We start from the raw sequence: 53372 nt of genomic DNA on the forward strand, positions 1-53372 counted from the left end.
TGTCTTCCATAATGGAGTATTGGGCTTGGTGCACCAATATCAGCACAAAACCTATCATGACCGTTTCACCATGGTGGATCTTACAGGAAATCCCGACCTTTCCATTTTGGCTAAGGCCTACGGACTTTCCTATGATGCCATTTCAAAAAATGAGGAAGTTTCTTCTAAAATCACTGCGTTCCTTAGCAAGAAGGAAGGCGGAATTTTAGAAGTGTATATTGACAGTCATGAGGTAGTGTGATGAAAAAAATATATTCTATTTTAGTGGAAAACCAGTCCGGTGTTTTGGCAAAGGTTGCAGGATTGTTCTGGAGAAGATGCTTTAATATCGATTCCTTGACGGTAGGAGAAACTGAGGATCATTCCGTTTCCAACATGGTGATTGTCTCCAGCGGCGAGAAAAAGACACTGGAACAGGTGGAAAAGCAGCTGAATAAAAAGCTGGATATTATTAAGGTTCGTACCTTTACGGAAACACAGGGCATTACCAGAGAATTACTTTTGGTAAAGCTTCGTTATAATCGGGAAAACCGAAAAGACATTATGGAAAACTGTCAGATTCTGGGGGCTAAGATTCTGGAGCTTAGTAAGAACCAGATGGTGATTGAAATGTGTGATACTCCGGAAAGAATCCAGATGTTTCTCGACACTTTAAAGACGGTGAGTATTTTGGAATGTGCCAGAACCGGAACCTTAGCCATGTTAAAGCTGTCGGAAGGAAATGCCTAAGAGGAGAAGAGGCAGAAATTCCGGATTATAAGAAAAAAATAATAATTTTTCCATAGAACAGGGAGAAAAATAGGAAGAAAATAAAAAAGAAGCCATAGAGTATTTCTTGTATTTTCACAAAAGATTTGCGATAATATCAAAGATGTTCAATTGTTTTCCACAGAAAAGGAGATGTACAATGAAAAACGTATCAACAACAAATGCACCGGCAGCTATCGGACCTTATTCTCAGGGCTATGTTGTAGGAAATTTAGTATTTGCTTCCGGACAGATTCCTGTAGATCCTGCTACAGGAGAGGTTGCAGGACCGGACATCGCAGCACAGGCTGAGCAGAGCTGCAAGAATGTTAAGGCTGTAATCGAGGCAGGCGGAAGTGATATTTCCAAGGTTTTCAAGACCACTTGTTTCCTTGCTGATATGGCTGATTTTGCTACCTTTAACAGCATTTATGAGAAGTACTTTACTTCCAAGCCGGCACGTTCCTGCGTGGCAGTAAAGACCTTACCAAAGAATGTTCTTTGCGAAATCGAGGCTATTGCGGAGATCTAATATGAAATTTTATTCCTATGAATATTTATTAAGTAGGATAGAAGTGACCAACTGGCTGCAAATCACCTTTGCAGCCATTTCGGCACTTCTATTGTTGTTTGCACTGCTTATGTCTTTCAGAGACAAAAAGACCAGCAAGTATAGAGAGCTATCATTAATTGCTCTTTTATTAGTGGTCATCGCTATCGGAGTCCATATTAATAACTATCAAAGTCATAAGAGGATTGATGATCAATATAGTACTGCCTTAAGAGTAGTTGAGCAGGTTTCAGAACTTTTAGGGGTAGATAAGGACGAGCTCTATATCAATACACAGGCAGCCCGGGACGGGGCAATTGTTAAAACAAAAGATGACCGGTATTATCGTATCATTTCAGTAGACAGCGATGTTCTTCTGGAGAAAATGGAATTGTATAATCCACAGATAGAAATTGTTGATGTGGAACAAAAGTAAGAAAAAGAGAAGCTGTAATGTAGTAGTATGGGAAAATTAGCTTTAGCGTTTAGAAAAAATAAAAGTAATTCCTTTAAGAATATTGTATCGGAGAAGTATCAGTAACTTTAAAATGAAATTGGAAATTGTGGAGAAAATGTAAATGATTGTATCTTACATTAGTATAGCTATAAAACTGGCTTTGGGACTTCTGTCTCTTGTCATGGTTATCAACTTTACCGGAAAGGGAAATTTAGCGCCTTCCTCTGCCAGTGATCAGGTACAGAATTATGTATTGGGTGGTATTATTGGCGGTATGATTTATAACGAAAATATCGGGATTTTACAATTTATGATTATCCTGATGATTTGGTTTTGTCTTGTTCTTAGTATAAGATGGTTAAAAACCAATAATACTTTTTTAAAAAAGGCAATTGACGGAGAACCTGCGCTGCTGATTTCCAGAGGAAAGTTGGATACGGAGGCTTGCAGAAAAGCAGGACTGACCGCCCATGATATTATGTTTAAACTGCGTAGCAATAATATTTATAGCATTAAGAAGGTTAAGCAGGCTGTTTTAGAGCAAAACGGGCAACTGATTTTGGTTATGTCAGGAGAGGAAAACCCAAGGTATCCTCTGGTTACGGACGGTACCGTTCAGATGCAAGCCTTAGATAGTATAGACAAAACAGAAGAATGGCTTTTGGAGAAGCTAAAGGAGCAAGGAGTAGAATCTGTTTCCGAAGTATTCTTGGCTGAATATGAAAATGGAAACCTGAACATTGTCCTGTATTAAAGCGAAAAAAGGAGGAGTGCATGAAGTGTAAAGTTTGCGGTACGGAAGTAAAAGAAAATCAACGGTTTTGTCCTACCTGTGGCTTGTTGCTGGATCTTTCTTTCTCCCCCTTTCAAAACATTGAAGTTCAGCCGGAGCCGGAAAAGGATGAGGATCCTGAATTTTTAAAACAACAAATGCTGGCACAGGAAGAGGCGGAGAGCGAGGAAGAGTCTTTAGAAAATCTTCCTTTGAAGAAAAATGTTGATGAATTCCTGGAGGAACAAAAAGAGGCCGGAGAGCTGGAATATGCGCCGGAGGAAGAAGCTTCACAGGAAGAACTTGATACGAAAGCTATACAAGCAGAGGCTGTAAAGGAGTCTGTAGATTCGGAAGAGAAAGAAGAATCAGATGCCGATACACTTTCAAGAGGACCGGAAGAAATCAATACTGATGCTCTTTCAGAAGAACCGGAAGAAATCAATACAGATACTCTTTCCGAGTACCAGGAAGAAATTAACACCGATGCTTTTTCCGGAGAACCGGAAGAAATCAATACAGATACTCTTTCCGAGTACCGGGAAGAAATCAACACCGATGCTTTTTCCGAGGAAAAGGAAGAAATTAATACCGATGCCCTTTCCGAGGAACAGGAAGAAGCCAGCTTTATTGAAGCTTTTTTCCGAGAGAAGGAGAATGCATCGGGACATCCCGAGAAAGAAGCTGTTGATGCGGAGGAAGCTCTGTCTAAGGATACTAAAGAACAGGAACCGGAACAGAATGAGTCTAAAATAGAAGACATTGCGGAGGAGAATCCGGTAGAGGCGGGAATAAGGTCAGAAGATTCTGAAGAGGAAGATTCTGAAGAGGAAGAGCCTGAAAAGGAAGAGTCTAAAGAGGAAGAGCCTGAAAAGGAAGAGTCTAAAGAGGAAGAGCCTAAAAAGGAAGAGTCTAAAGTGGAAGGCCTTCACGAGGACGAGATTCAACAGGAAGACTCTCAACAGGTGGAAGAGCAAGAGCCGGAGGAGAGAGATTCTTTAAAAGAGAATCTTCAGCCTGAGGATTCTGCCGTGGCTTCAGAGGAATTTCCTTTAGAGGATGAGCCCATTACAGTTATTGAAAGAGGACTTTTCCGGGAAGAAGTACAGGAAGAGGAAGAAGAGCCGGAGGAGAAAATCCTTTCCTTACAAGAAAAGCGTAAGGAAATGGAGGAAAAGCTTGCTTTTGAGGGGGAAATTCCGGATGATCCTGATGATTTCCAGGATAAGGCAGCCATCCCTCCCACCTCTGTAGGAGAATGGAAAAAGGGCTGGCAGAAATGGAAAAAGGCAGCTCCGTTAGCAATTATTCCTGTTTTGGGAATTGCTTATCTTTGTTATCAAAACTTGCCCGCTACCCAATATGACAACTTACTGAAGAAGGGAACAAAGCTTATTCAGACTGAAAAGGGAGAAGAGGCTATAGCTCTTTTAGAGGGAATGCCACAAAACCTTACGAAGAACAGCAAATATTATCTTCTTTTGTCAGAGGCCTATGGTAAGGCAGGAAGACATCAGGAGGCGGTAAAGGCCTTAGAAGAAGCGAAAAAACTGTATCCGGAGGATACAGAGGTTCAGACAGCATTGTTTCTTTTGGATCCCAAGGTGGAATCGGATTTACAGGGAGACAGTTTTACCGACCCTGTGGAAATCAGCTTAAAAAGCAGTGGAAAGAAAATCATTTACAGCATAAGCGGAGGAAAAGAGGATATTCAGAAAGAAGAATATCGTGCTCCGATAAAGCTGAGTCGAAACGGTGATTATACTTTGACAGCCTATGCACAAGCCAGTGACGGTAGTATGGGAGAAAGCTACAGTAAGAGCTTTAGCATTAGTCTGGATCCGGAGAAGTATCATCTGTCCCAGTTTGTGGATGAAGAGGGAGGACGTTCCTATATCGATGAAAATGGAGATAGAGTCACCGGATGGAAGGAAATTGCCGGAAAGTACTACTATTTTGATGAAAATGGTATTATGCAAAGCGGTTTCCAAGATATCGGAGGAGAGCGCTACTATCTCAATGCCGATGGAACCATGCAGACCGGTCGTCTGGACTTGGAAGGAAAGACCTACTTCTTCGATCAGGATGGGCATATGATTAAGGATGCCTGGGTTGATAATCTTTACTATGTAGGGGAAGATGGCGTAATGCTTCGGAATCAGGAAAATAAGGAAGGGGTACATTTTGATGAGGATGGAAGGCGTGCCTTCCTAGCCGCTGATTTGTATGCCGCTCATCCGGACAGTATCGTCGTAGTGGAAAGTAAACAGAGAAAAGAAAAGTCTTCTTACTATCTTTTCCCGGCAAAGATTTACTATCAGAAGAAAAACGGCAGAGCCAGCGGTAAAGTGGCTTATGAGACGGAAATCAAGGTTTCTAAGATGGCCATAATGAGTTACTTGGATGAGAATCTGCCCAGCATTACCGCAAAGGACGCCGTATCCTTCCTGCCGACTTTGTCCATGCAAAATATTAAGCAGAATAAAGACGGTGTTGTTACAAGCTTTGCTTTTGTTTTGGGAGAGAGGCGCAGTTAAATGAATAGAAGTGTGGTGTTGGCGATTGCCATCAATGCCAAGTGGCTCCTTCCCTTCCTGCTTTTATCTTTCTTGTTTATCGTAATTCTTACAGCGGTTATCTATAAAATCATGTGGTTCCGCTTGGAAAAGATAATTAAAGAGAAAGAGAAAGAAAAAGACGGTGTTGAAAAAATAGAAGAAGATTCTTTTAAGAAGGAAGAAAAAGCGGTTCTTAGCAAAATGAATGAAATTCTTCAGAAAGAAGAGTAGAGAAAAAAGGGCTGAAAAAATCAAAATATTTTGATTTTTTAGCCCTTTACTTATGCATCATTTTTATGGAGTCTCTCTGAAAGTAATATTTCCATCATCTGTCATCTCATCAATGATGGCCAAACTATAAACTTCATGCCCCATTTCTCTAAGTTCCTTACCACCGCACTGGAAGCCTTTTTCGATGGCAATACCGATGCCGGAAATTTCCGCATTGGCCTGCTTACAGATATCAATAAGACCTCTCATGGCCTTTCCTACAGCCAGGAAATCGTCAATCAGCAAAACCTTGTCCTCAGGTCCCAAGAATTTCTTGGAAAGGGTTACGGTGAAATCTTTATTGTAGGTAAAAGAATGTACAGTGGAGGTGTAAAGATCGCCGTCAAGATTTTTACTCTTTGCTTTTTTGGCAAAAACAACCGGAACATGAAAATACTGTGCTGCACAACAGGCAAGGGCGATTCCGGAAGCTTCAATGGTTAAAATACGAGTAATCCCTTTGTCCTTAAAACGCTCATAGAATTCTTTTCCCAGTTCTTCCAAAAGAGAAACGTCCAACTGATGGTTTAAAAAGCTATCCACCTTTAAAATATTTCCCGGTCTGACTTGTCCATCCGCCTTGATTCTTTCTTCCAGCAGCTTCATTTGATCCCTCCATTTTATCCTTGACTCAGCCTATGATTCTACTCCTCTCAAAGTTCCCTGATTTCCTTTATTTAGGAAAACAAAAATGAACTTGTTTCAGAATAGTATGTATAGTAAAACATATTGTAGAAAAAAGAAAGGGGTTGGAAAGAAGATAATAGAGAAAAGCAAAGAAATTACGCAAATTTCTCAAAAGCAATTCCCTTTCCCGGAATAGAAGCTCATTTTTGGAAAAATAAGAAAGGAAAGAAAATGGATCAATGGAGCATCCCCATAGGGTATCAAGAGGTATTAGAAGATTATGCACAGAAAAATGCAGTGACAAGAGAAACGGCGTTTTCCAATCTGATGGATTTTATTCAATTAAAGGATCAGTATTTCTCTCGGATTTTGGTTTATATTGAAAATGCGGAGCAATACTTGGATGGGGGCGAGGAGATTCCGGAGCAGGAGCTACAGTTGGCTTATATGGAAAGCTTCGGAGAAAATACAGTAGGAGCCATGGCAAAGTGCTATTTTCGAAGATCGGAAAGCAAAGATATTCTTTTGGCGGTGGGCTATGACAGTGAATTAAGTACCTGGGAAATTTTAAGCTTTTTCCAAAGAAAGATTCCTTCCATGGACTTAGAGGGAGATACGCTATGCCTCTACTATGTTAAGGATATGAACAGACTTCCCGAAGCAAAAAAAAGCTTCTCCCTCTTGGAAAATGAAGAAGGAGAAGAGTATTGTAAGGCAGGATATTTTCCCTCCATCTATGTAGATGAAGAGGAGGAATGGGAAGAGGAGTAAGATTCCTAAGAGTGCTTTTTCTTAGAACTTACTTTCTTGGCTAAATCGAATAGGATGTCCTAGTGGGAGCTATAATAGTTTCTAAAGAAATTTCGAATCTGTCCTACCTGATACAAGGAACCCAGACAAAGAAGGAGAGTTTTCTCTTCTTCTTTTTTTACTGCATTCAGATTCCATTCCAGACCTTCTTCCAAGCTTTCGGGACAACGAATTTCTCCATCAAAGTGAGCTTGCCATTGCTCCTTTAAGATTTCAGGATTTTGGCCTCTATGGCTTTCTACCTGGAAGAAACTAAAGCTTAGAGTATTGGTTTTTAAAAGCTCCAACATGGTCATATAATCCTTATCCGCCATAACGGAAAAGAAGATTCTCTTCTTGTAGTTCGGAAAAAGCATTTCTATAGAGCGAACCAAACTGTTTACCGCCTGGGGATTGTGGGCTCCATCAAGAATAATCAAAGGACGTTTTTTTAGAATTTCAAATCGTCCCGGCCATGTAACTGTCATAAGCCCCTGCTTTACGCAGTCCTCAGGAATGGAAATGCCTCTTTCCTTCAGACAGTCTATCGCATCACAGATGACCATGGCATTGTCCAATTGATAATCCCCCAGTAAGGACAATGCATATTCCTTTCTCTCACGATAGGAAAAGTATTGGTAGCCGTTATCAATATGGAAGGAATAGGAATGAAAATATTTGGGATTGGTAATATGTAGCTTTGCATTTTTTTCTTTGCAAATTCTTCGAATCTCTTCCATGACCTCAGGCTTCTGATGCATTAATACCACAGGAGTATCTTTTGCAATAATACCGCCCTTTTCCCGGGCGATTTCTTCCAGAGTATCTCCCAAAATAGCGGTGTGTTCCAAACCGATATGGGCTATAACGGACAATTCTTTATGGGGAATAACATTGGTGGCGTCCAGTCGTCCTCCAAGACCTACCTCCAGGACCACATAATCTACACCCTTTTCCAGAAAATAACAAAAGGCCAGGGCAGTCAGCATTTCAAAGGAATTGGGTTTCTCCTCTTCCAAGCTTTCGCTTAGCTCCCGCATTTTTAGACAAAGTCTTTTTAAATCCTCATCGGAAATCATTTCTCCGTCAATGGTGTAGCGTTCATTCATGATTTCTATATGAGGGGAAATATACATCCCGGTTTTATAACCGGAAAGGCTTAAAATCTGTTGCAGGCTTTTCGCGACGGAACCTTTTCCGTTGGAGCCGGCAATATGGATAAACCGAAGCTTATTTTCCGGATTTCCACATTTTTTTAATAAATTTCTGGTTGGTTGAAGACCCATTTTACAACCGTACCAATCGTTTACCCCGAGAGTCTCCATACATTCTTCCCAAGTCATTTTAAAATCATCCTCCTTATATAAAGAACAAATTCTTTCCATAGAAAAACAGAGTAGCGAAAGCAATGAACAGCACTGCATTCGTTACTCTGTATTATAAATGTTTTATTTTGCTATCGCATGAAAAATTTTGCGTTTTTCAAACAGCAAGACGATTGCATTAATGGCAAAGTATTGAAGAATACTGTTAATCAGCACTTGAAGAACACGGAACTGCATCAAAGGAAGAAGAGGGCTTCCGGTGCTGAGGGTCAGTAAGTAGCTGTTGATGACTAAGCTGCAAAGCAGCTGGCTGATTAAGATCGCAAGGAGAATACGATATTGGCTTCGATTTTTCTCCAAACAAAGGCTATATATCACTGCAGTTAATCCTACAGATAGAGTGTAGCCCGGCATATAAGGAAAGGGGGAAAATAAAAAGCACCCCAAGATATCGGAAACACAGGCAATTAAAACAGCCGGAACCATTCCCAGATACACAGAGGCAAAGACAATGGGGACAAAGCCGAAACCGATACGGAAATTCCATGCCTGTACCGACAGAAATCGGGTCAAAATAATCTGAATGGCAACCAGCATAGAAAAGGTGACAAGATTTTTGACATTAAACACGTTCTTATTCATAGACCGCTCCTTTCGTGCGCTGTAAAGAAGCTGTCTTGCTTCCTGGCAGCGGGATGCGAAAATAAAACTGGGAACCGATTCGGCTCTTCGTCTCGACACCAACTCCCTGTGTGTCGGGCACTAACCACTTTATTCTCTACTCTGCAAAAAGTTCTAAGGGCATAGTAATGCCTATTCCGCGTTTTGTAAAGGATAATCCCTCTAAAATCCTGCTTTTTCAAAAGGAATTTTAAGAAAATTATTGGAAGAAAATTCCATCTCAAAATTTATTTTATTTTTTCTGTTTTTTTTTTAGAAAGGAAGAAAAGATGCACGGTTTTTCTTGTCAAAAAAGAAATAGGGGACTACACTGTAGTAGTTTTTGTGGGAGGAGGGTTCGATGAAATTAATCCGACAGGTGACATGGATCATCTTTTTTACTTTCTTAGGAGAAATGTGTAATAAACTTTTGCCTTTGCCGGTTCCGGCAGGAGTTTATGGTTTGATTTTTATGCTGATTTTCCTAATGCAGGGAATCATTCCCTTGGATGCGGTAGAGCAGGTAGGAAATTTCATGCTGGAAACCATGAGCATTATGTTTTTGCCGGCTGCAGTAGGGATTATGACCGTAACAAAATTACTGATGCCGGTTTTAGTACCTTACCTTGTAATTATTGTCTTATCCACGATTATTGTTATGGCGGTTACCGGCTTGGTAAGCCAGAGAATTCTAAAAATAACGGAGAGCAGAGAAGATAAAATCAAGGAAATGCGTTCTATGGAGTCTGCATTGGAAAAGAAAGAGAAAATCCAGGAAGAAATTCGAGAGATACAGTTGGAAGATTTAAAACATGGCTTAAAGGGCTTGGAGGAGGATTAATGAAAGAAATTTTAATGAGTTCAGAACACTTCGGTTTTGGCTTAAGTATATTTATTTATCTCCTTGCCATCCAAATCAAGCTTCGTTTAAAGTGGGATTTTTTAAACCCTTTGCTTGTTTCAACCATTATTATTGTGGGAATCCTACTGGCTACGGAAATTCCCTATGCCAAGTATAAACAGGGTGCGGGGCTTTTGAGCTATTTTTTGACACCGGCTACGGTCTGTTTGGCTATTCCCCTCTATAAGCAATGGTCCTTGTTGAAAAATAATTTCAAAGCGGTTTTTTTAGGGATTTTTGCAGGGACTTTGAGCTCTATCGGCAGCATTTTACTGCTTGGTCTATTGTTTCATTTACCTAATGAACATATTTCTACCTTACTGCCAAAGTCCATTACCACAGCTATCGGTATGGGAATTTCGGAAGAAACCGGAGGATATGTAACCTTAACCGTAGCAGCTATTGTTTTAACGGGTATTCTGGGAAGTATTCTTGCGGACCTTGTCTTTCGTATTTTCCCCATTCATCACCCTATTGCCAAAGGTCTTGCTTTGGGAACCAGCGCCCATGCCATCGGTACGGCTAAAGCCTTGGAGCTTGGTGAAGTAGAAGGAGCGATGTCTTCTCTGGCTATCGTTGTTGCCGGAATTCTTACGGTAATTTTGGTTCCTATAGTCAATAATGTGGCCTTTGGATAGAGGCTAAAAAGGGTAAGTCGTCTGTGCCGGGATTGTAAGAAAAATGTCCAAGCTTTTTCCCGGAAGCTTTGCTAAAATGGAGCAGAGAATGAAATTTTAGGAGGAGCAATGAAGAAGAAAAGACTGATACTTTCCCTTGCCTTGAGTCTGTCCCTGTTGGCCTATTCAGGCTTTAGTTTTGCGGACGGTCCGGAGTTGGATGACCATACCACGGTGAACAGCGGTCCCGGAGTAGCGCTGGGAAAGAATGAAAATACCGTTTCCGTAGCAGATTCCTATTTGCAGGTATACTCAGGTGTGCTTTCCGGAGAGAATGTTCCTTTGCTGAGTGACTACGGCTTTTCCGGCCATGGGGTGTATGGCTACAATGAGATGTCCGCCGATTTATTTAAATTGAAGGATGCCTATCCGGCATTACAGTTATCCTCCCTGGGCAAAACCATTGACGGTAGGGAGTTGTATTGCGGTATTGTGGGAAATCCCAATGCCCCGAAGAAGATTTTGGTTCATGCCAGTATTCATGCCAGAGAGTATATTGTGACCAAGGTAGCCATGCGTCAGTTGGCAAGCCTTTTGGAAATGGAAAAGAACAATCAGCGCTATGGCGGTAAAGCCATGAAGGATATGTTGCAAAACTGTGCTGTTTACTTTGTTCCTATGGTGGATCCGGATGGCGTTTCCTTGGTGCAAAACGGTTTGGCCGGTATCGGTTCGGAGGAAGTAAGAAATACAGTGCAAAGCATTGTGGCTAAGGAAAATCCCGGCGATTTAAAGGGCTATTTCCGCTTGTGGAAAAGTAATGCAAGAGGGGTGAATCTCAATAAAAACTTCGATGCAAACTGGTCTATTACCGTAGACAAAAAGGGATACCCTGCAAAGGATGAGTATAAGGGTTCTGCAGTGGAATCTGAGATAGAGTCCAAGGCCTTGGCGGATTTACTTCGAAAAGAAAAATTCACCTCCACCATCAGCTACCATACTCAGGGAGAAGTCATTTATTGGTATTTTGGCCAGGGAGAGTATGTTCCGAAAGCCAGAAGATTGGCGGAAATCGTGCATAAGAATTCTTCTTATCCTGTCATTGATTACTATTCTCCTCAGTATGCCGGAGGCTTTAAGGATTTTGCAGAGCAAAAATACCAGATTCCTTCTGTGACCATTGAGTGCGGAAAGGGTGTCAGTCCTGTACCGGAAGAACAGATTGATAAGATATGGGATGGACAGAAGGGAATTCTTCCGGATCTTCTTTATGATTACATGGGCTAAGATGCAATAGAATATCGAAAAAACTATTTTGGGGGTACGGATTGGAACCGGAAAGCTTAAGCTTCCTTTTCCAAGCGGTACCCCTGTTTTAGCTTTTTCTTGTGAAACAGCTTTTCCTTATGCTATAATAGGCAAATTAAAATAATGATTAAATTTAGGAGGATAAAATGGGGACAGAAGAGATGCTTGGAAAAGAGAATGAGCTTGAGTCCAAGAATTTTATAGAGAATTTCATCGATGAAGATTTGCGGGAGGGAAAGGTTAAGGAAATCAAAACCCGTTTTCCACCGGAGCCCAACGGTTACCTCCATATCGGACACGCCAAGTCGATTTTATTAAATTACGGCATTGCCAAGGAATACAACGGTACCTTTAATCTTCGTTTTGACGATACCAATCCGGTAAAGGAAAAGATGGAGTTCGTGGAGAGCATCCGAAAAGACGTGGAGTGGCTCGGAGCGGATTTTGAGAACAGAATGTTTTTTGCCTCCGACTATTTTCCTATTATGTACGAAAAGGCAGTTTATCTGATTCAGAAGGGAAAGGCCTTCGTAGACGATTTAACGGCAGAGGAAATCAGAGAGTATCGTGGAGACTTTACCACTCCCGGTAAGGAGAGTCCCTGTCGCAATCGTTCCATTGAGGAAAACCTTCGCCTCTTTGAGGAAATGAAGGCGGGAAAATACCAGGACGGAGAGAAGACACTGAGGGCTAAGATTGATATGGCAAGTCCCAATATCAATATGCGTGACCCGGTTATTTATCGTGTCTCTCACATGAGCCACCACAATACCGGAGATGAGTGGTGTATTTATCCCATGTACGACTTTGCCCATCCTATTGAGGATGCGGTGGAGGGCATCAGCCATTCCCTTTGTACTTTAGAATTTGAGGATCACCGTCCTCTGTATGACTGGGTGGTACAGGAGTGCGATTTCCCCTATCCTCCAAGACAGATTGAATTTGCAAAGCTTTACTTAACCAATGTGGTTACCGGTAAGCGTTACATTAAGAAGCTGGTTGAGGACGGTGTGGTAGACGGTTGGGACGATCCTCGTCTGGTTACCATTGCCGCTTTGAGAAGAAGAGGCTATACCAAGGAAAGTCTGGCACAGTTTGTAAAGCTTTCCGGTATTTCCAAGGCCCAGTCCTCCTCTGATTATTCTCTTTTAGAGTATTGTATCCGTGAGGATTTAAAGCTGAAGAGACCGAGACTTATGGCGGTATTGGATCCCATTAAGCTGGTGATTGACAACTACGAAGGGGAAGGAGAAATGCTTTCCATTCCCAATAACTTAGAAAATGAAGCTTTAGGAGATAGGGAAGTTCATTTCTCCGGAGAGCTTTACATTGAGAGAGAGGATTTCATGCCGGATCCTCCCAAGAAATATAAGAGATTAACCATGGAAAATGAAATTCGTCTTATGGGTGCTTATTTTATTAGGGCGGTATCCTATGAGACGGATGAAGAGGGTAATGTGACTGTAGTGCATTGTACCTATGATCCTGCCACCAAGTCCGGCTCAGGCTTTACCGAGCGTAAAGCCAAGGGAACCATTCACTGGGTGGATGCCAAGACAGCATTTTCCGCAGAGGTTCGCTTATATGAGCAGTTGATTGATGAGGAGAAGGGCAAGTTAAATGAAGATGGAACTCTTAACTTTAACCCAAACTCTCTAACCGTGAAGCAGTGTTTCTTAGAGCCTGCATTGGCAAAGGCGGAGCCTTTAGAAAGCTTCCAGTTTGTTCGTAACGGATATTTTTGTGTGGATTGCAAGGATTCTACGGAGGAAAAGCCCGTATTTAACCGTATAGTTTCCTTAAAGTCCAGTTTCCAATTGAAGTAAGGAGGGATACTATGGCAAAGAAGTTTGGATCATTTGTATTTTTTGCAGCTTTAACAGGAGCTGTAGCCGGAGTGATTTCTTATTTGTACAAATACCAGAAGTTTTCCGAGGAAGTTGATAAGGACTTTACGGACGTGGTGGATTCCGCCCATGAGGTGAAGGCATCTGCCCAGAGATCCTATACCGTTCTCAAAAATTCCGTTACCAAGGAGGATTTAAAGGAAGCGGCTAAGGATTTGGGCTATGCGGCAAAGAATCTCGCCATCGATACAAAAAATTTAGCAGTGGATGCAGGAAAAGATGCCTATAGAGTGGTAAGAAATGCTTGGGATAAGAAGGAGAAATTATCCTTTGCCTCTGATGAGAAGGCGGTAGAGGATGAGGACGTAGATGTAGAATTTTACTACGAACCCGAGAACGGCCGAGAGGCTACTGGTCATGAGGGGCATCAGACTCATTATGGGGATGATGAGCATCAGGGGCTGCTTGTGAAGGAAGAAGTGTAAAATGGAAAAGATTACAAGTTTTACCATTGACCACATTCATTTACGTCCCGGAGTGTATGTTTCCAGAAAGGATTCTGTGGGGGTAGAGGTGGTGACGACCTTTGACCTTCGTTTTACCCATCCCAATGTTGAGCCTGCCATGGAAAATGCCGCAATGCATGCCATTGAACATCTGGCAGCCACTTACCTTCGGAATGAGGAGAGCTGGAAAGAAAAGGTACTGTACTTTGGCCCTATGGGCTGTAGAACCGGTTTCTACCTTCTCTTAAAGGGAGATTTGGAAAGTGTCGAGATTATTTCTCTCTTAAAAAATTGCTTTAGCTTTATTCGGGATTTCAGCGGTGAGATTCCCGGAGCAACGGAGAGAGATTGCGGGAACTTCCGGGATATGAATCTGCCTGTGGCTAAGTGGTGGAGCAGAAAGTATTTAGAGGAAGTTTTAGAGAATATTTCCTATGACAATACCCATTACCCGGAATAGGGAGTGGGAAAAAGTAAAGGAGTAGTATGGGAGCAAATGTAAATCATCATTATCAAGAGGTAAAGGAAAGCTATCTTTTTGCAGAAATCGCAAAGAGAATCAGAACCTGGCAGGAAAATAATCCGGAGATTAAGGACAAGTTGATTCGTATGGGTATTGGAGACGTGACTTTGCCACTTCCCAAGACTGTGGTGGATGCTTTGGCTTCCGCATCCATGGAGATGGGAAAAAGCGAGAGCTTTCACGGCTATGGCCCGGAGCAGGGATATGATTTTCTTAGAGAAAAAATCTTAGATTACTATAAGAATTTTTCCGTGGATTTGGAATTGGAGGAAATCTTCATTTCTGATGGTGCAAAGTCCGATTTAGGAAATATCCTGGATTTGTTTGCACCCGGTTCTGTAGCTTTGGTTCCGGACCCTGTGTATCCGGTGTATGTGGATACCAATATTATGCTAGGAAATAAGGTGATTTTTGCCCATTCCGGAGAAGAAAACGGGTTCCTGCCCATGCCGCCCAAGGGAGAAAAGGTAGACTTGATTTATCTTTGTTCTCCTAACAATCCTACCGGTGCGGTGTATGACCATGAGGGATTGAAGGCCTGGGTCAACTATGCAAAGGAAAATGACGCGGTAATTTTCTTTGATGCAGCGTATGAGTGCTTTGTAGAGGGAAATCTACCTCACTCTATATATGAGATTCCCGGGGCGAAGGAATGTGCCATTGAGTTTTGCTCCTTCTCCAAGAAGGCGGGTTTTACCGGAACAAGATGCGGCTATACCGTTGTTCCTAAGGCCTTGATTCGCGGCGGTCAGTCTCTCCAGAAGATGTGGTTAAGAAGACAGACTACAAAGTTTAATGGGGTTTCCTACATTGTGCAAAGAGGCGCCGAGGCTGTCTTTACAGAAGCCGGTGAGAAGGAGATTCAGGGAAACATCTCTTACTATAAGGAAAATGCCAAGATTATTATGGAAACCTTGGATGCTCTTTCCATTTATTATACCGGTGGAAAGAATTCTCCTTATATCTGGCTTAAGTGCCCTAAGGGGATGGGTTCTTGGGAATTCTTTGATTTCCTTTTGGAAAAGGGACAGGTTGTAGGAACTCCGGGAGCAGGTTTTGGGGATGCGGGAGAGGGCTTCTTCCGTTTGACAGCTTTTTCCACCAAGGAAAAGACTAAGGAAGCAATGGAAAGAATAAAGAAATTACTGGAAGTATAATTTTTACAGTAGCTGAACAAGTTAAAAGAGCTGTAATAGCCAAATCGTAAGTGGATTCTATGCAATATAGGTCTGAAATAGAGGTAATCTAAGCCCGTCGGTACTTGCGAAAAACAGAAAGACTTCTGTTTTTTGCTTAGTATCCGTTCCCGTTGGGCGAGCTTAGCGAGAGCGTGCCCCGTTTCAGACCTATTTGCATGGAAGACTTATTTTTTACAGCTCTTTTTTTGTTTTCTATAACAGGCTATAAAAAAATTCAATGTCCATAGTTCATTTTATTTTTATAATTTTATTGACAAGAAAAAGGGGAAACTGTATATTCTAAAAATCCAATAAACATATAAACATACAGAAATGGTATGTTTATATGTGGGGATTTTTTAGAGAAGAGATAAGCTGTCATTCACCTTATCTTACGTAAGAGCAGGAAAGGGGTACTATGGGTCAGGAGAAGAAGGAATTTCAAGAACGGGAAAATCACGGTCATGTGCATAGTCATGAGCATAGCCAAGAGCACACTCATGAGCATAGCCATGAACACAGCCATGAACACAGCCATGAGCATGTTCACAATCAGGAGCACAGTCATGAGCATAACCATGAGCATAACCATGAGCATGGACAGGGGAAGACTTTGGCTCATATCCATAGCCACAGAAACCTTATAGGCTTTGATGAGCATGGTATTCCTACCATTACCTTAAAGTCCGATCATGAGGAGGATGGAGATGATAAATCCTTTATCTGTGATTATATGAATGCGGTTTCCGCTTATCGAAAGACCTTCCCCTCCAAGCAGGATGTGTTGGAGCAAACTCCGGACCCGGCAGTACGGGAATTAATCTTACGGCAGGAGCAGCTTGGCTTTGATACTACCTTTGATCGTTTTGATCAACAGCAGCCCCAGTGTAGCTTCGGTATGGCCGGTATTTGTTGTAAAATTTGTAATATGGGTCCCTGTAAAGTTACTCCGAAAAGTCCAAAGGGAGTTTGCGGAGCGGATGCGGATTTGATTGTAGCCAGAAACCTTCTTCGGTCTGCTGCGGCAGGTGTGGCTCAGCACGGAATGCATGGCCGTGAGGTAATCTTATCCTTAAAGTGGGCAGCGGAGGGAAAGCTGGATCTTCCTATTTTAGGACAGCAAAAGATTCGGGATGTTGCAAAGGCCTTCGGCATAAAGACCAGTAGAAGAAACATTAAAAAAATAGCTTCTGAGCTTGCAGATGTTTTGCTGGAGGATATGAGCCGCACGGTTCCGAAGGAGTATGAGGTTATCAAGGCTATGGCGCCAAAGGAAAGACAGGAGTTGTGGGAGAAGCTGGATATCCTTCCCATCAGTGCCTATCATGAAGTCTTTGAAGCTTACCACAAAACCGGCGTGGGTACAGATGGAGATTGGAAGAGTGTCATGCAGCAATTTCTTCGTTGCGGTCTGGCCTTCACCTTTTCAGGGGTGGTGAGTACCGCCATTGCCACAGACGGGCTTTTCGGCGTAGGAGACCGGGTAACCTCTAAGGTAAACATCGGTGCCTTGAAGAAAGGTTATGTGAATATTGCAGTGCACGGTCATCTTCCTACCCTGGTCAGCGAAATTGTTAAAGTCGGACAGGAAGAGCGTTTCGTGGAGCTGGCTAAGAAGGCCGGAGCCAAGGGAATTCGCTTCTATGGAATCTGCTGTTCAGGACTTTCCGCAATGTATCGTTATAGCAACGTTATCCCCTTGTCCAATGCAGTTTCTGCGGAATTGGTACTGGGTACCGGCGCCTTGGATTTATGGATTGCGGATGTACAGGATGTGTTCCCGGCAATCATGGAGGTGGCAAATTGCTTTAAAACTACGGTAATTACCACCAGTGACTCTGCAAGACTTCCGGGAGCGGAACGTTATGAATATGATCACCATCATTCCAATATCGGAGAAACCAGAGCGCTGGCGGAGAAGATTGTGCTTCGAGGAATCAAAAGCTTCCAGGACAGACAGGGAATTCCGGTTTACATTCCTCCCTACGAAGTGGAGGCGGAAGTGGGCTTCTCCGTAGAATACGTGCATAAACGCTTCGGTTCCATGGAGCCTATGGCAAAGGCATTAAAGGAAGGCAAGATTCTGGGCATCGTGAATATGGTGGGATGTAACAATCCTAAGGTATTATACGAAAAATGTATTATTGACGTAGCAAATGCTTTACTCCGAAATAATATTTTAATTTTAACCAATGGATGTGCTTCCTTCCCTCTGATGAAAATGGGCTATTGTAATATTTCCGGTCAAAGACATTGCGGAGAAAATTTAAAAGAATTCTTGGGCGCGGATTTACCACCGGTATGGCATGTGGGTGAGTGTATTGATAACACCCGCTCCACCGGTATCTTTGCAGGAATTGCCGGTGTGGAAGGGAAGAAAATTCAGGAAATGCCCTATGCCTTTACTTCACCGGAGTGGAGTAATGAAAAGGGAATCGATGCAGCCTTAGGCTTCAGATTGATGGGAGTAAATTCCTATCACTGTGTAGAAGCGCAGATTCACGGTTCGAAAAATGTCATTGAATTCCTAAAGGAAGGTACCAGAGAGACTCTTGGCTCCGTGATGTATGTAGATACGGATCCGGATAAGCTGGGAGAAAAGATTGTTGCGGATATTAAAGAAAAGAGAAAGGCTTTAGGCTGGGTTGTTCCCAAGGAAATTGTACATAAAGAACTCACCGGCGAAGAGCTGTTAGCTCAAATTTCCGTAAAAGTAAAAAAGGCGGAATAAAGGCTTAAAGAGAGAAATAAGAAAGGAGATAAGCTATGGCTTGTGTTGCAGTACCTATTGTAGAGGGAATTTTGGTGAAAACGGCTGAATGGATTCTTGTGCAAAAGGAAAGAAGAGAAGAGGCAAGAATAAAGGCAAATAAGGGAGAAGTTGACGGGAAAATTTTGATGAATGGCGAAGAGGGCTATTCTTTCGAGCTGAAAAATGAGAACTTCCCGGAAGGAGAGAAGAATTCATCCCTAAAGCATTCCGGAAGGGGAGTGGGGCTAAGTCTTCGAAAGAAGCTGCATCTCTTATCGAACTTTTTGTTTTCCGGTTCCGTTCTTTTGGTTTTTGAACATTTTTGGCACGGTGAAATAGTGCCCTTCTTCCCCTTTTTAACAGGGGCAAGATCACCGGAGGATACCTATACCATGCTGAAGGAAATGAGCACGGTGGGCGTTTCTATGGCCCTTCTTATTACCGGAATCTGGGCAGTTTATTGCTTTGTACTGGAAAGAAAGCTGCAGAAGGAAGGAGAGAAGAATGCATCTTTTGCTTAGCGTTTTCGCAACAGAATGGAGCTTTTCCCGTTTTTTACGGGATAAAAACAAGGAATATGCCTATCATATTCCCTGTTTACTCTTTTTATCCGCCAGCCTGATGTGGTTTGTGGACAGTATCTTTGAATATCTGGAGAAGGGAACGGAAATATTTACTCCCAATCTTCAGGACTTGGTACAAGACGGTTTTTTGGGACTTTCCGTGATTGCTTTAGGAATCCTTATCTGGCAGGGAAAATTATTTTTGAATTATCTTCAAAAACAGAAGAGCTCCGTTCCGACCTCGTTTTGACATAAAACGGACTGTAATAAATCAAAATAGTTTTCTAGGCAATATAGGTCTGAAATCAGGGTACGCTCTCTCTAGCTTAAACCTGTGTATTGAAGGACTGTATTTATTAACTGATACGCTCTAATGCAGTATGGGTCTATAATGGGGCACGCTCCCGCTAACCTCGCCTTCGTAGCAGTACTAACTTCAAGCTTCGCTTTGCTCGCTTTCAGTAAGTACTGACGGGCTCAGATTACCCCTATTATAGACCCATACTGCATTATTCGCTTTACTTATTAACTTTTACAGTTCTTCACTTCGCCAGATTCCTGCACGTATAGGTTCAAACTACCCTGATTTTCAGACCTATATTGATGAAAATTTCTTTATTATTTTGATTTTACATTCTTTTTTTTCTGTTAATTAAAAAGTAGAGCAGGAAAAACCTGCTCTACTTTTTTGAGAATTCAAAATAATTTTTAAAGCTTATCGAATCCAAACACCGTTGGAATCTACTCTGTATCCGTCAGGAGTAAGCTTATTCATGTAAAGAGATCCTAAAGGCTGGTTCTCTGCCGGTGCCTGAGCGAAATAGTAGGTATCAAAGTTAATCTTCTGCCATCCGGTTACCATACGTCCGTTAGCCCCGATGTAGTACCACTGGTGCTGACTTACAATCCAACCATAGATTGGTGCACCATTCTCATTGCTTACGAATGACCAAGAACCATCTCTATTAGCTACCCAGTGTCCGTTGGATTCTGCTACTGTGGTGGTAGATCCGCCATAGCTGGAAACAGCGCCCTCTGCAGCAAGTGCAGGAATTACAGATGCAGTTGCCATGCAAGCAATTAAAGCTGCAACAAGAATATTCTTTTTCATAAATAAACCTCCAAAGCCATTTTTTTTATTCAAGCTACCTTATCATTATACCCTGTCTTGCCACATAAGCAATAAAAAATTCCTTTTATTTTTCTGATATTGTTAATATTTTCGTAATACATTGTTTCTTATATTTTTTCACAAAACTTTCACAGGCTTTTAGCACTCGGTGCTTGACTCTGCTAATAAATTCTCTTATAATAGCCCTGTTGTTAAAAAAAGATCTGTGAGGAATAGGAGGATTGCTATGAAGTTAGTACCATTATTTGATAAAGTTGTGTTGGAAAAAGAAAAGATGGAAGAAACCACTAAGAGCGGAATCGTTTTACCGGGACAGGATGATAAGGAAAAACCCGGACAGGCTGTGGTTATTGCAGTAGGTCCCGGCGGTGTTGTGGACGGTAAGGAGATTTCCATGCAGGTGAAGGTAGGACAGCACGTTCTGTTCTCCCGTTATGCAGGCTCCGAGGTAGAGCTGGATGGAAAGAAGTATACCGTTGTTAAGCAGAATGATATTTTAGCAATCGTAGAGTAAAAGAATCAGGGAATTCCAAGGAGGTATAATATGGCTAAAGAAATTAAATTTGGAGTAGAAGCAAGAAAGGCCTTAGGGGCTGGCGTAGATGCAGTGGCAAATACCGTAAAGGTTACCCTTGGGCCTAAGGGTAGAAATGTAGTTTTGGATAAGTCTTATGGTTCTCCTCTTATTACTAATGACGGTGTATCCATTGCCAAGGAAATTGAGTTAAAGGATCCCTATGAGAATATGGGTGCTCAGCTGGTAAGAGAAGTAGCTTCCAAGACCAATGACGTTGCAGGAGATGGAACCACCACTGCAACTGTTTTGGCACAGGCGATTGTGATGGAGGGTATGAAGAACCTGGAGGCAGGTGCTAATCCCATCGTGCTTCGTAAGGGAATCCGCAAGGCTGTGGATGCTGCGGTAGAGAGCATTAAGAAGCAGAGCTCCAAGGTAAAGGGCAAGGATCAGATTGCCAAGGTTGCCGGCATTTCCGCAGGAGATTCCACTGTAGGAGATATGATTGCCGATGCTATGGAGAAGGTTTCCAAGGACGGCGTTATCACTGTGGAAGAGTCCAAGACTATGCTTACCGAGCTTGATCTGGTGGAAGGAATGGAGTTTGATCGCGGATATATCAGTGCCTATATGAGCACCGATATGGAGAAGATGGAAGCAAATCTGGACGATCCCTATGTATTTATTACCGATAAGAAGATTTCCAACATTCAGGATATTCTTCCTCTCTTAGAGCAGGTAGTAAAGACCGGTGCCAAGCTTTTAATCATTGCTGAGGACATCGAGGGTGAGGCTTTAACCACTCTTATCGTGAATAAGTTGAGAGGAACCTTCAATGTAGTTGCGGTAAAGGCTCCGGGATATGGAGATCGCAGAAAGGAAATGCTGAAAGATATCGCCATCTTAACCGGTGGAGAAGTGATTTCCGAAGAGCTGGGCTTAGATTTAAAGGATGCCACTATCGACCAGTGTGGTAGAGCTAAGTCTGTTAAAGTAAGCAAGGAAAAGACCACCATTGTAGAGGGACTTGGTAAGAAGAAGGAGATTCAGGATCGTATTGCCCAGATTAAAGGACAGATTGAGACCACTACCTCTGACTTTGACAAGGAAAAGCTTCAGGAGCGTCTGGCTAAGCTTTCCGGCGGTGTTGCAGTAATCCGTGTAGGTGCTGCTACAGAAACCGAGATGAAGGAGGCTAAGCTTCGTATGGAAGATGCTTTAAATGCTACCAGAGCCGCTGTGGAAGAAGGTGTAATTGCAGGTGGCGGATCCGCATATATCCATGCACAGAAGGCAGTGGATAAGGTGGTAAATCAATTAGAGGGCGATGAAAAGACCGGAGCAAAGATTGTTTCCAAGGCCCTAGAGGCTCCTCTTTATACCATTGCTTACAATGCCGGACTGGAAGGTGCGGTTATTGTGAATAAGGTAAAGGAAGGAAAGGAAAACTTCGGTTTCGATGCTTACAATGAAGAGTATGTTAATATGATGGAGGTAGGTATTCTGGATCCTGCCAAGGTGGCAAGAACCGCTTTACAGAATGCGGCTTCCGTTGCTTCCTCCTTACTCACCACAGAGTCTGTTGTGGCAGACATTAAGGAGCCGACTCCTCCTATGCCACAGATGCCGGGAGGAATGGGAGGAATGATGTAAGGAAATCCTTCTAAAAACTAGGCAAAGAAGAGAATATCGATTACAATGGGAAAAGGAAATAAACTGAGCTTAGGCTTAGCTTTATTTCCTTTTTCGCGACAAGAAAAGGAGGGCAGGATGGAGAATTATGTGGAACATTTGGTAAAGGGAAAGATAGAGGCGAAGGATAAGGGTATACAGTTATTTGCAGTTTTCTTTCCTTTGGCATTTCTTGTGCTTTGCTACTTTTTAGCAATTCCCTTTATTGCTCTTTTTCCGGTTCTTTTTTTGTCTTACTATCTTCTGAATTCCGTGGATAGGGAATACGAGTATCTTTATCTTGGCGGAAGTTTTACTGTGGATCAGATTATTCATAGAGGAAAGAGAAAGCAGATGATAGAGATTAGCCCGGAGGAAATTTTGGAGATACAGCCCTTTCGTCCGGAGAGAGAGGAAGGATGGAAGAGGGAAGGCATTTCCGTTCTTCATGTAGAGGGCTTGGGAGGAAACAGATCTTACTGTATTCTTTTCCAGAAACAAGGGAAAAAACAAGTTCTTGTTTTTGACGGAAAGGACAGTTTATTAAAAGAAATGAAGTTGCAGGCAAGAGGAAAATTTCAGGAGGAAGTATGAGGGATTTTGTAAGAGTGGCTACAGCCTGTCCTAAGGGAAGGGTGGCGGATCCGGAGTATAATCTGGAGCAAATGCTGATTTTGGCTAGAAAAGCAGAGGAGGAAAAGGTTTCTTTGCTGGTGTACCCGGAGCTTTGTCTGACTTCCTACACCGCCATGGATATGATTTATCAGCGCAGTCTTTTGGAGGCCGGAGAAAAGGCATTAATTTCCTTTTGCGAACAAACGAAGGAGATGGATGTTCTTTTTGTAATTGGCTATGGCTTGTTACTGGAAGGAAAATTATTCAATACCGGAGTGGTGACTTACCATGGCGATATCTTAGGGATTGTACCGAAGCAGTTTATTCCCAACCATGCGGAGTTTTATGAGAGAAGATATTTTCAGGAAGGAAAGGAAGAGGTTCGCTTTATCCCTAACATTTTAAAGGGAGAGGGCTATAGAAAGGAAATCCCCTTTGGGGCTTCCCTTCATTTTGTTCGGGAAGAGGACCAAAGATTCCGTCTTGCAGTGGAAATCTGTGAAGATCTTTGGGTTCCTGTTCCTCCCTCCAGTAAGCATGCACTGGCAGGAGCTACCCTTCTCGCCAACTGTTCCGCTTCTGATGAATTGGTAGGAAAGCGGGGAAGCAGAAGACGGCTTTTAGAGCATTACAGCGGAAATCTTCATGCCTCTTATCTTTATTCCAGTGCAGGTCCCTCCGAGTCTACCCAGGATATGGTATTCTCTGCCCACTGTCTGATTTCCGAAAATGGAAGAATCTTAAAGGAAAATCAGCCCTTTGAGGAGGGGATTTTCTGGGCGGATGTGAATCTTGCTCTTTTGGAAGGAGAAAGGATGCGGCAAAGCACCTACTTCGTAAAAGAGGAGCCTTCCTATACACAGTATTTTTCCATGAAGGATAAGCAGTATACCCTTCATCGTTTTGTAAGTCCCTGTCCCTTCCTGCCAAAGTCGGTAGAAAAGGAAGGTGATAGAGCAAGAGAGATTCTTTCCATTCAGTCAAGAGGCTTAAAAAAGCGGATGGAGCATGTGGGCTGTAAGAAACTGATTTTAGGATTAAGCGGCGGTCTGGATTCCACTTTGGCTCTTTTTGTATGTTTGGAGACCTTTGCCCTTTTGGGATATGATAAGGAAAATATCCTTTGCATCACTATGCCCTCCTTCGGTACCAGTAAGAAAACCCATGACAGTGCAGAGAAACTTGCCAAAGCCTTGGGAATCTCTTTGTGGGAAATCTCCATTGAGAAGGCTGTGCTACAGCATTTCTCCGATATTGAACATGACGGGGAGAAGAAGGATATAGTCTATGAAAATGCCCAGGCAAGAGAAAGAACCCAGATTCTGATGGACTTAGCCAATAAGGAAGGCGCACTTTTAGTGGGAACCGGAGATTTATCCGAATTGGCCTTGGGCTTTGCCACATACAACGGAGACCATATGTCCATGTACGGGGTAAACGGAGATATTCCCAAGACGGCTATTCCCATGCTTCTTCGAGAATTTGCAAGAAAGTCCGGTAATCAGGAATTGGAAACTGTGGTGGAGGAAATTATAGCCACTCCGGTAAGTCCGGAGCTTTTGCCACCGGATGCCACCGGAGAGATTAGTCAGCGGACGGAGGATGTGGTAGGACCCTACCTTTTACAGGATTTCTTCCTCTATCAACATCTACGCTATGGATTTTCCGCAAGAAATATCTATGACTTGGCCTGCTTTGCTTTCTCTAAGGAAAATCTTGCGAATAAGGAAAATGAACGGACTATTCCGGAATTCAGTCCTGCAGAAATCCTGAAAAACTTAAAAACCTTCTATAAGCGTTTCTTTGGCAATCAATTCAAACGCTCTTGCTTACCGGATGGGCCAAAGGTTGGTCGGGTAGCCCTATCTCCAAGAGGTGATTTAAGAATGGCCAGTGATGCCTGCGCAGAGTCCTGGCTTTCTGAGCTTGCAGAGCTGGAAGCTTAAATGTCTGCAGCTTAAAGCTTAAAAGTCTGTAGCTTGAAGCTTAAAAGTCCATATAGACGTTTTCCGCTTGTTTTGTTATAATATTTTATCGAGTTTTGCCTATTTTTTAAATTAGAAAGCGAAAGAGCTTCATGCATAGAATAGAATCTCCTCATAATGAGGGATTAAAAGAAATCAGGGAACTGACGAAAAAAGCCAAGAAACGATGGGAGAAGGGTATGTTTGTGGCGGAAGGGGAAAGACTTCTGCTGGATTTGCCTGCGTCCTCTTTGCTTCAGCTTTATGTGCAGGAAGACTACAAAGGGGCATTACCCAGAGGAATAGAGAAAGAGGATTCTCGGATTTGTATTCTGAGTAAGAAGGCTATGGAAAGTATTTCCACCACGGAGCACGGACAGGGAATTCTGGGCTTGCTTCGTTTTCCGAAGAAGGAAAAACCTAAAGGAGATTTGTTTCTGATTTTGGAAAATATTCAGGATCCGGGGAATTTGGGAACCCTTTTTCGTACGGCGGAAGCTGCGGGGGTAAATCATATTTTCCTAAGCAGGAATACGGTGGATCCCTTTAGTCCGAAAGTGGTTCGATCCACCATGGGCTCCCTTTTTCGCTTGCCCTTCAGCATTGAGGAGGATTTGCTTTCTCTCTGTGAAAGCTTGAAAAGTGCAGGGGTTCAGGTCTTTGCATTGGACTTGGACGGGAAAAAAACACATTTTCAGGCTGCCTTCCAAGGACCTTCCGCCTTTTTATTCGGTAATGAGGGCAATGGTCTTACAAAGGAACTGAGCCAAAGTGCTACGGAAAAACTCCTTATTCCCATGGAAGGGAAGATAGAGTCCTTAAATGTTGCTACTTCAGCCAGCATAGTACTCTATGAGGCTGTTCGACAAAGAAGATATATAAAGGAGGAAGGATGACTTTAGCAGGACGTGATTTTATGAAATTACTGGATTATTCTAAAGAAGAAATTCAGGATATTCTGAATGTAGCCAAGAGACTAAAGAAAGAGAAGAAAGAGGCGGTAAGGCGCTATCCTCACGGAGAAGCCTGTGCCGGCAAGAACATTGTCCTGATTTTTGAAAAGGCATCCACCAGAACCAGATGTGCCTTTGAGGTGGCGGCAGCGGACCTTGGTGTGCATAGCACCATGTTGGATATGTCCACCAGTCAGATGGGAAAGAAGGAAAGTATTGAAGATACGGCAAGAGTACTTTCTACCATGTATGATGGCATTATGTATAGAGGCTATTCCCAGGAGGGGATGGAGGAGTTTGCCAGATATTCCTCCGTACCGGTGTGGAATGCTTTAAGCGACCGTTTTCATCCTACTCAGCTTTTGGCGGATTTGCTAACCATTGAGGAGCGTTTCGGAAAGCTTAAGGGACTTAAGCTTTGCTATATGGGAGATGCCCGCTTTAATATGGGAAATTCCTATATGGTGGCCTGTGCCAAGATGGGCATGCACTTTGTGGCCTGCACAAAGGAAGGTTATTTTCCGGAGGAGGATTTGATTTCCGAGTGTCAGCAGATTGCAGAGGAAAATGGAGGCAGCCTTCGTTTTACGGAATCCGTGGCAGAAGGGTGTAAGGATGCGGATATTATTTGTACCGATGTTTGGCTATCCATGGGAGAGCCGGAGAGCCTCTTCGCCCAGAGAATTGCGGATTTACAGCCTTATCAGGTCAATGACACTGCATTTTCTTATGCCAAGGAATCCGCTATTTTCCTTCATTGCCTTCCTGCCTTCCACAATGCCAGAACGGAAATCGGCGCTAAAATTTATAAGCAGTTCGGTATTTCCGAAATGGAGGTAAGCGACAGCGTTTTTGAATCCGAGCGCTCTCTGGTATTTGAAGAGGCGGAAAACAGAATGCACACGATTAAGGCGCTTCTCTACCTCAGCTTGGGAGGAGCATAATGGAAAGACGGCTAAGAGGGAGAAATCCAAACAGGAAATATGATTTTCTCTATATTGGCATAGGTCTTGTGATTAGTATTATGGCGATTTTCGCTTTAACAAAGCCGGAGGAGAATCAGGTTCTCTTTCCTTTCATTTTCTTTTTTGCGGCCATTCTTCGTGTGGTCTATGTGTTACAGGGAAGAGAAGAGGGAAAGAAGAGGCTTCTGTCTCTTTTTGTCGGTATTTTACTGTTGTTACTCAGCATCATCACAGGCATGAGCCTGTGGAGATAAGCCCTAAAAAGAAAGGATGTTCATTTGGAAAGAGAAGAATTAGAGAAAATACTTGCTTCTTTGCTGCAAAAGGCAAAAAGCAATAAAAACAGCATCGATTTAGGGGAAGTGCAGGAGGCAGTAAAGGAGTTTTCCCTAAATGAAGAGCAGATGGAGCAGGTTTTGCTTTTGCTGGAGAACAAGGGAATCGAGATTATTCCCATTCTGGATGAGGATGCGCTTAAAACCATAGAAAAGGACGGAGATAAGGCGGAGCCGGATGCTCTCCTTCCGTTAGAAGATGACGATGACTTCGTAAAGGAAGAAGAGGGAGAGGAGATTGACCTGGATGCGGTGGATCTTCTGGAAGGAATCGGAACGGAAGATCCGGTTAGAATGTACCTGAAGGAAATCGGTACCGTACCCCTTCTTACCGCCGAGGAAGAATATGCTCTTGCCATGAAGAAGCAGGAGGGAGATGAATATGCTAAACAGAGGTTGATTGAAGCTAACCTTCGTTTGGTTGTTTCTATTGCCAAAAGATATACCGGCCGTGGAATGAGCTTCCTGGACTTGGTGCAGGAAGGAAATCTCGGTTTGATTAAAGGCGTGGAAAAGTTTGACCCGGAGAAGGGCTTTAAGCTTTCTACCTATGCTACCTGGTGGATTCGTCAGTCCGTAACCAGAGCCTTAGCAGACCAGGCCAGAACTATTCGTGTTCCCGTGCATATGGTGGAAACCATCAACAAGATGTCCAAGATGCAGAGAAAGCTGACCTTAGAGCTTGGCTATGAGCCTTCCGTAAAGGAACTGGCGGAGCATTTGGATATGACAGAGGAGAAGGTACAGGAAATCATGCAGATTGCCAGAGAGCCGGCTTCTTTGGAAACCCCCATCGGTGAAGAGGATGATTCCAACTTGGGAGATTTTGTGGCGGATACCAATGTTCTCTCTCCGGAGGGAAATGTGGAATCCGTAATGCTTAGAGAGCATATTGATACGCTTCTTGGGGATTTAAAGGAAAGAGAAAGACAGGTTATCGTACTTCGTTTCGGATTAGAGGATGGACATCCAAGAACACTGGAAGAAGTAGGAAAAGAATTTAATGTTACCAGAGAGAGAATTCGACAGATTGAGGCAAAGGCTTTAAGAAAGCTGAGAAACCCTGTCCGTTCCAAGAGAATTCGAGACTTTTTACAGTAAGGAAGCTATGAAGAAAAATTATGAACAGCTGATGGAAAGCCATCTTCCGAAAAGCGGAGAAAAAAAGAGATTGCTACTCCATGTCTGCTGTGCTCCCTGCTCCACGGCAGTACTGGAGAGTTTGGAACAATATTTTTCCATCAGCATCTTCTTTTATAACCCGAACTTGGATTCGAAATCCGAGTTTTTGCATAGGGCGGAGGAATGTAAGAGGTTGGTGAAGGAAATGGGCTTTTCTATGGATGTGATTGTTTCCAACTATATCCATGAGGAGTTCCTGGAGATAGCCAAAGGTTTGGAAAAGGAGCCTGAAAGAGGGGCCAGGTGTGATGCCTGTTTCAATCTTCGATTAGAAGAAACCGCCCAATACGGGGCAGGCTGGAATAAAGAACATCCGGATCAGGCTTTTGATTATTTTTGTACCAGCTTAAGCATCTCTCCTTTAAAGGATGCTACAGTTTTAAATGAAATCGGAGAAGCCTTGGGAGAGAAGTACGGAATCGCCTACCTGCCTTCGGATTTTAAGAAAAAGAGTCGATACCTTCGTTCCATAGAATTATCCAAAGAACATAATCTGTATCGGCAGGACTATTGCGGATGTGAATTTTCCAAGGCGGAAAGCATCAGAAGAAATAAGGAAAGAGAAAAAGCGGAAAGCTGTTCGAAATAGGAGGGGGATATGCTTAGTCAAGAGGTAAAAATCATCAATGAATCAGGATTACATTTACGTCCGGCCGGGGTGCTTACCCAAACCTGTATCCGATATAAAAGTGAAATTATTTTGCATTATGGAGAGCGTAAGATTGTAGGAAAGTCCGTGCTAAACGTGATGGCTGCCGGAATAAAACGAGGCAGTACCGTAGTGGTAGAATGTAATGGTCCTGACGAAGAAGAGGCCCTAAAGGCAGTGGTGGAAGCCATTTCCAACGGCCTAGGAGAAGGCCCGGAGGGCTCAGAGCCGTTGTTCACATAAGACAAAAGGGGATGTAAAAATTCACATCCCCTTTTTTGTTGCTACAATAGAAGTATTGAAGCTTATTCCTCCAAAATCCCCTTCAAAACCTCTACCGCATGAGCCAGTGTCTTACTGGTATTAATGGCTTCTACAGCACCGGCATCCATATAGGCGGCATTGCCCGGTTCAATGGGAAGCTTTGCCAGAAGTTCCAGCCCTTCTTTTTCAGCCAGCTCTTCAATATGGCTTTCTCCAAAGACGGATATTTTCTCCTCGCAGTGGGGACACTGGAGGTAGGACATATTTTCAATGATTCCCAAGATAGGAATATTCATCTTTTCCGCCATCCGGACTGCCTTCTGCACAATCATGGAAACCAGGTCCTGGGGGGAGGTAACAATCACGATTCCCGCCACCGGCATGGACTGAAATACGGTTAAGGGGACGTCTCCGGTTCCGGGGGGCATATCCACGAAGAGATAATCTATATCCTTCCATTCTACCTCCTGCCAGAACTGCTTTACCGCATTGGCAATCATGGAGCCTCTCCAGATTACGGGATCGGTTTCATTTTCCAAAAGCAGATTGGTGGAAATGATTTCCACGCCTCCTGCACTTTTCTCCGGCACCATGGACTTTCCGTCGCTGCTTAATGCTACGCCGTCGTGAGCCAGTCCGAAAGCCTTAGGAATGGAAGGCCCGGTAATATCCGCATCTAAAATTCCTACATGATAGCCCGCCTTATTCATTGCGGAAGCAAGTAAGGAGCAAACGGTGGATTTTCCCACACCGCCCTTTCCGGATACGATGCCGATTACCTTCTTTACGGAGGAACCGGGGGCTAAGGGTAACTTCTGAATTCCCGCACTTTTACTTGGGCAGCCGGATGAGCAGCTGCTACAGTTGGAGTTGCAGGAAGATGGATTTTGTTCTGCCATAATCTTTCCTTTCTCTATACCTTTTCCTTCTTTAGGAAGGCCACAAAGCTCTCTAAGGAAGGAGAGTTGTTCTTGCTGTTATACAGAAAAGCAATTCTTCGCTTTTCTATAGGCTGGGGAAGTTTTATTTCCACCAGCTGCCCATTTTTTAGATCTTCCTCCACAAAATCTCGAATTACCCAGGCAATACCGATGCCGATTTTGGCTGAGTCAATCAAAAGATCCATGGTATTTAATTCCATAATCTGGGGGCAGTAGATTTGATTCTCCTTAAGATAATTCTCAATATGATGCCGGGAGAGATTTTGCTCCTCCAAAAGCATCACATTGGCATCCTGAAACAAGGAAAAGGCTTCTCCCCTAATGTTTTTCAGATTACGCAAATATTGAGGAGCTGCCACCAGAATATCCTCCACTTCCCGCTCCATCAGAATTTCTTGATTGATACCAAGCTTTTTCGGAAGAGCTGCTAAAGCCAGATCAATCTGATGATCCTCTAAAAGATGGAGGGTTTTTCCGCTATCCTGATTCTTTAAGCTGATACGAATATTGGGGTACTCCTTCATAAAAGCCTTCAGATAGGGAAGAAGAATAAAACGGCAAAGGGTGCTGCTGGCACCGATATCCAGATGACCGATATGAAAGTCCTTCATTTTCTGGAGGGTTTCTTCCGCCTCTTGAATATGAGCAAAGGCATCCTTAATATACTGAAATAAAACCTTTCCCTCATCGGTTAAACTGACGCCCCGGGAATTTCTTTTAAATAGCTTGATTTCCAAGCTATCCTCTAAGCGAACGATGGTTTTGGAAATCGCCGGCTGGGAAATATAGAGCTGTTCTGCGGCCTTGGAAATATTTCCGCTTTTAGCCACTTCATAAAATATCCGATAGGTGGATAGGTTCTGTTCCATGTTTATCCTTTCTTTTTGAGATAACTTAAGGGAATAATAAGTATCTAAAAAATGTATTTTGATTATAGCAGTAGCTTTGTTACACTGTAAAGAAGAATGCAATTCTGCTTTTATAAAATACATAGGAGCAGGCGGTTTAGCTAGGAAGTAAGGAGATTTCCATGGGAATGACGATGAGTCAGAAGATTTTGGCCAAGCATGCAGGCTTAGAGGAAGTACAGGCAGGACAATTAATTCTAGCCAAGGTGGATTTGGTACACGGAAATGATATCACCACTCCGGTGGCAATTCGTGAGCTGGATAAGATTCACGGAGAGGGAGTATTTGACAAGGAGAAGGTAGTCTTTGTTATGGATCACTTTGTGCCTAATAAGGATATTACCTCTGCTAAATGTACTCAGATTTGCAGAAACTTTGCTAAGGAGCATGGACTGAAGCACTACTATGATGTAGGAAACATGGGTATTGAGCATGCCCTGATTCCAGAGCAGGGCCTGATTACAGCGGGAGAGCTGTCCATCGGTGCGGACTCCCATACCTGTACCTATGGGGCTTTAGGGGCGTTTTCCACAGGCGTGGGATCTACAGATATGGCGGCGGCTATGGCTACAGGAGAGCTTTGGTTCAAGGTGCCCACCGCTATTAAGGTGGTATTAAAGGGCAAATTACAAAAACATGTCAGTGGTAAGGATCTGATTCTTCATTTGATCGGTATGATCGGTGTGGATGGAGCCCTTTATGAGTCCATTGAGTTTACCGGAGAGGGTGTGGCTTCTCTTTCTATGGACGATCGCTTTGCCATCTGCAATATGGCCATCGAGGCCGGTGGAAAGAACGGTATTTTCCCGGTGGATGAGAAGACTCTGGAATATATAAAGGCCCATTCTCAGAAGGAATATCATATCTATGAAGCGGATGAGGATGCGGAGTATGACAGAGTTATTGAGATTGACCTTTCTACCCTTAAGTCCACTGTGGCTTTTCCTCATTTGCCGGAAAACACTCATGAAATCGGCAGCTTTGAGAAGATCAGCATTGATCAGGCGGTAATCGGTTCCTGTACCAACGGCAGACTTTCCGATATCAAGGTGGCGGCTGAGATTGCCAGAGGAAGAAAGATTGCGGAAAATGTTCGTTGTATCGTGATTCCTGCTACCCAGAAGATTTATCTGGAGGCTATGGAGAAGGGCTATATTAAGGATTTGATTGAGGCGGGAGCGGTAGTAAGTACCCCAACTTGCGGTCCCTGCCTTGGAGGCTATATGGGAATTTTGGCGCCTAATGAGCGTTGCATTTCCACTACCAACAGAAACTTTGTGGGAAGAATGGGAGATGCCAGCTCGGAGATTTATCTGTCTTCTCCGGAGGTAGCTATGGCATCGGCTGTTTTGGGATATATTGCATCCCCAACGGATTTAGGACTATAGGAGGCTGTTATGGAAAAAGCTAAGGGTCATTGTGTGAAATATGGGGATAATGTGGATACGGATGTGATTATCCCGGCAAGATATCTGGCCATTCAGGATAAGGCGGAGCTGGCTACCCATGCCATGGAGGATATAGACCTTCATTTTCATGAAAAAATTAAAAAGGGAGATCTTTTGATTGCGGGAAAGAACTTTGGCTGCGGCTCTTCCAGAGAGCATGCTCCACAGGTTTTGAAGGATTCCGGCATCTCCTGTGTGATTGCGGAAAGCTTTGCCAGAATCTTCTTTAGAAATGCCTTGAATATCGGTTTGGCCATCGTGGAGGCTCCGGAGGCGGCCAAAGAGATTCAGGAAGGAGAGGAGCTGGAGGTGGATTTTACCGAAGGAAAGATTCATAACCTAAGCAGCGGAAAATCCTATACCATGGCGGTATTCCCTCCCTTCTTGCAGGAAATGATTGATAAGGGAGGCTTGATTGCCTCTGTTAATGAGAAGCTAGAAAAAATGCAGCAAAAAACTTAAGAAATATTCCTCCATTAGGGAGCTGTTCTCTAAAAGCTTCGGAATAAAGGGAATGTAGTTTTGCTTTTCCTTGTATTCCTTTTGAAAAAGATTGGGAAAGTTATCGGAAAAGACGGGGAGAAAGAGCCCTGTCTTTTTTTGATAGGCGGTAGCGGCCTTTGCCCTTTGCTTTTCTTCTTTAGGATAAAGCTCAGAAAGGCTTCTGTGCAGTGCCATGTCTTTGGCGGGAATATAGTCATAGTCTTTAAAGTTTTTGAAAAAATACTTTGCTTCCCCGGAAAATAAGGGGATTTCCAAAACAGCCTCCCGGCCGGAGACTTCCAGATGAAAGCTTTCCAGTGAATGGGAAATAGTTTTGGGAAAGAAAGTACTTTTCGCTGCTACAGCTTTAGTGGGGGAGTCTTTTGCTTCGGGAGAATAAGGACATTCTTCGCTTTCAGAATTTAGCGTCATTTGACCAAAACGAAAGCAGAGCCTTAGCTTATTTTTCTCCAATAGTAGTTCTGACTTTTCACGGCAATAGCTTCCCTTTCCTTGGAACAGCTCTTCATAGGCAAAAAAGGAAAAAAGGGAAGGGAGGTAAAGCAAATCTTCAAAGTTATGTTGCAACAGAAGAGACTTTGCTTCCTCTGTAGGATGCTCCAGATATTCTAAATAGACATAGATCAGTTCACCACCGGTATAGATATCCTCTCTTTGAATCCCCAAAAAGCGTTCACATTCTTTGAGCTTATAGGAGGGTAGCTGATAGAATTTTCTCCTGCTTTGAATCATTTTAAAAAGGTCCAGCTGGAGAAGCCCTGTAATAGGACTTTTTAGGCCGTACTGGCTGTAGCTTTTTTCTAAAAAGGGGGTATCAAAGGCTTTCCCGTTAAAGCTGATAAACTGTGTCTTAGCTTTGCAATACTCTTGAAATTCCTGTAAGACTTCAATTTCCTCTGAAAGACTGTTAGCAAAGAGCTGGACAATCTCCATTTCCGAAGCTTTAAAAAGGAGCAATCCGATGCTATAAATCTGGGCACTTTTCGGACTAAGTCCGGTGGTTTCGATATCAAAAAATAAAATCTCTTCTTTATCAGGAAGAAAAGAGGGGAAAAAGAAATCTTTAGGATAGGGAAGTGCTTTTCTAATTATATCCATAGGGAGACTCCGATAAACATAGTATTCTTATTTAACGAGATATCCCACGATTTGCGCAGGACACTCATTATGAATTATGAAGCATTTTTTTATTACTTAGTTTACTCCAAGGGAAGAAAAATAAAAACAGAAGGATAATAAAAAAAGAAAAAAAGACTATTTTTTCACATTTCATTCATATTTATGAGATTTAATAGTAAAGAATCGTAAAAGGCGAAGTAGGTTTATGAGAGAGCTACCGCATTTCATTTTAAAGGAGAAGAAATGGAAGAGAATCAACAGGGACAGGATGTTTCTCAGGAAATTAATAAACTGCTGGAAGCAAGCCCCAAAAAGAAGAAAAAGGGAAAGTTGAAATGGATTCTAATCGGAGTCCTTGTTTTAGTTTTGCTGTTTATAGCTAAAAACGTGCTTTTTCCGGCAAAACCCATGGGAACCATGGTCAGTGTACAGGCTTTAACGAAGGGAGATATACAGGAAAAAATCAGTCTCTCCGGGCCTGTGTCCGGTACGGATGCCCAACAGGTTACCTCCGGCTTACATGCCAAGGTAACGGAAATCCTGGTGAAAGAAGGAGATAAGGTAGAAAAGGGGCAGGTTTTAGCACGCTTAGACAAAACAGATGTGAATACTGCTTTGGAAGCTGCCAAAACCCAGCTGGATTTGGCAAAGGCCAATAAAACCGAGGCGGAAAAAAATCTTCGTTTGGAATATGAGAAAAATCAAACAATCTTAAAAAATGCGGAATTGGATTTCCAGAGAAAGTCCAGTCTTTACTCCACCGGAGATATTCCTCAGAGTGACTATGAGGCGGCGGAAAGCGCTTTAAAGGATGCTAAAGCTACTATGGCAAATTATAAGGTGGTGAAGGGTACGGTAAAGGTTCCGGACAGCTATGATTTACAGATTAAAACTGCGGAACAGGAGCTGGAGAAGGCGGAAAGTAAGGTTTCCGATGCGGATTTAGTTTCCCCCATTGCCGGAACCATCACCAGAGTGAACATCAAGGTGGGAGAATTTGCAGATACCCCGACAGAAAATAAATATGATTTTACCGTTGAGAATCTGGATCAGCTGGAGCTCAGCATTGCGGTTTCCGAATACAATATCGGAAAGGTACATCTTGGTCAAAAAGCTACCATTACGGCGGATATTTTAGGGGGAGAATCTTTGGAGGGGGTGGTTTCTTCCATTTCTCCCACAGGAGAAGAGAAGAACGCCAACACCAGTGAAAGAGTTATTCCGATTAAGGTACAGATTACCGGAGATAAGAAGGGATTGCTTTCCGGTATTACAGCAAAGGCGGATTTGCTTTTATCCGAAGCCAAGGATGTGTATGTAGTACCTATTTCTGCAGTGATGACCGGGGAAGACGGAAGCAATAAAATGGCCTTTGTTGTAAACGGAACCGTGCATTTTGTTCCGGTAACTACCGGAGTTACCAGTGATGTTTCCATGGAGGTAAAACCTGTGAAAGAGGATTCCGCATTTAAAGAGGGAAGCAATTATATTCTTTCTCCTGATGCCAGTCTTACAGAGGGAAGTCCGGTAACCGTAGATCCCACAGCCCAAGGCTCACAGTCCGTTAGCCCGGAGGAAGCCGGTGTCGTAGTACAGACAGGATAAAAAGATGGAAGATACTTTAATTGAATTACGAAATCTGGTGAAAATCTATGATACCGGTGCGGTAAAGGTATTGGGATTAAATCAGATTAATTTAAAAATCAAAAGGGGAGAGTTTGTAGCCATTATGGGACAGTCCGGCTCCGGAAAGTCTACTCTAATGAATATCTTAGGCTGTTTGGATAAACCAAGTCTTGGCAATTACTTTCTGGACGGAGAAGATGTGGCAGCCATGGATCCCAATACTTTGAATAAGGTAAGAAATCAAAAAATCGGCTTCGTGTTCCAGAGCTTTAATTTGATTAGCCGTATGAGTGCTTTGAAAAATGTGGAAATTCCCATGATTTACGCCCATATCCGTTCTCAAAAGCAAAGGTCGGAAAGAGCGGCCATGCTTTTGGAAAAGGTAGGCCTTTCCGGCAGAATCCATCATCAGCCCAATGAAATGTCCGGAGGACAAAGGCAGAGGGTGGCGATTGCCAGAGCCTTAGCCAATGAACCGCCTTTGATTTTGGCGGATGAGCCCACCGGAAACTTAGACACTGCCAGCTCCATTGAAATTATGGAAATGTTCTCTGCTCTTCATAAGGCAGGAGCTACCGTAGTGGTGGTTACCCATGAGGAAAACATTGCCGCCTATACGGATAGGATGCTTCGCTTTTCAGACGGAAAACTGATTTCCGATATCAAAAATGAGAATCCTACTCCGGTAAGAGATTTGGCAATCTTTGAAGGAATGTACAGAGGAGGGAACCATGCTTCTTGAAAATATGAAAATGGCATTAAGCTCTCTTCGAGCCAATAAGCTTCGTTCCATTCTTACCATGCTGGGCATTATTATCGGAATCGGTTCCGTAATCTCCATTGTTTCTATCGGAGATACCATGCGGAAAATGTTCTCAGACCTTTATAAAAATGTAGGTGTGACCCAGGCGGCCATCATGATTAATCCTTACATGGATCAGGAGGAAATTCGAGACAGCGATTTTTTCACCATGGACGAACTTTACAAGATGAAGGAGGTCTTTGGCAATCGCTTGGACTATGTGGATAATATGTCCAGCGGCTCTATCGATATAAAAAATGGATTAAACCGCTTGAAAACCAATATTGAGGGAGTGGATTCTCCCTATCAAAAGCTTCAGCCGGTACAGATTTTAAACGGAAGATATATTTCCGCTAATGATGTGGAGGAAAGAAGAGCAGTGATTTTGATTTCCGAAAGTACAGCCTTAAAGCTTTATGGAACCGTAAATGCCACAGGAAAACATTTTCGCTCGGATATTATGGGAGAAAATCGAGAGTTTAGCATTATCGGAGTGTACAGGAAAGATATCAGCCCCATTCAAAAGCTACTAATGGGTTCTAATGATAAAAATGGAGAAGGCATTGTTCCCTGGACTTTGTTTTCACCTGAGTCCAGTGAATTTTCCATGATTCGATACTACGGAAAAACAGGAATGTCCGAGCAGGAGATGAAACAGCTGAATACGGAAATCAAAGCTTATTTTTCTAAAATAAAAAATCGTCAGCCCTCCGACTGGTATATTTCCTCTATTCAGGATGAAATGAAACAGGTAGATGGGGTAATGGGGGGAATTTCCGCTGCTGTGGGCGGCATTGCTGCCATTTCTCTTCTGGTAGGCGGTATCGGTATTATGAATATTATGCTGGTGTCTGTAACGGAGAGAACCAGAGAAATCGGTATCAGAAAGGCCTTGGGCGCAAGCACCGGAGATATTTTGGTGCAGTTTTTAACGGAATCTGCTCTTTTGTCCGCCCTGGGAGGATTGATTGGAGTGTTACTGGCCATGGGACTGGTGTCCTTGGGAGCTACAGCCTTCGGTTTATCCGTAGTGATTCGCCCGGGAATTATCCTGGTTGCGGTACTTTTCTCCGCGATAGTGGGTATCTTCTTCGGCATCTATCCTGCCAATAAGGCGGCAAAGGAAGATCCTATTGTAGCACTAAGATATGAATAAGAAATTAAGAAGCCTAAGCCCTATAGGAATCATGGATATGCTTCTTCCGAGCAGGTCTTCATAACTTTTTATTAATAGCATCCCCTGATTTTATTCAGTGCATTCCTTGATTAATAACTGGACAATAAGACAAAAAAAGCTATACTAATGATGAGTGCTATTCCTATTTTCAGGAGAAATTTCGGATTATGGTAAAGGAGGTTATGATGACCCTTAGAGAAGCAATGGAAAAACGACATATGGTTCGTAAGTACAAAGATGAAGTTATTCCTCAGGATGTGGTGAAGGCTTTAGAGGAGCGGATTCAGGAATGCAATCAGAAGTATTCCCTGTATTTTTTCCTAAAAACGGAGGATGGAGCTGCATTTGCAGAATTAATTGATAAATTGATTACCAAAAATGCCAAGAATTACATCGTATTGGCAGGAGACGAAAAGGAAGGCGTGGAGGAACGTGTTGGTTATGCCAGTGCGGATATTATGCTCTATGCCCAGACTCTAGGCTTAAATACCTGGTGGGTAGGTGCCAGCTTCAATAAGGAGGCTGTTGCTAAATTAAGCCCTGAGCATCCTGTTTATGGTGTGATTTCCATTGGATATGGAGAGACCCAGGGTACTCCTCATGCTTCCAAGGAAGATTTTGAGGTATGCAGCTATGAGGGAACTGTACCGGATTGGTTTAAGGAGGGTGTGGAGTATGCTTTGATGGCACCTACCGCCTATAATCGTCAGTCCTTCTATTTAAAGGGCAAGGGAAATGAGGTGCAGTTCACCTATAAAGAGGGCGAGTTCCAGGGAATTGATTCCGGTTTGGTAAAGTATCATTTTGAAGCGGCAGCCGGAAAAGAGAATTTCCACTGGGTTTAAGTTTGTAAATAAGACGTTTAGATTTTCGGCAAGTTAGGCCTGAAATTGGGGTATCCAAGTGTGCCCCCGGTTTCAGGCCTTTCTTTTCTTCACAAAAAGCCAAGCAATTTCCTTCCCTCCATTGAGAAAATCAAGCATCTATGCTAGACTATTGCGGATTGGAGAGATTATGATTCGATTTATACATGGCATTTTACGGGAAGTAAAAGAGGATATGTTGGTAATAGAAGCAGGAGGACTGGGATATGGGGTTCGCATTCCTGCTTCTGTTTTTGATAAAGCACCTAAGACGGGAGAGGAAATTCTTCTTCATACCTACTTTTCGGTTCGAGAGGATAGTCAGGAGCTTTTCGGCTTTTGGGAGGAAAGGGATAGGGATTTTTTTATCAAACTACTTTCCGTTTCCGGCATTGGTCCCAAGACTGCCCTGGGGATTTTATCCTGTATGAGTAGGGAGGAGTTGATTCTTGCGATTATCAGTAATGACAGTAAGAAGATTCAGAAGGCTCCGGGACTTGGAAAGAAGTCTGCGGAAAGATTGATTGTGGAGCTCCGGGATAAGGTGCCTAAGGAAGAGATTACATTTTCCGGAGAAGAAGCTGTTGTGACGACTACTGCTTCCGTAGCGGTGGAGGAAGCTGTGGAAGCTTTGGTCTCCCTGGGATATTCTGCAATAGAAGCAAAAAGATGGATTACAAAGATTCCGAATTATGAGGAAAAATCCGCCGAAGATTTGCTACGGCTTAGCCTGAAACAGTTTGCGTTGTAAGGGATTTTTATGGAAAGAAAACTGATACAAACAGAGGAGAGTAAGGAGGATTTATCTTTTGATCCTAAGATTCGACCTCAATTTTTGAAAGATTATATTGGACAGGAAAAGTTAAAGGAAACCCTGTCTATCTATATTGAAGCGGCTAAGAAAAGAAAGCAAAGTCTGGATCACTGCCTTTTTTACGGTCCTCCGGGATTAGGAAAGACTACGATTTCCAATATTATTGCCAATGAATTGGGGGTTCACTGTAAGATTACCTCCGGACCGGCTATAGAAAAACCGGGAGAAATTGCGGCGATTCTCAATAACCTTTCCGAAGGCGATGTACTCTTTGTGGATGAAATCCATAGACTGAATCGACAGGTGGAGGAAGTGCTTTACCCTGCTATGGAGGATTTTGCCATAGATGTACTGCTGGGGAAGGAAAGCAGCACCCGTTCCATTCGCCTGGACTTACCCCGTTTTACCTTAGTGGGAGCAACCACCAGAGCAGGACTCCTTTCCGCCCCTCTTCGGGATCGTTTCGGGATTATCGGGAAAATGGAGTTTTATAAAGAAGAGGAATTGGAGGAGATTGTCCTTCGAAGTGCCAAGGTACTTTCCATTTCTATTGATAAAGGCGGAGCAAAAAGCATTGCCCTTCGTTCCAGAGGTACTCCAAGGCTTGCCAATCGTTTGCTAAAGAGGGTACGAGATTTTGCGGAAATCAAGTATAATGGTGTTATTCACAAGGAGGTGGCAGAGGATGCCTTGGACTTACTGGATGTGGATACCTTAGGCTTGGATACCTATGACAGACAGTATCTTTGGAACTTGATTGAGAAATTTTCCGGAGGACCGGTGGGGGTGGAGACTTTAGCCACCAGTCTGGGAGAAGACCGGGGAACCTTAGAGGATATGATAGAACCCTATTTGATTTTACAAGGTCTGATAGACAGAACCCCCAGGGGAAGGATTGCAACAAAACACGCGTATCAACATTTAGGACTAAGTGAAGCATAGGAAAAGGTGGAGAACATGGCAGATAAAAAGACAATTCAAGTCATTATTGACGGAAAAATTTATGTCCTAAGTGGGGAGAATTCCGAGTCTTACCTTCATGATGTGGCAGATTATTTGAACCATAAAATTGAAAGCATTCGTAAGGAAATGTGGAATTATAATAAGCTGGAGGAATCGGTTCGATCCCTTCTGCTTCAGATTAATATTTGTGATGAGCTTTTTCAGGAAAGAAAGAAAGTGGAGGAGATGCAGGAGCTTTTGGATCAGGAAAAAAGTGAGAGCTACTCCTATAAGCACGACTTGGTAAAAACCAAGTTAAAGCTGGATGGGGTGTTACAGGAATTGGAAAGTACCCAGAAGAAGCTTCTGGCTTTGGAAAAGAAAGAAGCGAAAGAAAAGGGATAGGATGGAGTAAGTAAGGATGCCAATCCAAAACAAAGAAAATTTAAGAGAAAAAGAGCCTTATAAAGCAGAGCTTTTGGCCCCGGCAGCCTCCTTGGAAGTATGCAAGGTGGCTGTTTTTGCCGGAGCGGATGCGATTTATATGGGAGGACAAAAATATTCCGCAAGAGCCTTTGCCAAGTCTTCCTTATCGGAAGAGGATGAGCTTTTGGAGGCCATTCATTTTTGTCATCTTTACAATAAAAAAATATATATGACCTTAAACACTCTCTTTAAAGAGGGAGAAAGAAAAGAGCTTTTCAGCTATATGGATCCCTATTATGAAGCAGGTTTGGACGGGGTAATTATTCAGGATCTGGGAATTGGGAAAATGTTGGCCAAGGCCTATCCGGATCTTCCTCTACATGCCAGCACTCAGATGACGGTACATACCAAAGAAGCTGTGGGCTTAATGGAAAACTTGGGCATGGAAAGGGTTGTACTTTCCAGGGAATGCTCCTTGGAGGATATTTCCGATATTGCCAAGTCTTCCCCCATAGAGTTAGAGGTCTTTATTCATGGTTCCATGTGCTATAGCTACTCCGGAGCCTGTTTTATGTCTTCTCTTCTGGGGGGACGATCCGGAAACCGGGGAAGATGCGCCGGAACCTGTAGACTGTGCTATAGCAGTAAGGGGAAAAAGGGAAATTATCTGAGTATGAAGGATATGTTTACTCTGGATCTTCTTAAGGAGCTTCTGGAGGCGGGAGCCTATTCTTTAAAGATAGAGGGCAGAATGAAGTCCGCCCTCTATACAGGGACAGTGGTTTCCATTTACAGAAAATATCTGGACTTGGCCCTTAAGGGGAGTTCCTATAAGGTTTCGGAGGAAGATATAGCCCTCTTAAAAGAGGTTTATGACAGAGGAGGCTACAGCTCTTATTTAGAACAACATAACGGAGAGGACATGATTGCCTTCGGAGAAAAGCCTTTCCGAAAAGAAAAGGAAGAAGTGCTTTCCAAACTCAAGCAGGAAATGGAAGAGAGGGAAAGAAAGATTCCTTTGAAGGGAAGCTTGCATTTGTCCTATGACGAAGTTCCCTGTTTTAGCTTAGAGGGAGAAAATGGACTTTCCGTTTCCGTAGAAGGAAGCCAGCCTGTAGAAAAGGCCAAGGAAAAGGTGCTTTCTAAAGAACAGATTACAAAACAAATGAAGAAGATGGGGAATACGGAATTTTCCCTGGAAGAACTTTCGATTCTTGGGGAGGAAGATATTTTCTATCCCCTGTCTTTCCTGAATCAATTAAGGAGAGACGGTGTAGAGAAAATGAGGGAGGCTATTCTTGGGCAGTATAGACGGAATCAAAGACTTAGGGGAAATTAGGGTTTCCATAGAAAGAGGAGAACAGCTAAAAGCGGTGCTTCAATTCCCTTTTATCAAAGGAATTTATCTGGATGAGGGAGCCTTTTCCGAGGAAGAGCTCCTGAAATATCGCGGGGAGATACAGAACAGCGGAAAATGGGCAGGTCTTCGTTTTCGAAGAATCCAAAGAAGGGAAGACAGGGGAAGAAGTCCGAAGGATTGGATGGAAGAGGCGAAAAATGAAGAGGGCTTCAGTCATTTTCTTCTTCGTACCCTGGATCAGGTGGCAATGCTACAGGATTTTCCGGATAGGAAGTTTTCAACCTGCTTTGACTATACCCTCTATAGCTATAATCAGGCTGCTATGGAGGTATGGGAATCCTTGGGAGCAAAAGAAATGTGCTTCCCCATTGAGTTTCGTTTTCAGGAGGATATGGCCTTTTCTGAATGGGCAAAAAGCAGAGGAATCTCCACGGAGCTTCTTTGCTATGGGCACCTGCCTATGATGGTCAGTGCCAATTGTATAGAAAAAACCAGAAATGGCTGTACCAGAGGGAACAATGTGGTGTCTTTACAGGATCGACAGAATAAGAGTATGCCGGTTCGCCTCTATTGCAAATACTGCTATAATCAAATCTATAACAGTGATGTTTTATCCTTGCTGGGGCTGGAAAAGGAAGTGGAGAGGCTTGGGGCTTCTTCTTTTCGCTTTGATTTTACGGTGGAATCGGAAAAGGAAATCCTGGATCTTTTTCAGGGAAGGCCTTTAAAGCAGTTTACCAGGGGACATTTTCATAAAGGAATAGAGTAGGGGAGAAAAGATGGGTAGTCTTTTTAGTACATTTACGAAGATTGTATGTATGGTATTGATGCTGCTGTATTGTTACAGTCTGTTTCGAAACCTTTCCCTGGATTATGGGGATGGAAAAAGAAGACTGGCAAAATTTCTGTACCAGATTTTATTGTTCTTACATTTTCTTTGTCATGGGGTTCTTTTCTTTCATACAAAGGATTTCTTTTATCTAATCATGTATGGAGCGGAGTTAGCTTTTCTTGTGCTCTATCCCTTCCTATGGAAGAAAATCTATCCTACCTTCAGCGAGACGCTCTTGTATAACCAGTGTATTCTTTTGGCCTTAGGATGGATTATGCTGGAAAGATTAAATACGGATAAGGCCATGAAGCAGTTTGCTATTTCCGTGGCAGCCAGTCTTCTGGCCTTGCTTATTCCCTATATCATCGATAAAATCTGGGATTTTCAAAAGGGAAGAATTGCCTTTGCGGTACTGGGGATTTTCCTGCTTTCCTTGGTCCTTATTGTAGGACGGGTGAGCTTTGGTGCTAAGATGAGCTTGAATTTCTTTGGCTTTTCCTTCCAGGCTTCCGAATTCGTTAAAATCAGCTTTGTCTTTTCCGTTGCGGGATTTTTATCGGAGGAGCAAAATCAAAGGGGCTTATACAAGGCAGCAATAGTGGCTATGCTCCACGGCATTGTGTTGGTGCTGTGTAAGGACTTAGGCTCTGCTCTAATCCTATTTATGGCCTTTTTGTTTATGCTTTATGTGGCCAGCAGTCAATTTTTGTATCTTGCCTTAGGCTTTGGTCTATCTGCATTGGCAGGCTTTGTGTCCTACCATCTTTTTTCTCATGTGCGTACCAGAGTATTTGCCTTTTTGGATCCTTGGAAGGACATTGCAGGGAAGGGGTATCAGATTACCCAGTCTCTCTTTGCCATCGGTACGGGGGGATTTTTGGGACTTGGTCTTTTTCAGGGATTGCCCAACAAGATTCCCATCGTGGAAAATGATTTTATTTTCTCCGCCTTGTCCGAAGAGATGGGAGGAATTGTGGCGATTTGCGTGATTCTCGTCTGTCTTTCCTGTTTTATGCAAATGATGATGATGGGAATGGATATGGAAAGCCTCTTTTATAAACTCATCTGTATCGGACTGAGTGTGATTTATGTGATGCAGGTCTTTTTAACCATCGGTGGAGCCATAAAATTTATCCCCTCCACGGGAGTGACCCTGCCCTTTGTCAGCTATGGCGGTTCCAGTATGATTTCCAGTTGTATTCTTTTTGCTATCTTCCAAGCTCTCTTTGTTATCCAGGGAAAGGAAGATGCCATGGATGAAGAGGAAGAGGAAGACGAACAGCAAGCGCCGAAGAGGAAGGGGAGAAGGGGCATTTATGAATAAGCTTAGAAATTCCGGAAGAAGGGTAAATTATGAAAAAGTATAATAATTCCAGAAGAAAGCCAAGCAACAGGGAGATGAAAGGAATTACTTATTTCTTTGTTCTACTTTTCTTTTCCATGATTGTATATTTTTGCTATTTTATGCTGGTTTTGGCTCCGAATCAGATTTCCAGCCCCTATAATGCCAGAATAGATTATCTTTCTTCGAAGGTCATTCGAGGCAGCATCCTTTCTTCTGATGGAAAGGTACTGGCGAAAACGGAAACCGGAGAGGGAGGAGAGAAAAGAGTATATCCGCAGGGGATTGCCTTTTCCCATCCCATTGGCTACAGCAGCAAGGGAAAAACCGGAGTGGAGTCCATGGCGAACTTTTATCTTAGCCGTTCCAGTATTAACCCCTTACAAAAAATCATCAATCAGGCGGAGGAAATCAAGAATCCCGGAGATTCAGTAGTACTTAGCTTGAATTCTTCTTTACAATCCCTTGCCTATTCTTTGTTGAAGGATAAGAAGGGCAGTATTGTCTGTATGAATCCGAAGACCGGAAGAATTCTGGCGATGGTTTCCGCACCTTCCTTTACGGAAGAGGATATTCAGAACAACTGGGAAGCTCTAACTTCCTCCGACAACAAAGACGGAAATCTTCTGAACAGGGCTACCCAGGGACTTTATCCTCCCGGCTCAACCTTTAAGCTTTTGATGGCTTTAGAGTATATTCGGGAGCATCCTGCGGATTGGCAGAGCTTTAGCTATACCTGTAAGGGTGAATATGTGGATCCGGAAAATTCCTCCTATGTGGTGCATTGCTATAACGGGGAGGTTCACGGAAAGGTGGATTTGGAATCTGCCATTGCAGATTCCTGCAATTCCGCCTTTGCCAAGCTGGGAACAGAGATTGATCCGACTAGATTAAAGGCTTTGGCGGAAAGCTTTTACTATAATCAAAAAATAGATATCGGTTTGTCTGCCAATGCAGGACAATTCACCTTGGCGGAGAATGCGGACGTTTGGGATAAGATGCAAACCGCCATCGGACAGGGGGCCACCCTTTGCACTCCTCTTCAAAACCTTTGCATGGTTTCCGCCATTGCCAATGGTGGAAATCTGGTCTATCCAAGCCTTCTTGCTTCAGTACAGAATGCCAATGGCACAACGGTAAAGGAGTTCCCCTATGGGGAAAGTCATAGCCTTCTTTCCCAAGGGGAAAGTGATGCGTTAAAGCAGTTTATGCGAAAGGTAGTTACGGAGGGAACTGCCAGTGCTTTACAGACGGATGATTATAAGGTTTGCGGAAAAACCGGTTCCGCCCAGGTGAAGGTGGGGAATGATTTAAAGACCAATGCCTGGTTTGTAGGCTTTGCCCCCATGGAGGATCCGGAGATTGCTATATCCGTTATTGTGGAAGAAGGAGAAACCGGTGGGAAAACTGCGGCTCCTATCGCCAGAAAGGTGTTGGATCAATATTTTCATAAAGAAGGATAAAAAGGGTATAGTAAGAGGAGTAGTACAATGAGAAGAATACTGTCCTATATGGAAAAAGTGAAGGGGAAAAGCATTTTGGCCCCTCTGTTTAAGTGTCTGGAAAGCATGTTTGAGCTTTTTGTTCCTTTAGTCATTGCCGGAATGATTGATCAGGGAATCCGTAAAGAGAATCTTGCTGTGATATGGCATAGTCTTTTTCTGCTCCTGGCCTTAGCCTGTATAGGATGCCTTACCGCCGTGATTGCCCAGTATTTTGCGGCAGAGGTGGCTATGGTGGTGGGGAAGTCCTATCGAAGAGACTTGTTTCACAAAATTCTTTCCTTACCCTATAGAGATTACAATGAGCTTTCCGCATCTTCCTTAATTACCAGAATCGGTCCGGACATCTTCCAAATTGAGTCTACGGTAAATATGGTACTTAGGCTTTTGATGCGTTCTCCCTTTATCGTTGTGGGAGCCTGTATTATGGCTTTTCGAATGAGTGCCAGGCTGTCAGTTTTATTCTTATTTGTTTTGCTTCTTTTATCTATTGTGGTTTTTGGCATCATGGCTCTTACCATGCCCTTTTACAAAAGGATTCAAGTGAGTCTGGAAAACATCACAAGGAAATACAGAGAAAATATTATGGGAATCCGTGTGGTACGGGCTTTCTGTCAGGAAGAAAAGGAAGAAGAGGAGTTTTTAGAAAAAAATCAAGATTATACCAAGGTGCAGATTACAGTAGGGAAAATATCTGCATTACTAAATCCGATGAGCATGCTGCTGATTCAGTTTGGGCTTATGGGAATTCTGTATTTTTCCTCCAAGATGGTAAATGACGGCAGACTTTTTCAAGGAAATGTGGTGGCTCTGACCAACTATATGAGCCAAATTTTACTGGAGCTTCTTAAGCTTGCCAATCTGATTATTTTGATGGTTAAAGCTTATGCCAGTATTAGCCGAATTGAAGAGGTGATGGAGCGAAAGAACGAAGAAGATCAGTCTGTTAACGATAAGGAAGCAGTTACTCTTTCAACAAGAAATCAAGCCACAGAGAAAGTGCAAAAGCAGGAGCTTGATGCCAATGCTTCTTCTGACTCAAACAAGGCCGGTATCCTTCTAAAGAATCTTTCTTTTTCCTATGAAGTCGGAGAGGAAAGGGCTCTTTCCGATATCAGTTTTTCTTTAAAAGAAGGGGAAAGCTTAGGAATTATCGGTGGTACAGGATCCGGAAAATCCACCTTGATATCTCTAATTTGTGGATTTTACGCGGATTATGAGGGAGAAATTTTCCTTTGGGGGAAGAATTTAAGAGATTATTCGAAAAGAGAACTTAGAGAAAGTATTGCTTATGTCCCTCAGAAGGCGGTACTTTTTTCCGGAACCCTTAAAGAAAATCTTCTTTGGAGAAAGAAGGAGGCAAAGGATGAAGAGCTTTGGAAAGCTTTGGAAATCGCCCAGGGAAAAGATTTTGTAGAGGAAAAGGGAGAGGGCTTGGATTTGCCTGTCAGTATAGAGGGAAAAAATTTTTCAGGTGGACAAAGACAAAGACTTTCTATTGCAAGAGCTTTGGTTGGGGATTCCAAGCTTTTAATTTTGGATGATTCCGCCTCCGCATTGGATATGCTGACAGAAAGAAAGCTGCGAACAGCATTGGAAGGATATCAAGGGGAAAAAAGCCTTTTGGTAATCTCCCAAAGAGTATCCAGTATCAGGCATTTCCCAAAGATTCTGGTTTTAGACCAAGGTAAGTTAATCGGGCTGGGAAGTCATCAGGAGCTTATGGAGAATTGTTCTGTATATCAGGAAATTTGTGCTTCTCAGAAGCAAGGAAAGGAGGCGTAATATGACCAGGCAAAACGGAACTGCAGCTGAGTCTTTTTGGAAACTTTTCGCCTTCATCAAACCTTATAAATTCAGCTTGCTTCTTTCCATTATTTCAGCTTTTCTCTCCGTAGTATTTTCCCTCTTTCTTCCTATCCTTTTGGGAAAAGCCATAGATAAGATTGCCGGAAAATCTGCAGTGGATTTTGCCGGATTGGGACAGATTTTAAAACTTATGTTTATAGTGCTTATCCTGGCTGTGGTTTTCCAGTGGGTCATGAACCAAGTGAATACCTATTTAAGCTTTCATGTGATTGAAGATTTACGGAAGAAGGCTTTTTCTCATATTCAAGCCGTTCCTTTATCCTCCATCGATTCCAAGGAGCCCGGAGAGATTTTAAGCCGTTTAACTACAGACATAGAACAGATTTCACAGGGATTATTTGTTCTACTGAATCAGTTTTTGCAGGCGGTGTTCAGTATTTTGGAAACTGCATTTTTTCTCTTTCTTCTGGAATGGAGAATTGCTCTGATCCTTTTGGCGCTGACACCTCTTTCCTTTTTTATCGCAAAGTTTATATCCAAGCGCGCTTACCTGTATTTTCAGAATCAGTCGAAGAGCCGAGGAGAAATCGCTGCCTTCAGTACGGAGGCTATCGGAAATGCGAAGCTTCTGAAGGCCTTTATGCAGGATGCCCCAAAGGAGGCTTTGTATCAGGAGAAAAATGAAAGACTTTCCCGATATAGTATGCAAGCAAATTTCTACAGCTCTTTGGTTAACCCCTTTACCCGTTTTTTAAATGCTTTAGGCTATGCTTTGGTTGGGGGAGTTGGAGCACTGTTTTGCTTACAAGGGACCTTAAGTATTGGGCAGTTATCCTCTTTATTGGCTTATGCCACCCAGTATGCCAAGCCCTTTAATGACATTACTTCCGTGATTACGGAAATTCAAAATGCTTTAGCTGCCGCATCCAGGGTTTTTGACTTTTTGGAAGAAGAGGAGATGATGCCAAAGGCGGAGATCAGGGAACTGCCAAAGCCTGTGGAAGGATGCTTGGAGCTTTCCGGATTGTATTTCTCATACACGAAGGAGCAAAAGCTGATTCAAGATTTGAGCCTTTCCGTACAATCCGGACAAAATATTGCTATTGTTGGACCCACAGGATGCGGAAAAACAACCTTAATTAATCTTTTGATGCGATTTTATGAACCGAATCAGGGAAGCATTGCGATTGACGGAATGCCTTATGGCAGCCTTTCCGATCATAGCCTGCGTTCTGCATATGGCATGGTTCTACAAGATAGCTGGTTAAAGTCGGATACGGTTTTGGAAAATATTCGTTACGGTTCTCCGGAGAAGAGTAGAGAAGAGGTTATGGAAGCAGCTAAACGGGCAGGCTGCCATCATTTTATTTTACAGCTTGCAAAAGGCTACGATACAATCCTTCCGGAGGACGGAGGCAATCTATCCCAGGGACAGAAACAGCTCCTCTGTATTGCCAGAGTAATGTTAAGGGATCCGGCCATTTTAATTTTGGATGAAGCTACCAGCTCCATTGATACCAGAACGGAAGAGAAGGTACAAAGAGCTTTTCGGGAAATGCTAAAGGGCAGAACCGCTTTTATTGTGGCTCATCGTCTTTCTACGATTCAAAATGCGGATTGCATCCTGGTGATGAAGGATGGTAATGTCATCGAAAAGGGAAGTCATGAAGAGCTTTTACAGCAGAAAGGTTTTTATAAGAACCTATATGAAAGCCAATTTCAGGGAGCGGAGAATTGAATTTTGCCTACACTTGACAAGTTGTTAAATCATCCATAAAATTGCAAAGTTTAGAAAAATCAAACAGTAAACAGAAGCGTAAGGAATAGAATATGCGCTACATAGAGAAAGCACAGTGCAACACAGTGCATTGTAAATTCCATGTATAGTAAATTCTATGTATATTAAGAGAAGGAGGGAGATATAGTGCAAGAGGAAAAAGTCATGCAGGAAGATAAAATGCAGGTATTGAAAATCCTATCAAAATCCATTCGTGAATTTAAAAAAGACTCCATACTTTGTCCGTTATTGGTTACAGGAGAAGTCATTCTGGAATGTATGATTCCTTTTTTTACTGCTCAATTAGTGAACAGAATGAAGGAAAATGCCTCCATGCAGATGATTCTTCATTACGGATTAATCCTGGTGGTGATGGCCATACTTTCCCTCCTTTTCGGCCTTTGGGCGGGGAATTTTGCAGCTTCTGCCTCTACCGGCTTTGCCCGTAATATCCGAAAAGATATGTTCCAAAGAATTCAGGGCTTTTCTTTCGAGAATATTGACCGCTTTGAAAGCTCATCTTTGGTAACCAGATTAACCACAGATATCAGCAACGTACAGATGGCCTATATGATGCTGGTTCGTACTGCCTTCAGGGGACCTTTGATGGTGGTCTTTTCCTTTGTCGCAGCCTTCATGATGGGGGGCAGAATGGCCATTATTTTCTGTTTTGTGATTCCTATTTTGGCTATCGGTTTAATCATTATTACCAAAAAAGCTATGAAGATTTTCAACGAAATCTTTAAGCGATACGATGCTTTAAATGAGTCTGTGGAAGAGAATATCCAGGGAATGCGGGTGGTGAAAACCTATGTTCGAGAGGACTTCGAGAAAGAGAAGTTTAATGAAAAGGCAGAGTCTTTGGCAAAGGACTTTATTTCTGCAGAAAAACTGATTGCCATTGCCAACCCCTTGATGCAATTTTGTCTTTTTGTGGTGGTTATCTTTGTCTTAAGCTTCGGTTCCTATCTGGTTGTCAGCACCGGTGGTGTTGATTTGGATGTAGGACAGCTTTCCGCCCTGTTAACCTACAGCTATCAGATTCTTTCCAGCCTTATGTTGGTGGCCATGGTCTTTGTGATGGTGGTAATTTCCGCTGCCTCCTCTCGAAGAATCGCTGAGGTTTTAACGGAAGACAGTACCATGAAGAATCCTGAAAATGGTATTAAGGAAGTAAAGGACGGCTCCATTGATTTTAATCATGTATTCTTTAAATATTCCAAGGATGCGAAAAAGAATGTTTTAACAGATATCTCCCTTCATATTCCCTCCGGACAAACCGTAGGGATTTTGGGAGGAACAGGTTCTGCAAAATCTTCTCTTACCCAGTTGATTTCCCGTCTTTATGATGTAACGGAGGGAGAAGTCTTGGTTGGCGGTGAGGATGTTCGAAAATACGATATTCAAGCTTTAAGAGATCAGGTGGCTGTGGTATTACAAAAGAATATTCTCTTCTCGGGAACAGTGGCGGAAAACCTTCGCTGGGGAAATCCAAATACCACTCAGGCAGAACTGGAAGAGGCCTGCAGACTATCCCAGGCTGCAGAATTTATTGAAAGAATGAAGGACGGATATGAAAGCCATGTGGAGCAGGGAGGAAGTAATTTCTCCGGAGGGCAGAAGCAAAGACTTTGTATCGCCAGAGCCTTATTAAAGAAGCCAAAGGTTTTGATTTTGGATGATTCCACTTCTGCAGTGGATACCAAAACCGATGCTTTTATCCGAAAGGGCTTTAAGGAATTTATTCCGGATACCACGAAAATCATTATTGCCCAAAGAGTTTCCTCTGTAATGGATGCGGATCAGATTCTGATTATGGACAAGGGAGAAATCATTGCCAGAGGTACTCATGAGGAACTTATGGAGAATTCTCCGATTTACAGAGAAACCTATGAGTCCCAGAACAGAAAGGAGGTAGAGGATGGAGAATAAGGGAAGACCGAAGAATTTTATGAAGACCTTAGGCAGAATCATAAAGGACTTATTTTCCTTTTATCCAACACTTCTGCCTATTACTCTTTTGTTTATTGTAATTAATGCGGTGGTAACCTCTATCCCGGCTATTTTCCAGCAAAAGATTATCAGCCTGATTGAAACCGTTTATAAAGAAGGAAATTGGGATGCGGTATCCTCCGATATTTTAAGATTGGTTGGGATTTTGTTGGTATTTTACACAATCTCCTTGATTTGTGCCTATTGCTACAATATGAACATGGCGACCATTACCCAGGGATCCTTAAAACAGTATCGACAGAAACTCTTTAATCATATGCAGGATCTGCCCATTGCTTTTTTCGACCAAAATAAAACCGGGGACATCATGAGTCATTATACCAATGACATTGATGCTATGAGACAGTTCATCTCCATCTGTATTCCTCAGGCTATTTCTTCCTTGATTACGGTAATTACGGTAGTTTCCATTATGCTGTATTATTCCCTTTGGCTTAGCCTTATGGTGCTTTTAGGCTCCTTCTTTATGCTTCGAATCATTAAGGTAATTGGAGGAAAATCCAGTCATTACTTTGTTCGTCAACAGGAGGAGCTGGCTCGTTCCGAAGGCTTTATTCAGGAAATGATGAATGGACAGAAGGTGGTTAAGGTCTTTAACCATGAGGAGAAGAGTATACAGGATTTTGACCGCTATAATGACGAACTGTTCCGGGTTTCCAACGAAGCCAACCGTTACTCCAATGTGATTATGCCGATCTTAAACAATATCGGAAATATCCTTTATGTTTTGGTTGCCATTGTGGGAGGCGCACTTTTGGCTTTCCATGCACCGAACATTTCCATTTCCGGATTAAGCTTAAGTATTGCCATTGTCATCCCCTTCCTGAATATGACCAAGCAGTTTGCCGGTGTAATAGGACAGATTTCCTCTGAGGTCAATGCCGTGGTTATGGGTGTTGCCGGTGCAGGTCGTGTTTATCAAATGATTGATGAAGAGGTGGAAGAGGATGAAGGAAAAGTTTGCCTTGTAAATTGCTCCCATGAGGGAGACCGTTTAGTAGAAAGCAATAAGAGAACAGAGCTCTGGGCTTGGAAGAGTATTTTACCGGACGGAAGCATTTCCCTGAAAGAACTGAAAGGGGATATGGAACTAAAGGGAGTGGATTTCTCCTATGATGGAAAGCGAAAGATTCTAAAGAATATTGATGTCTTTGCAAGACCGGGAGAAAAGGTAGCCTTTGTAGGCGCTACCGGTGCAGGAAAAACCACCATTACCAACCTTTTGAACCGCTTTTATGATATTCAAAAAGGAGAGATTATCTACGACGGCATCAATATCCGGGATATTGCCATTTCGGATTTAAGAAGATCCATTGCGGTAATTTTGCAGGATACCGTACTCTTTATCGGAACTGTAATGGAGAATATTCGTTATGGAAAGCTGGATGCTTCTGACGAAGAGTGTATTGCAGCGGCAAAGCTTGCGGGAGCGGATGACTTTATTACAAGACTCCCTAAGGGCTATGATACGGAATTAAGTGCAAATGGAGGCAACCTTTCTCAGGGACAGAGACAGCTCTTGTCCATTGCCAGGGCGGCGGTAAATGATCCCCCTGTCCTTATTATGGATGAAGCTACCAGCTCTATTGATACCAGAACGGAGGCTATTGTTCAAAAGGGTATGGATGCTTTAATGGCAGGAAGAACCGTTTTTGTCATTGCCCATAGACTTTCCACAGTTCAAAACTCTGATGTCATCATGGTTTTGGAACAGGGAGAAATTATAGAGCGAGGCAGTCATAAGGATTTGATTGCAGCAAAAGGAAAGTACTATCAGCTCTATACCGGTGCCTTTGAGTTGGAGTAAGCTTAGTATTTCTGTAGCTTTAGAGCGAAATAAGCTTGAAGTTTTTGTATCGTAGAAGCGGAATAAGCGCTAAATTGAAAAAGTAAATTCCAGTGCAGAAGTAAATTCTACCCAGTTTAAAAAAATCCCAAAAATCAGGCAGTTTGAAATTTCATTTCTGCCT

The 53372-nt window shown here is 42.9% G+C and carries 52 protein-coding genes and 1 riboswitch (1 of these 53 only partly in view); of the genes, 45 read left to right on the forward strand and 7 right to left on the reverse strand.

The features are described 5' to 3' along the window. From ilvB to HNQ46_RS09490, 7 genes are all read left to right on the forward strand, one after another. Positions 1-241, forward strand: partial view of a biosynthetic-type acetolactate synthase large subunit gene (gene ilvB, locus HNQ46_RS09460; RefSeq protein WP_183684467.1) — the final stretch only. Its footprint begins 1394 nt before the window's first position; the window shows 241 of its 1635 coding nt (coding positions 1395-1635); its start codon lies off the left edge, out of view; the stop codon is at positions 239-241. Next, positions 241-729: an acetolactate synthase small subunit gene (ilvN, locus tag HNQ46_RS09465; protein WP_007156250.1), complete on the forward strand. Its 489-nt coding sequence runs from the start codon at positions 241-243 to the stop codon at positions 727-729. Before ilvB ends, ilvN begins: the two co-directional genes overlap by 1 nt. A gap of 178 nt (positions 730-907) precedes the next feature. After that, positions 908-1279 (forward strand): RidA family protein, encoded by a 372-nt coding sequence (locus HNQ46_RS09470; protein ID WP_183684468.1) that lies wholly within the window; start codon positions 908-910, stop codon positions 1277-1279. A gap of 1 nt (position 1280) precedes the next feature. After that, the gene (locus HNQ46_RS09475) at positions 1281-1733 is read left to right on the forward strand and encodes a DUF3290 family protein (RefSeq protein ID WP_183684469.1); all 453 of its coding nucleotides are present in this window, start codon (positions 1281-1283) and stop codon (positions 1731-1733) included. Between the two features lie 142 nt (positions 1734-1875). Then, positions 1876-2508, forward strand: coding sequence for a DUF421 domain-containing protein (locus tag HNQ46_RS09480; protein WP_183684470.1), 633 nt, complete (start codon positions 1876-1878; stop codon positions 2506-2508). Between the two features lie 20 nt (positions 2509-2528). Then, positions 2529-5063, forward strand: a complete 2535-nt coding sequence (locus HNQ46_RS09485) for a cell wall-binding protein (RefSeq protein ID WP_183684471.1) — start codon at positions 2529-2531, stop codon at positions 5061-5063. Then, complete coding sequence (locus HNQ46_RS09490) at positions 5064-5315, forward strand: hypothetical protein (RefSeq protein ID WP_183684472.1); 252 nt, start codon at positions 5064-5066, stop codon at positions 5313-5315. A gap of 63 nt (positions 5316-5378) precedes the next feature. Here HNQ46_RS09490 and HNQ46_RS09495 read toward each other — a convergent pair whose 3' ends face one another. Beyond that, complete coding sequence (locus HNQ46_RS09495) at positions 5379-5960, reverse strand: xanthine phosphoribosyltransferase (RefSeq protein ID WP_183684473.1); 582 nt, start codon at positions 5958-5960, stop codon at positions 5379-5381. Positions 5961-6212: 252 nt separating this feature from the next. Here HNQ46_RS09495 and HNQ46_RS09500 point away from each other — a divergent pair, with 252 nt between their 5' ends. After that, positions 6213-6752: a hypothetical protein gene (locus tag HNQ46_RS09500; protein WP_183684474.1), complete on the forward strand. Its 540-nt coding sequence runs from the start codon at positions 6213-6215 to the stop codon at positions 6750-6752. 59 nt (positions 6753-6811) lie between these two features. On the opposite strand, the gene HNQ46_RS09505 is transcribed toward HNQ46_RS09500, so the two are convergent. Both HNQ46_RS09505 and HNQ46_RS09510 read right to left on the reverse strand, forming a co-directional pair. Then, positions 6812-8113: a bifunctional folylpolyglutamate synthase/dihydrofolate synthase gene (locus HNQ46_RS09505; protein WP_243155903.1), complete on the reverse strand. Its 1302-nt coding sequence runs from the start codon at positions 8111-8113 to the stop codon at positions 6812-6814. A gap of 105 nt (positions 8114-8218) precedes the next feature. Further along, positions 8219-8737: a folate family ECF transporter S component gene (locus HNQ46_RS09510; RefSeq protein WP_183684476.1), complete on the reverse strand. Its 519-nt coding sequence runs from the start codon at positions 8735-8737 to the stop codon at positions 8219-8221. A 44-nt stretch (positions 8738-8781) separates the two neighbouring features. Then, a riboswitch (THF riboswitch) is annotated at positions 8782-8883 on the reverse strand. Between the two features lie 233 nt (positions 8884-9116). Between HNQ46_RS09510 and HNQ46_RS09515 the strand changes: the two genes are divergently transcribed. The 10 genes from HNQ46_RS09515 (at position 9117) to HNQ46_RS09560 (ending at position 19200) form a co-directional block, all read left to right on the forward strand. Then, a complete protein-coding gene (locus HNQ46_RS09515; RefSeq protein ID WP_007156237.1) occupies positions 9117-9596 on the forward strand; it encodes a CidA/LrgA family protein in 480 nt (159 codons plus the stop codon). Then, positions 9596-10294 carry an LrgB family protein gene (locus tag HNQ46_RS09520; RefSeq protein ID WP_007156236.1) on the forward strand — a complete coding sequence of 233 codons (699 nt, stop codon included), beginning with the start codon at positions 9596-9598 and terminating at the stop codon, positions 10292-10294. The genes HNQ46_RS09515 and HNQ46_RS09520 overlap by 1 nt, the downstream gene beginning before the upstream one ends. Before the next feature lie 108 nt (positions 10295-10402). Next, positions 10403-11560 carry a M14 family zinc carboxypeptidase gene (locus tag HNQ46_RS09525; RefSeq protein WP_183684477.1) on the forward strand — a complete coding sequence of 386 codons (1158 nt, stop codon included), beginning with the start codon at positions 10403-10405 and terminating at the stop codon, positions 11558-11560. Positions 11561-11727: 167 nt separating this feature from the next. Beyond that, positions 11728-13407: a glutamine--tRNA ligase/YqeY domain fusion protein gene (locus HNQ46_RS09530; protein ID WP_183684478.1), complete on the forward strand. Its 1680-nt coding sequence runs from the start codon at positions 11728-11730 to the stop codon at positions 13405-13407. Positions 13408-13418: 11 nt separating this feature from the next. Then, positions 13419-13913 (forward strand): hypothetical protein, encoded by a 495-nt coding sequence (locus tag HNQ46_RS09535; protein WP_183684479.1) that lies wholly within the window; start codon positions 13419-13421, stop codon positions 13911-13913. A 1-nt stretch (position 13914) separates the two neighbouring features. Further along, complete coding sequence (locus HNQ46_RS09540; RefSeq protein WP_007156232.1) at positions 13915-14394, forward strand: S-ribosylhomocysteine lyase; 480 nt, start codon at positions 13915-13917, stop codon at positions 14392-14394. Between the two features lie 26 nt (positions 14395-14420). Continuing rightward, positions 14421-15614 carry an LL-diaminopimelate aminotransferase gene (locus HNQ46_RS09545; protein ID WP_183684480.1) on the forward strand — a complete coding sequence of 398 codons (1194 nt, stop codon included), beginning with the start codon at positions 14421-14423 and terminating at the stop codon, positions 15612-15614. Between the two features lie 439 nt (positions 15615-16053). Then, positions 16054-18366, forward strand: a complete 2313-nt coding sequence (cooS, locus tag HNQ46_RS09550) for an anaerobic carbon-monoxide dehydrogenase catalytic subunit (RefSeq protein WP_207720022.1) — start codon at positions 16054-16056, stop codon at positions 18364-18366. Positions 18367-18401: 35 nt separating this feature from the next. Then, positions 18402-18908: a hypothetical protein gene (locus tag HNQ46_RS09555; RefSeq protein WP_183684481.1), complete on the forward strand. Its 507-nt coding sequence runs from the start codon at positions 18402-18404 to the stop codon at positions 18906-18908. Continuing rightward, positions 18892-19200 (forward strand): hypothetical protein, encoded by a 309-nt coding sequence (locus tag HNQ46_RS09560; protein WP_183684482.1) that lies wholly within the window; start codon positions 18892-18894, stop codon positions 19198-19200. The genes HNQ46_RS09555 and HNQ46_RS09560 overlap by 17 nt, the downstream gene beginning before the upstream one ends. A gap of 465 nt (positions 19201-19665) precedes the next feature. On the opposite strand, the gene HNQ46_RS09565 is transcribed toward HNQ46_RS09560, so the two are convergent. Continuing rightward, entirely contained in the window at positions 19666-20061 is a 396-nt protein-coding gene (locus HNQ46_RS09565; protein WP_007156226.1) for a hypothetical protein, read from the reverse strand. Between the two features lie 247 nt (positions 20062-20308). Between HNQ46_RS09565 and HNQ46_RS09570 the strand changes: the two genes are divergently transcribed. The 10 genes from HNQ46_RS09570 to HNQ46_RS09615 all read left to right on the forward strand — a co-directional run bounded on the left by HNQ46_RS09570 (position 20309) and on the right by HNQ46_RS09615 (position 29176). Continuing rightward, positions 20309-20596 carry a co-chaperone GroES gene (locus HNQ46_RS09570; protein WP_040648336.1) on the forward strand — a complete coding sequence of 96 codons (288 nt, stop codon included), beginning with the start codon at positions 20309-20311 and terminating at the stop codon, positions 20594-20596. A gap of 30 nt (positions 20597-20626) precedes the next feature. Then, entirely contained in the window at positions 20627-22252 is a 1626-nt protein-coding gene (gene groL / locus HNQ46_RS09575) for a chaperonin GroEL (protein ID WP_007156224.1), read from the forward strand. A gap of 117 nt (positions 22253-22369) precedes the next feature. Beyond that, on the forward strand, positions 22370-22864 hold the full coding sequence (locus HNQ46_RS09580) for a hypothetical protein (RefSeq protein ID WP_183684483.1): 495 nt from the start codon (positions 22370-22372) through the stop codon (positions 22862-22864). Beyond that, positions 22861-24831, forward strand: coding sequence for an NAD(+) synthase (locus tag HNQ46_RS09585; protein ID WP_183684484.1), 1971 nt, complete (start codon positions 22861-22863; stop codon positions 24829-24831). Before HNQ46_RS09580 ends, HNQ46_RS09585 begins: the two co-directional genes overlap by 4 nt. A gap of 131 nt (positions 24832-24962) precedes the next feature. Beyond that, positions 24963-25745, forward strand: coding sequence for a TrmH family RNA methyltransferase (locus HNQ46_RS09590; RefSeq protein ID WP_183684485.1), 783 nt, complete (start codon positions 24963-24965; stop codon positions 25743-25745). Then, positions 25742-26746 (forward strand): ornithine carbamoyltransferase, encoded by a 1005-nt coding sequence (gene argF / locus HNQ46_RS09595; protein WP_183684486.1) that lies wholly within the window; start codon positions 25742-25744, stop codon positions 26744-26746. Before HNQ46_RS09590 ends, argF begins: the two co-directional genes overlap by 4 nt. After that, positions 26746-27021 carry a hypothetical protein gene (locus HNQ46_RS09600; RefSeq protein ID WP_183684487.1) on the forward strand — a complete coding sequence of 92 codons (276 nt, stop codon included), beginning with the start codon at positions 26746-26748 and terminating at the stop codon, positions 27019-27021. The genes argF and HNQ46_RS09600 overlap by 1 nt, the downstream gene beginning before the upstream one ends. Positions 27022-27045: 24 nt before the next feature. Beyond that, positions 27046-28203 (forward strand): RNA polymerase sigma factor RpoD, encoded by a 1158-nt coding sequence (gene rpoD, locus HNQ46_RS09605; RefSeq protein ID WP_183684488.1) that lies wholly within the window; start codon positions 27046-27048, stop codon positions 28201-28203. Between the two features lie 7 nt (positions 28204-28210). Next, a complete protein-coding gene (locus tag HNQ46_RS09610; RefSeq protein ID WP_183684489.1) occupies positions 28211-28873 on the forward strand; it encodes an epoxyqueuosine reductase QueH in 663 nt (220 codons plus the stop codon). Positions 28874-28882: 9 nt separating this feature from the next. Next, positions 28883-29176: an HPr family phosphocarrier protein gene (locus HNQ46_RS09615; RefSeq protein WP_183684490.1), complete on the forward strand. Its 294-nt coding sequence runs from the start codon at positions 28883-28885 to the stop codon at positions 29174-29176. Between the two features lie 62 nt (positions 29177-29238). On the opposite strand, the gene HNQ46_RS09620 is transcribed toward HNQ46_RS09615, so the two are convergent. Continuing rightward, a complete protein-coding gene (locus HNQ46_RS09620; RefSeq protein ID WP_183684491.1) occupies positions 29239-30096 on the reverse strand; it encodes an Mrp/NBP35 family ATP-binding protein in 858 nt (285 codons plus the stop codon). A 14-nt stretch (positions 30097-30110) separates the two neighbouring features. Continuing rightward, complete coding sequence (locus HNQ46_RS09625; RefSeq protein WP_183684492.1) at positions 30111-31007, reverse strand: LysR family transcriptional regulator; 897 nt, start codon at positions 31005-31007, stop codon at positions 30111-30113. 161 nt (positions 31008-31168) lie between these two features. On the opposite strand from HNQ46_RS09625, the gene leuC reads away from it, so the two are divergent. Both leuC and HNQ46_RS09635 read left to right on the forward strand, forming a co-directional pair. Continuing rightward, complete coding sequence (gene leuC, locus HNQ46_RS09630; RefSeq protein ID WP_183684493.1) at positions 31169-32434, forward strand: 3-isopropylmalate dehydratase large subunit; 1266 nt, start codon at positions 31169-31171, stop codon at positions 32432-32434. A gap of 9 nt (positions 32435-32443) precedes the next feature. Continuing rightward, the gene (locus tag HNQ46_RS09635) at positions 32444-32956 is read left to right on the forward strand and encodes a 3-isopropylmalate dehydratase small subunit (RefSeq protein WP_183684494.1); all 513 of its coding nucleotides are present in this window, start codon (positions 32444-32446) and stop codon (positions 32954-32956) included. Here HNQ46_RS09635 and HNQ46_RS09640 read toward each other — a convergent pair. Beyond that, positions 32930-34096 (reverse strand): ribonuclease H-like domain-containing protein, encoded by a 1167-nt coding sequence (locus tag HNQ46_RS09640; RefSeq protein ID WP_183684495.1) that lies wholly within the window; start codon positions 34094-34096, stop codon positions 32930-32932. The two genes, HNQ46_RS09635 and HNQ46_RS09640, sit on opposite strands and share 27 nt — an antisense overlap. 264 nt (positions 34097-34360) lie before the next feature. Between HNQ46_RS09640 and HNQ46_RS09645 the strand changes: the two genes are divergently transcribed. The 15 genes from HNQ46_RS09645 to HNQ46_RS09715 all read left to right on the forward strand — a co-directional run bounded on the left by HNQ46_RS09645 (position 34361) and on the right by HNQ46_RS09715 (position 53209). Then, entirely contained in the window at positions 34361-35722 is a 1362-nt protein-coding gene (locus tag HNQ46_RS09645; protein WP_183684496.1) for an efflux RND transporter periplasmic adaptor subunit, read from the forward strand. Positions 35723-35726: 4 nt separating this feature from the next. After that, the gene (locus tag HNQ46_RS09650) at positions 35727-36485 is read left to right on the forward strand and encodes an ABC transporter ATP-binding protein (protein WP_007156209.1); all 759 of its coding nucleotides are present in this window, start codon (positions 35727-35729) and stop codon (positions 36483-36485) included. Next, positions 36475-37701 (forward strand): ABC transporter permease, encoded by a 1227-nt coding sequence (locus tag HNQ46_RS09655; protein ID WP_183684497.1) that lies wholly within the window; start codon positions 36475-36477, stop codon positions 37699-37701. Before HNQ46_RS09650 ends, HNQ46_RS09655 begins: the two co-directional genes overlap by 11 nt. A gap of 188 nt (positions 37702-37889) precedes the next feature. Continuing rightward, entirely contained in the window at positions 37890-38567 is a 678-nt protein-coding gene (locus HNQ46_RS09660) for a nitroreductase family protein (RefSeq protein ID WP_243155904.1), read from the forward strand. A 169-nt stretch (positions 38568-38736) separates the two neighbouring features. After that, positions 38737-39336: a Holliday junction branch migration protein RuvA gene (gene ruvA, locus HNQ46_RS09665; protein ID WP_183684498.1), complete on the forward strand. Its 600-nt coding sequence runs from the start codon at positions 38737-38739 to the stop codon at positions 39334-39336. A 9-nt stretch (positions 39337-39345) separates the two neighbouring features. Next, positions 39346-40341, forward strand: coding sequence for a Holliday junction branch migration DNA helicase RuvB (ruvB, locus tag HNQ46_RS09670; RefSeq protein WP_183684499.1), 996 nt, complete (start codon positions 39346-39348; stop codon positions 40339-40341). Positions 40342-40356: 15 nt separating this feature from the next. Beyond that, positions 40357-40746: a cell division protein ZapA gene (locus HNQ46_RS09675; protein WP_183684500.1), complete on the forward strand. Its 390-nt coding sequence runs from the start codon at positions 40357-40359 to the stop codon at positions 40744-40746. 16 nt (positions 40747-40762) lie between these two features. Further along, positions 40763-42106 carry a peptidase U32 family protein gene (locus HNQ46_RS09680; protein ID WP_183684501.1) on the forward strand — a complete coding sequence of 448 codons (1344 nt, stop codon included), beginning with the start codon at positions 40763-40765 and terminating at the stop codon, positions 42104-42106. Beyond that, entirely contained in the window at positions 42066-42896 is an 831-nt protein-coding gene (locus HNQ46_RS09685) for a hypothetical protein (protein ID WP_183684502.1), read from the forward strand. Before HNQ46_RS09680 ends, HNQ46_RS09685 begins: the two co-directional genes overlap by 41 nt. Before the next feature lie 10 nt (positions 42897-42906). Continuing rightward, on the forward strand, positions 42907-44283 hold the full coding sequence (locus tag HNQ46_RS09690; RefSeq protein ID WP_183684503.1) for an FtsW/RodA/SpoVE family cell cycle protein: 1377 nt from the start codon (positions 42907-42909) through the stop codon (positions 44281-44283). Positions 44284-44312: 29 nt separating this feature from the next. Beyond that, positions 44313-45764: a peptidoglycan D,D-transpeptidase FtsI family protein gene (locus HNQ46_RS09695; protein WP_183684504.1), complete on the forward strand. Its 1452-nt coding sequence runs from the start codon at positions 44313-44315 to the stop codon at positions 45762-45764. Positions 45765-45791: 27 nt separating this feature from the next. Beyond that, positions 45792-47588, forward strand: a complete 1797-nt coding sequence (locus HNQ46_RS09700) for an ABC transporter ATP-binding protein (protein ID WP_183684505.1) — start codon at positions 45792-45794, stop codon at positions 47586-47588. Position 47589: 1 nt separating this feature from the next. Further along, positions 47590-49350 (forward strand): ABC transporter ATP-binding protein, encoded by a 1761-nt coding sequence (locus HNQ46_RS09705; protein ID WP_183684506.1) that lies wholly within the window; start codon positions 47590-47592, stop codon positions 49348-49350. A 219-nt stretch (positions 49351-49569) separates the two neighbouring features. Then, positions 49570-51321, forward strand: coding sequence for an ABC transporter ATP-binding protein (locus HNQ46_RS09710; protein ID WP_183684511.1), 1752 nt, complete (start codon positions 49570-49572; stop codon positions 51319-51321). Then, a complete protein-coding gene (locus HNQ46_RS09715) occupies positions 51311-53209 on the forward strand; it encodes an ABC transporter ATP-binding protein (protein ID WP_183684507.1) in 1899 nt (632 codons plus the stop codon). The genes HNQ46_RS09710 and HNQ46_RS09715 overlap by 11 nt, the downstream gene beginning before the upstream one ends. Positions 53210-53372 lie beyond the last annotated feature (163 nt).

Origin of the sequence: Oribacterium sinus (assembly GCF_014202695.1) — a bacterium.
GTDB lineage: Bacteria > Bacillota > Clostridia > Lachnospirales > Lachnospiraceae > Oribacterium > Oribacterium sinus.

Coding starts and splice junctions, on each gene's coding strand:
- HNQ46_RS09495 (WP_183684473.1), bottom strand. CDS start 5,960: ATGAAGCTGCTGGAAGAAAGAATCAAGGCGGATGGACAAGTCAGACCG.
- HNQ46_RS09695 (WP_183684504.1), top strand. CDS start 44,313: ATGAAAAAGTATAATAATTCCAGAAGAAAGCCAAGCAACAGGGAGATG.
- HNQ46_RS09530 (WP_183684478.1), top strand. CDS start 11,728: ATGGGGACAGAAGAGATGCTTGGAAAAGAGAATGAGCTTGAGTCCAAG.
- HNQ46_RS09640 (WP_183684495.1), bottom strand. CDS start 34,096: ATGGATATAATTAGAAAAGCACTTCCCTATCCTAAAGATTTCTTTTTC.
- HNQ46_RS09525 (WP_183684477.1), top strand. CDS start 10,403: ATGAAGAAGAAAAGACTGATACTTTCCCTTGCCTTGAGTCTGTCCCTG.
- HNQ46_RS09615 (WP_183684490.1), top strand. CDS start 28,883: ATGCTTAGTCAAGAGGTAAAAATCATCAATGAATCAGGATTACATTTA.
- HNQ46_RS09625 (WP_183684492.1), bottom strand. CDS start 31,007: ATGGAACAGAACCTATCCACCTATCGGATATTTTATGAAGTGGCTAAA.
- argF (WP_183684486.1), top strand. CDS start 25,742: ATGACTTTAGCAGGACGTGATTTTATGAAATTACTGGATTATTCTAAA.
- HNQ46_RS09675 (WP_183684500.1), top strand. CDS start 40,357: ATGGCAGATAAAAAGACAATTCAAGTCATTATTGACGGAAAAATTTAT.
- ilvN (WP_007156250.1), top strand. CDS start 241: ATGAAAAAAATATATTCTATTTTAGTGGAAAACCAGTCCGGTGTTTTG.
- HNQ46_RS09470 (WP_183684468.1), top strand. CDS start 908: ATGAAAAACGTATCAACAACAAATGCACCGGCAGCTATCGGACCTTAT.
- HNQ46_RS09680 (WP_183684501.1), top strand. CDS start 40,763: ATGCCAATCCAAAACAAAGAAAATTTAAGAGAAAAAGAGCCTTATAAA.
- HNQ46_RS09610 (WP_183684489.1), top strand. CDS start 28,211: ATGAAGAAAAATTATGAACAGCTGATGGAAAGCCATCTTCCGAAAAGC.
- HNQ46_RS09705 (WP_183684506.1), top strand. CDS start 47,590: ATGACCAGGCAAAACGGAACTGCAGCTGAGTCTTTTTGGAAACTTTTC.
- cooS (WP_207720022.1), top strand. CDS start 16,054: ATGGGTCAGGAGAAGAAGGAATTTCAAGAACGGGAAAATCACGGTCAT.
- HNQ46_RS09585 (WP_183684484.1), top strand. CDS start 22,861: ATGAGGGATTTTGTAAGAGTGGCTACAGCCTGTCCTAAGGGAAGGGTG.
- HNQ46_RS09540 (WP_007156232.1), top strand. CDS start 13,915: ATGGAAAAGATTACAAGTTTTACCATTGACCACATTCATTTACGTCCC.
- HNQ46_RS09500 (WP_183684474.1), top strand. CDS start 6,213: ATGGATCAATGGAGCATCCCCATAGGGTATCAAGAGGTATTAGAAGAT.
- HNQ46_RS09480 (WP_183684470.1), top strand. CDS start 1,876: ATGATTGTATCTTACATTAGTATAGCTATAAAACTGGCTTTGGGACTT.
- ruvA (WP_183684498.1), top strand. CDS start 38,737: ATGATTCGATTTATACATGGCATTTTACGGGAAGTAAAAGAGGATATG.
- HNQ46_RS09620 (WP_183684491.1), bottom strand. CDS start 30,096: ATGGCAGAACAAAATCCATCTTCCTGCAACTCCAACTGTAGCAGCTGC.
- HNQ46_RS09535 (WP_183684479.1), top strand. CDS start 13,419: ATGGCAAAGAAGTTTGGATCATTTGTATTTTTTGCAGCTTTAACAGGA.
- HNQ46_RS09555 (WP_183684481.1), top strand. CDS start 18,402: ATGGCTTGTGTTGCAGTACCTATTGTAGAGGGAATTTTGGTGAAAACG.
- HNQ46_RS09560 (WP_183684482.1), top strand. CDS start 18,892: ATGCATCTTTTGCTTAGCGTTTTCGCAACAGAATGGAGCTTTTCCCGT.
- leuC (WP_183684493.1), top strand. CDS start 31,169: ATGGGAATGACGATGAGTCAGAAGATTTTGGCCAAGCATGCAGGCTTA.
- HNQ46_RS09715 (WP_183684507.1), top strand. CDS start 51,311: ATGGAGAATAAGGGAAGACCGAAGAATTTTATGAAGACCTTAGGCAGA.
- HNQ46_RS09545 (WP_183684480.1), top strand. CDS start 14,421: ATGGGAGCAAATGTAAATCATCATTATCAAGAGGTAAAGGAAAGCTAT.
- HNQ46_RS09515 (WP_007156237.1), top strand. CDS start 9,117: ATGAAATTAATCCGACAGGTGACATGGATCATCTTTTTTACTTTCTTA.
- HNQ46_RS09590 (WP_183684485.1), top strand. CDS start 24,963: ATGCATAGAATAGAATCTCCTCATAATGAGGGATTAAAAGAAATCAGG.
- HNQ46_RS09485 (WP_183684471.1), top strand. CDS start 2,529: ATGAAGTGTAAAGTTTGCGGTACGGAAGTAAAAGAAAATCAACGGTTT.
- groL (WP_007156224.1), top strand. CDS start 20,627: ATGGCTAAAGAAATTAAATTTGGAGTAGAAGCAAGAAAGGCCTTAGGG.
- HNQ46_RS09570 (WP_040648336.1), top strand. CDS start 20,309: ATGAAGTTAGTACCATTATTTGATAAAGTTGTGTTGGAAAAAGAAAAG.
- HNQ46_RS09510 (WP_183684476.1), bottom strand. CDS start 8,737: ATGAATAAGAACGTGTTTAATGTCAAAAATCTTGTCACCTTTTCTATG.
- HNQ46_RS09710 (WP_183684511.1), top strand. CDS start 49,570: ATGCAGGTATTGAAAATCCTATCAAAATCCATTCGTGAATTTAAAAAA.
- HNQ46_RS09635 (WP_183684494.1), top strand. CDS start 32,444: ATGGAAAAAGCTAAGGGTCATTGTGTGAAATATGGGGATAATGTGGAT.
- HNQ46_RS09490 (WP_183684472.1), top strand. CDS start 5,064: ATGAATAGAAGTGTGGTGTTGGCGATTGCCATCAATGCCAAGTGGCTC.
- HNQ46_RS09565 (WP_007156226.1), bottom strand. CDS start 20,061: ATGAAAAAGAATATTCTTGTTGCAGCTTTAATTGCTTGCATGGCAACT.
- ruvB (WP_183684499.1), top strand. CDS start 39,346: ATGGAAAGAAAACTGATACAAACAGAGGAGAGTAAGGAGGATTTATCT.
- HNQ46_RS09580 (WP_183684483.1), top strand. CDS start 22,370: ATGGAGAATTATGTGGAACATTTGGTAAAGGGAAAGATAGAGGCGAAG.
- HNQ46_RS09650 (WP_007156209.1), top strand. CDS start 35,727: ATGGAAGATACTTTAATTGAATTACGAAATCTGGTGAAAATCTATGAT.
- HNQ46_RS09700 (WP_183684505.1), top strand. CDS start 45,792: ATGAGAAGAATACTGTCCTATATGGAAAAAGTGAAGGGGAAAAGCATT.
- HNQ46_RS09600 (WP_183684487.1), top strand. CDS start 26,746: ATGGAAAGACGGCTAAGAGGGAGAAATCCAAACAGGAAATATGATTTT.
- HNQ46_RS09645 (WP_183684496.1), top strand. CDS start 34,361: ATGGAAGAGAATCAACAGGGACAGGATGTTTCTCAGGAAATTAATAAA.
- HNQ46_RS09475 (WP_183684469.1), top strand. CDS start 1,281: ATGAAATTTTATTCCTATGAATATTTATTAAGTAGGATAGAAGTGACC.
- HNQ46_RS09690 (WP_183684503.1), top strand. CDS start 42,907: ATGGGTAGTCTTTTTAGTACATTTACGAAGATTGTATGTATGGTATTG.
- HNQ46_RS09505 (WP_243155903.1), bottom strand. CDS start 8,113: ATGACTTGGGAAGAATGTATGGAGACTCTCGGGGTAAACGATTGGTAC.
- HNQ46_RS09655 (WP_183684497.1), top strand. CDS start 36,475: ATGCTTCTTGAAAATATGAAAATGGCATTAAGCTCTCTTCGAGCCAAT.
- HNQ46_RS09660 (WP_243155904.1), top strand. CDS start 37,890: ATGGTAAAGGAGGTTATGATGACCCTTAGAGAAGCAATGGAAAAACGA.
- HNQ46_RS09520 (WP_007156236.1), top strand. CDS start 9,596: ATGAAAGAAATTTTAATGAGTTCAGAACACTTCGGTTTTGGCTTAAGT.